The organism is Acidobacteriota bacterium, assembly GCA_016196035.1.
Taxonomy (GTDB): Bacteria; Acidobacteriota; Blastocatellia; order RBC074; family RBC074; genus JACPYM01.
In genome coordinates, this window is record JACPYM010000120.1 from 1 (window position 1) to 45,430 (window position 45,430).

Annotated in this window: 51 protein-coding genes; all 51 read right to left on the bottom strand. The window is 57.7% G+C overall.

Going from position 1 to position 45,430, the window contains the following annotated elements; all coding sequences use genetic code 11:
* Positions 1-118 precede the first annotated feature (118 nt).
* Positions 119-916, bottom strand: a complete 798-nt coding sequence (locus HY011_33610) for an ABC transporter ATP-binding protein (GenBank protein ID MBI3427887.1) — start codon at positions 914-916, stop codon at positions 119-121.
* A complete protein-coding gene (locus tag HY011_33615; protein MBI3427888.1) occupies positions 913-2,013 on the bottom strand; it encodes an FtsX-like permease family protein in 1,101 nt (366 codons plus the stop codon). The genes HY011_33610 and HY011_33615 overlap by 4 nt, the downstream gene beginning before the upstream one ends.
* Positions 2,003-3,214 (bottom strand): ABC transporter permease, encoded by a 1,212-nt coding sequence (locus tag HY011_33620; GenBank protein MBI3427889.1) that lies wholly within the window; start codon positions 3,212-3,214, stop codon positions 2,003-2,005. Before HY011_33620 ends, HY011_33615 begins: the two co-directional genes overlap by 11 nt.
* A complete protein-coding gene (locus HY011_33625; GenBank protein ID MBI3427890.1) occupies positions 3,214-4,638 on the bottom strand; it encodes a DUF2318 domain-containing protein in 1,425 nt (474 codons plus the stop codon). The genes HY011_33620 and HY011_33625 overlap by 1 nt, the downstream gene beginning before the upstream one ends.
* Positions 4,639-4,747: 109 nt before the next feature.
* Complete coding sequence (locus HY011_33630; protein MBI3427891.1) at positions 4,748-5,059, bottom strand: P-II family nitrogen regulator; 312 nt, start codon at positions 5,057-5,059, stop codon at positions 4,748-4,750.
* Positions 5,060-5,164: 105 nt separating this feature from the next.
* A complete protein-coding gene (locus HY011_33635) occupies positions 5,165-5,638 on the bottom strand; it encodes a hypothetical protein (protein ID MBI3427892.1) in 474 nt (157 codons plus the stop codon).
* A complete protein-coding gene (locus HY011_33640) occupies positions 5,607-5,882 on the bottom strand; it encodes a hypothetical protein (protein MBI3427893.1) in 276 nt (91 codons plus the stop codon). The genes HY011_33635 and HY011_33640 overlap by 32 nt, the downstream gene beginning before the upstream one ends.
* A 9-nt stretch (positions 5,883-5,891) precedes the next feature.
* Entirely contained in the window at positions 5,892-6,242 is a 351-nt protein-coding gene (locus tag HY011_33645; GenBank protein MBI3427894.1) for a hypothetical protein, read from the bottom strand.
* Positions 6,243-6,245: 3 nt separating this feature from the next.
* A complete protein-coding gene (locus HY011_33650; protein ID MBI3427895.1) occupies positions 6,246-9,383 on the bottom strand; it encodes an efflux RND transporter permease subunit in 3,138 nt (1,045 codons plus the stop codon).
* 2 nt (positions 9,384-9,385) lie between these two features.
* Positions 9,386-10,309: an efflux RND transporter periplasmic adaptor subunit gene (locus HY011_33655; protein ID MBI3427896.1), complete on the bottom strand. Its 924-nt coding sequence runs from the start codon at positions 10,307-10,309 to the stop codon at positions 9,386-9,388.
* 8 nt (positions 10,310-10,317) lie between these two features.
* Complete coding sequence (locus HY011_33660) at positions 10,318-11,553, bottom strand: TolC family protein (GenBank protein MBI3427897.1); 1,236 nt, start codon at positions 11,551-11,553, stop codon at positions 10,318-10,320.
* Positions 11,554-12,213: 660 nt separating this feature from the next.
* Complete coding sequence (locus HY011_33665) at positions 12,214-12,435, bottom strand: hypothetical protein (GenBank protein MBI3427898.1); 222 nt, start codon at positions 12,433-12,435, stop codon at positions 12,214-12,216.
* A gap of 510 nt (positions 12,436-12,945) precedes the next feature.
* Positions 12,946-13,380, bottom strand: a complete 435-nt coding sequence (locus HY011_33670; protein ID MBI3427899.1) for a hypothetical protein — start codon at positions 13,378-13,380, stop codon at positions 12,946-12,948.
* Positions 13,381-13,389: 9 nt separating this feature from the next.
* Positions 13,390-14,601, bottom strand: a complete 1,212-nt coding sequence (locus HY011_33675; GenBank protein ID MBI3427900.1) for a DUF4346 domain-containing protein — start codon at positions 14,599-14,601, stop codon at positions 13,390-13,392.
* Positions 14,535-14,912, bottom strand: a complete 378-nt coding sequence (locus HY011_33680) for a helix-turn-helix transcriptional regulator (protein ID MBI3427901.1) — start codon at positions 14,910-14,912, stop codon at positions 14,535-14,537. The genes HY011_33675 and HY011_33680 overlap by 67 nt, the downstream gene beginning before the upstream one ends.
* 69 nt (positions 14,913-14,981) lie before the next feature.
* The gene (locus tag HY011_33685) at positions 14,982-15,989 is read right to left on the bottom strand and encodes an FTR1 family protein (protein MBI3427902.1); all 1,008 of its coding nucleotides are present in this window, start codon (positions 15,987-15,989) and stop codon (positions 14,982-14,984) included.
* Between the two features lie 516 nt (positions 15,990-16,505).
* A complete protein-coding gene (locus HY011_33690; GenBank protein MBI3427903.1) occupies positions 16,506-16,733 on the bottom strand; it encodes a hypothetical protein in 228 nt (75 codons plus the stop codon).
* A 5-nt stretch (positions 16,734-16,738) separates the two neighbouring features.
* Positions 16,739-17,149, bottom strand: a complete 411-nt coding sequence (locus HY011_33695; protein MBI3427904.1) for a hypothetical protein — start codon at positions 17,147-17,149, stop codon at positions 16,739-16,741.
* Positions 17,150-17,166: 17 nt separating this feature from the next.
* Complete coding sequence (locus HY011_33700) at positions 17,167-20,451, bottom strand: efflux RND transporter permease subunit (GenBank protein MBI3427905.1); 3,285 nt, start codon at positions 20,449-20,451, stop codon at positions 17,167-17,169.
* Between the two features lie 18 nt (positions 20,452-20,469).
* Positions 20,470-22,416, bottom strand: a complete 1,947-nt coding sequence (locus tag HY011_33705) for an efflux RND transporter periplasmic adaptor subunit (protein ID MBI3427906.1) — start codon at positions 22,414-22,416, stop codon at positions 20,470-20,472.
* 1 nt (position 22,417) lies between these two features.
* On the bottom strand, positions 22,418-22,837 hold the full coding sequence (locus HY011_33710; GenBank protein MBI3427907.1) for a hypothetical protein: 420 nt from the start codon (positions 22,835-22,837) through the stop codon (positions 22,418-22,420).
* Positions 22,838-22,855: 18 nt separating this feature from the next.
* Positions 22,856-24,277: a TolC family protein gene (locus tag HY011_33715; GenBank protein MBI3427908.1), complete on the bottom strand. Its 1,422-nt coding sequence runs from the start codon at positions 24,275-24,277 to the stop codon at positions 22,856-22,858.
* Between the two features lie 361 nt (positions 24,278-24,638).
* Positions 24,639-25,022 (bottom strand): hypothetical protein, encoded by a 384-nt coding sequence (locus tag HY011_33720; protein MBI3427909.1) that lies wholly within the window; start codon positions 25,020-25,022, stop codon positions 24,639-24,641.
* Positions 25,019-25,360 (bottom strand): hypothetical protein, encoded by a 342-nt coding sequence (locus HY011_33725; GenBank protein ID MBI3427910.1) that lies wholly within the window; start codon positions 25,358-25,360, stop codon positions 25,019-25,021. Before HY011_33725 ends, HY011_33720 begins: the two co-directional genes overlap by 4 nt.
* A gap of 59 nt (positions 25,361-25,419) precedes the next feature.
* Entirely contained in the window at positions 25,420-25,722 is a 303-nt protein-coding gene (locus HY011_33730; GenBank protein ID MBI3427911.1) for a hypothetical protein, read from the bottom strand.
* Between the two features lie 36 nt (positions 25,723-25,758).
* Positions 25,759-26,229 carry a hypothetical protein gene (locus HY011_33735; GenBank protein MBI3427912.1) on the bottom strand — a complete coding sequence of 157 codons (471 nt, stop codon included), beginning with the start codon at positions 26,227-26,229 and terminating at the stop codon, positions 25,759-25,761.
* A gap of 65 nt (positions 26,230-26,294) precedes the next feature.
* The gene (locus tag HY011_33740; GenBank protein ID MBI3427913.1) at positions 26,295-26,591 is read right to left on the bottom strand and encodes a hypothetical protein; all 297 of its coding nucleotides are present in this window, start codon (positions 26,589-26,591) and stop codon (positions 26,295-26,297) included.
* 34 nt (positions 26,592-26,625) lie between these two features.
* The gene (locus tag HY011_33745; protein ID MBI3427914.1) at positions 26,626-27,213 is read right to left on the bottom strand and encodes a hypothetical protein; all 588 of its coding nucleotides are present in this window, start codon (positions 27,211-27,213) and stop codon (positions 26,626-26,628) included.
* Positions 27,214-27,255: 42 nt separating this feature from the next.
* The gene (locus HY011_33750) at positions 27,256-27,621 is read right to left on the bottom strand and encodes an isoamylase early set domain-containing protein (protein MBI3427915.1); all 366 of its coding nucleotides are present in this window, start codon (positions 27,619-27,621) and stop codon (positions 27,256-27,258) included.
* Positions 27,622-27,717: 96 nt separating this feature from the next.
* Complete coding sequence (locus HY011_33755) at positions 27,718-29,031, bottom strand: HEAT repeat domain-containing protein (GenBank protein MBI3427916.1); 1,314 nt, start codon at positions 29,029-29,031, stop codon at positions 27,718-27,720.
* On the bottom strand, positions 29,000-30,346 hold the full coding sequence (locus HY011_33760) for a DNA/RNA non-specific endonuclease (GenBank protein ID MBI3427917.1): 1,347 nt from the start codon (positions 30,344-30,346) through the stop codon (positions 29,000-29,002). The genes HY011_33755 and HY011_33760 overlap by 32 nt, the downstream gene beginning before the upstream one ends.
* A gap of 196 nt (positions 30,347-30,542) precedes the next feature.
* Positions 30,543-31,118 (bottom strand): hypothetical protein, encoded by a 576-nt coding sequence (locus HY011_33765; protein ID MBI3427918.1) that lies wholly within the window; start codon positions 31,116-31,118, stop codon positions 30,543-30,545.
* Positions 31,119-31,159: 41 nt separating this feature from the next.
* Positions 31,160-31,930, bottom strand: a complete 771-nt coding sequence (locus tag HY011_33770; protein ID MBI3427919.1) for a sulfite exporter TauE/SafE family protein — start codon at positions 31,928-31,930, stop codon at positions 31,160-31,162.
* 62 nt (positions 31,931-31,992) lie between these two features.
* Entirely contained in the window at positions 31,993-32,403 is a 411-nt protein-coding gene (locus HY011_33775) for a response regulator (GenBank protein ID MBI3427920.1), read from the bottom strand.
* A gap of 54 nt (positions 32,404-32,457) precedes the next feature.
* On the bottom strand, positions 32,458-32,802 hold the full coding sequence (locus HY011_33780; GenBank protein ID MBI3427921.1) for a P-II family nitrogen regulator: 345 nt from the start codon (positions 32,800-32,802) through the stop codon (positions 32,458-32,460).
* 47 nt (positions 32,803-32,849) lie between these two features.
* Complete coding sequence (locus HY011_33785; GenBank protein ID MBI3427922.1) at positions 32,850-33,359, bottom strand: hypothetical protein; 510 nt, start codon at positions 33,357-33,359, stop codon at positions 32,850-32,852.
* Positions 33,360-33,363: 4 nt separating this feature from the next.
* Entirely contained in the window at positions 33,364-33,618 is a 255-nt protein-coding gene (locus tag HY011_33790) for a hypothetical protein (protein MBI3427923.1), read from the bottom strand.
* Between the two features lie 75 nt (positions 33,619-33,693).
* Positions 33,694-34,302 (bottom strand): DUF3347 domain-containing protein, encoded by a 609-nt coding sequence (locus HY011_33795; GenBank protein MBI3427924.1) that lies wholly within the window; start codon positions 34,300-34,302, stop codon positions 33,694-33,696.
* Positions 34,299-35,165, bottom strand: a complete 867-nt coding sequence (locus tag HY011_33800; GenBank protein MBI3427925.1) for an RNA polymerase sigma factor — start codon at positions 35,163-35,165, stop codon at positions 34,299-34,301. The genes HY011_33795 and HY011_33800 overlap by 4 nt, the downstream gene beginning before the upstream one ends.
* Before the next feature lie 34 nt (positions 35,166-35,199).
* Positions 35,200-35,502, bottom strand: coding sequence for a hypothetical protein (locus tag HY011_33805; GenBank protein MBI3427926.1), 303 nt, complete (start codon positions 35,500-35,502; stop codon positions 35,200-35,202).
* 233 nt (positions 35,503-35,735) lie between these two features.
* Positions 35,736-36,401, bottom strand: coding sequence for a sigma-70 family RNA polymerase sigma factor (locus HY011_33810; protein MBI3427927.1), 666 nt, complete (start codon positions 36,399-36,401; stop codon positions 35,736-35,738).
* Positions 36,402-36,485: 84 nt separating this feature from the next.
* Positions 36,486-36,947 carry a hypothetical protein gene (locus tag HY011_33815; protein ID MBI3427928.1) on the bottom strand — a complete coding sequence of 154 codons (462 nt, stop codon included), beginning with the start codon at positions 36,945-36,947 and terminating at the stop codon, positions 36,486-36,488.
* 85 nt (positions 36,948-37,032) lie between these two features.
* Entirely contained in the window at positions 37,033-37,386 is a 354-nt protein-coding gene (locus tag HY011_33820; protein MBI3427929.1) for a response regulator transcription factor, read from the bottom strand.
* A 188-nt stretch (positions 37,387-37,574) separates the two neighbouring features.
* Positions 37,575-38,258 (bottom strand): response regulator transcription factor, encoded by a 684-nt coding sequence (locus HY011_33825; GenBank protein ID MBI3427930.1) that lies wholly within the window; start codon positions 38,256-38,258, stop codon positions 37,575-37,577.
* An 8-nt stretch (positions 38,259-38,266) separates the two neighbouring features.
* Positions 38,267-39,361 carry a PAS domain-containing sensor histidine kinase gene (locus HY011_33830; protein ID MBI3427931.1) on the bottom strand — a complete coding sequence of 365 codons (1,095 nt, stop codon included), beginning with the start codon at positions 39,359-39,361 and terminating at the stop codon, positions 38,267-38,269.
* Entirely contained in the window at positions 39,358-41,853 is a 2,496-nt protein-coding gene (locus tag HY011_33835) for a heavy metal translocating P-type ATPase (GenBank protein MBI3427932.1), read from the bottom strand. The genes HY011_33830 and HY011_33835 overlap by 4 nt, the downstream gene beginning before the upstream one ends.
* Before the next feature lie 28 nt (positions 41,854-41,881).
* A complete protein-coding gene (locus tag HY011_33840; GenBank protein ID MBI3427933.1) occupies positions 41,882-42,853 on the bottom strand; it encodes a hypothetical protein in 972 nt (323 codons plus the stop codon).
* 242 nt (positions 42,854-43,095) lie between these two features.
* Positions 43,096-43,659, bottom strand: coding sequence for a hypothetical protein (locus HY011_33845; GenBank protein MBI3427934.1), 564 nt, complete (start codon positions 43,657-43,659; stop codon positions 43,096-43,098).
* A 108-nt stretch (positions 43,660-43,767) separates the two neighbouring features.
* The gene (locus HY011_33850) at positions 43,768-44,214 is read right to left on the bottom strand and encodes a response regulator (GenBank protein MBI3427935.1); all 447 of its coding nucleotides are present in this window, start codon (positions 44,212-44,214) and stop codon (positions 43,768-43,770) included.
* Positions 44,211-44,513, bottom strand: a complete 303-nt coding sequence (locus tag HY011_33855) for a hypothetical protein (protein ID MBI3427936.1) — start codon at positions 44,511-44,513, stop codon at positions 44,211-44,213. The genes HY011_33850 and HY011_33855 overlap by 4 nt, the downstream gene beginning before the upstream one ends.
* On the bottom strand, positions 44,510-45,430 hold a 921-nt coding region (locus HY011_33860), incomplete at its 5' end, for an efflux RND transporter permease subunit (protein MBI3427937.1). The genes HY011_33855 and HY011_33860, both read right to left, overlap by 4 nt.

The following is a 45,430-nucleotide window of genomic DNA, read 5'->3' on the forward strand; positions in this document are numbered from 1 at the left end:
AACGGCTTCCTCCAGCCGCTTGCCAGCGGCCTCGACCGTTCCCTGGGCTTCTTTCACATACAGCATATTCATTTGTTTCCTTTCTCTGCCGCGCGTTCGCGACGAGTCTATTTGCGCATCAAATGACCTGTTGATGTTCGTGTTTCTTGAACAGATTCATGCCGCAGTTTGGGCACGCGTCTGATTTGTGCGTCGCTCTCTCACGCAAGTCCGTTGGACAATTTATCGCGGCAGCAACTCCATCATTTCGATATTCGGCGACGACACGGCCGTGACGCAGCAGAATTTTTCGTTGGGCCAGGTTGCCGAGACCCGGGTCGTGCGTGGCGACGACGATGGTTTTACCCCGCTGGTGAAGGGCGTGGAAGATCTCAATCACCTTTTCCTCATTCGCCTCATCGAGATTGGCTGTAGGTTCGTCGGCAAGGATGATTTTCGGGTCGTTGATCAGCGCGCGGGCGATGCATACGCGCTGCTGTTCGCCGCCCGAAAGTTGCGACGGCAGGTGGCTGGTGCGATGCGTCATTTGCACCGCTTCCAGCGCGCGCGCGGCTTGCTCCTTGTCGGCGAGTGAATGGTAATACTGCGCCAACATCACGTTTTCGAGCGCGGTCAGATAGGGGATGAGGTGAAACTGCTGGAAGATGAGGCCGATGTTTTCACGTCGAAAGGTCGTCATCTCGTCGGAAGCAAATTGAGTTGTTTCGCGTTCCAACACTACGACACGACCGCTGGTCGGGCGATCCAAGCCATCCAGCAAGTTGAGAAAGGTCGTTTTGCCTGAGCCGGACGGACCGATTAACGACACCCACTCGCCCAATGCGATTTGAACGGACACGCCGTCGAGCGCGCACACGCCGCCCGGATAGGCGCGGGTTGCGTTTTCCAGAGTAATCGCGACAGTGTTCATGTTCATTCTCCTCTCAAAGCGGTTGCGGGTTGAAAGCGCAGGGCGCGCACGCAAGCGATGCCTCCCGCCAGCAAAGCGACAAGCGTGGTTGTTCCGAGCGCGGCTAGTCCTGCCGTGCCGTGCGGCGTGATGACGGCGTGAAAAATCTGTCGCGACACGAGCGCGGCCAAAGCTGTGCCGATGCCGAAACCAATGACGGCTGCTGCTAATCCCAGCGCGGCGCTTTCAGCCAACAGAAAGCCAATTACCGAGCGCCTCTTTGCACCCAATGCTTGCAAGAGAGCAAACTCCTTCCGCCGTTCGATCACGCGCGCCAGCATCGAAGCGGAAACCCCCAGCGCGGTGAGCACCAGCACGGTCCAAAGACTCACGACGCACAGCAGGTTTACTTTTTCCAGCACATGCTCCTCGCCGCGCAGAATCTGCCGCAATGGCTTGATCTCGACGTTGGCGCTGGACGCAGTCAACGCTTGCGCCATCCGGTCAATCTGATTTTCGCCGCCGGCCACGGACAACAGCGCGTAACGAAATTCGGTTTGCTCCAACGGCCCGGTCACAAACACGCGGTCATCGTCTTCATCTCCGGTTTCCATAATGCCCGCGACGGTAAACTGCGACGACTTTGATTCTCCCGGCCATTCAATTGACACTGGCTGCCCGGTCTTCAATTCCAGCGTGGTTGCGGCGCGGCGTCCGACCACACATTCTTTTGCGCCCGCTGCCCGCTGGCCGGTCACCGCCCAATAAGGCGTAAGCTGGCGCAATGCTTCCGGGTCGGCTGCGACGACAGCCACAGGATTGCCTTTGATCATCCCGACGCGCACCGCCAACTGCGCCACGCTCGCCCCGTGAGCGTGCGCGACGTTCGTAAACGCACTCCAGTCGGTTTGTGCTGCGTTGGCGGGATAGGCCACGGCGTTTGCGCCGACCTGGCGTAACGCGGCGCTCATTTTTCGGCCCACTTCAAACGCGGCGGTGGTGAACAACGTGACCAGCGCAGCGCACATGGCCAGTGTAATGAGTGTCCAGGCGGAAATGCGCGCGTTGTTCAGCAGCGAACGCACTACCATTGTCGCCAGCATCCCGCGCCGGTTAGTTGCCATGAAGCACCTCCGCTGTGTTTTGATTCAAAGTGTGCGCAACGGGCAGCGCACTCCCTGCCAGAGCCGTGATCAAGCCGAGCATTGGAGAGAGCAGCCACAACGCCGCGTGGGTCTCCGTCTGGCTGCCAAATACAGCATGGACCAACCACGCGCCGAGCCACGAACCGGTCGCGGCTGCGACCGTGCCGCCCGCCAGTCCCAGCAAGCTCGCTTCGGTCAGAAACAGCCGTAAAATGTTTTCCCCGTGCGCGCCGATGGCCCGCATCAGCGCCACTTCGGTGCGGCGTTCCAGGACCGCTGAAGTCAACACGCCCATCGTGCTCAACGTGCAAGCCATCAGTGCCAGCAATCCCAACAGCAACACCAGCCCCTGAATCCGCGTCAGGACGACACCTTGCGATTCGGAGACGCGGCGCACCACTCGCGCGGCTGAACCGGGCACGGCCTTCTGGATGTCCGCTGCGATCGAGCCGGGATACGGCGTGCAAAACCACCGCTCGTATTCCGCCGACGTGAGCGCCTTCGGGTCGAGCCGGTATTTCTCGGCCAGCTTGTTTTCGGGCGTGGTCAATGCGCTGATTTCCGCTTCGGAAATTTTGCCTTCGAGTCCGGCAATGCGCTGCACCGTCGGCAGCGCGGCGATGACGGCGGTGTCTTCTGAATCGCCCGTGGAGACAACACCGACGATTCGCAATGTTGCATCGCCAACTCGGATGGTTTGCCCGGTGGCCAGATGGAGTTCGCGGGCGAGGTCAGCGCCGAGCAAGCATTCATCCGCGCTGGATGGCCATACGCCGGTGAGTTGCCACGCGAGCGGGCGGTTTTCCAGCCTTACACCGAGCAGCGGACGCTCACGATCATGCACGTTTGCCTTTGCCCACAGGCGCGGAGACACGCCGAGGATGTTGTTAGCCCAAAAGAGCGATTTCAGCGCGACGAGTTGCGTTTCCTGCAAGAAAGCCGGTTGGACCGCTGCCGCCAGTTCGTGACCGCCAACGCGCACAGGAATGGCGGCGCTGGCGGGTTCAAGCTTGATGTTCGCGCCGAAGGAGCGCAACTCGCGATTCATCTTGTCGCCGACATCAAGACTCAACGCGAGCAGTGCGACGACGAGCGTCACGCCAATCCACACTGCCACTGCGGCGAGCAGCTTGCGCGAGCCGCGCCGCATCAGCGATTCCATGAGCATCCGGTAAAACATCAGCGGTGGGACTCCTTGTTTTTCTCGCGGAACAAATCCCGGCATTTTGCCCGGCAAAAATAGTAAGTCTTGCCGTTGACCGTCTCGAACGCGGCGGCTTCGTTCATGTTCACCATCATTCCACAGATTGGATCAATGGCCGTAAGGCCGGTCTGCTCCATTGCCGGAAAGCGGTGCGCCTCCTTCTCCAGCGTGGTCACGCGCACGTTGATCGCAGTCGCTGACAACTCACCCTCCAATGGAACAGGGTTGCATCCGCCAGCCTGACCAACCGTGAGGGGATTGATCTCTGCAACGCAGTTCAGGCAAATGAGATTCGGGCCTTCTTGCAAGTAGCCGAACGCGCCACAGATTTCGCACGCGTCGAGAGCGGTGTGGATTTTGCCATCGGCGGTTTTCAGTGCCAGAAATCGCACGGTCCGATTGCCGCTCGCGAAGCCGTAGCGATGCAGCTTGCCGTCTTCGAGCGCGGACAGTTCAACGGTCACGAAACCATTCTCGGCGTGGATTGGTTCTGGCGGAGGCAGTTTTTTCGGCATCGCTTCGCGCGCGTAAACCACCGTGACCGATGCGAGCACGATGAGCGCGCTCAAGATCGCGCCGTAGCCGTAGAACCGCTCGCGGGCCGCCCGCGCCAAGGCCAGCCGCCGTTCGGCTTCTGCCAATCCTTCCGTCACCAGCGCAGGTTTCTTTAACCCGGAGATCCAAACCCACAGCGGGATCGCTACGATGGCGAGGATGAAGAGTGAGTTGTGGCGAACAATTGGGCCGACGAGTGCCATGCTTCGCTGCGTGGCGGGAAGAACACCCGCTTCGGAGAACTCGTGATAGCCGTTGATAACAAGTTGTGCGACGAAAATGGCCAGCACCCATTCGGTCACGGTGAAGAACCGCCGCAGATTCACGTGCAAGCTGCCGCGCACGAACATCACTCCGAAGACGACTGCGCCCACGAGGCCCAGCAACGTGCCGATGAAGCTGAACATCGCCTCGGTCGTGAGATTGACCGCGCTGAGAAGCAATACCGTCTCCGCACCTTCGCGGAACACCATCAGGAAGGCAAACGCACCCAAGCCCCACATCTCTTGAATGCTGCGTTCCGGTGAGGCCTGAGCGGCCTGCCGCACGCGCTGCTCGACTTGCGACTTGAATTTGCGGGCATTGCGATGCACCCACCACATCATCGTCCCGACGAACGCTGCCGAAACCCAATAGAGCACACCCTCGTAAGCTTCTCCATTGATCGGTAACAGCCGCAGAGCCACGGCTGCGGCAATGCTGGCGACAACGGCCAGACCGAGCCCCAAGAACACGGGCCGCTCCAAGTGCCGCCGACCCGACTGACGAAGCACGACAAGGAGAATGTCGATGACGAGCGCCGCCTCGACGCCCTCGCGCAACATGATGACAAAGGATTCAAACATGGCCGTATCTCCCGAAATTAAGATTTGCTTTCACCGTGTGAGTATAAAGTGATGACAGCCAGCCCACTGTCGGCAGGTTGCCATTCTTTAGCGGTGGATTGCGCGTCTCTCATTGCCCTTCTTCGAGGGAAGCTCCCGTGCGAACATCCATCGTCTGCTCAATGGGAGTGACAACGATGCACCCGTCGTCAACAAGGCCTGTGTGCGCGGCCTTCTGGACGGCTCGGACGACCGTCTCTGCCAGATTATCCGGTAAAATGATTTCCAGCCTGGTTTTGGCGATCTGGTCGAATGCGCCGTGGCCCTCGGAAAGACTGTGCGCTTGGGAAATTGTCACCGCAGGCAAGCCTTTGATTTCACGCAAAGCATCAAGGACGGTCTCAAGCATGATCGGTTTGATGATGGCTTTGACTTCTTTCATAACTTTGTAATGGGCTGCTTAAACGGACTGTAACGGATCAGGCGAAAGGAACGTTTCGCGGCGTGTGAACACACCGCGACCGATGACCGTCTCGTGAGAGACGGGTTACGAAATGAGAGAAGGAGCGCGCGGCGGCAGAGCCGTGCGGAAGGCGAAGTGAAAAGTTGAGGCGAGTTCGGGCGGAGCAGTGCTCCATTCCGTCTGGCAGCCCGACTTCAGAGCAAGCAATTGCTCATCAAGAATGGTTTGGCAGAAACTTGGGACAACGACCGTCGCAAATTCAGGCGCGACAACCTTGGTTTCCGATTGCTCGTAACCGCCGGAGGAAACCCAATCACAAATTCGGCAATCCTCGTCGCTGCCGGCATAGAATGCGGTCTGGAAGCTTGCGTTGCCGCACCCGGCCGGGTTTTGAGCCAGCCGACTATTCGTCAACTGGCAATGCACCACGCAGGGAAACCAAGTTCCCATCAGGAGCAGGACCAGAATTGACTTCAGCAAGTCCACGTTGCACATGATACTGATTCTCAACAGTGGTTCAACCTCTTTATTCCCTGTTGCGGTTTGTAGTGGTGGCATCGGGAGTGGCGACCTCGTTGGTTTGCATTTCCTTCCGATGCTGATGTTGCAAATGTTGTTGATGGCGCTGTCGCGCTCGTGCTCTTAGCCAGAAGTAGTCCGCGACGACAAGCGAAATCGAAACCAGAGCGACACCGATTAACATCAGCCGACTTTTGCGCTTCTCTTTGCGAAGCTGCTCCGCCTGCTTCGCAGCACTTTGGGCGTGCTTGGCGGCGGTTTGTGGTGACTTCCATCGGCTCACTGGTTCTCATCAAGGTTGGTGTTGGTTGATCCAGACTGTTTTCGTGACGAACGGCTTTCCGAAAAACGGCGAGCGGTAGTAAACCGTCGCGCGTGTGCCGTTCTTAAGTTCGGTAGCAGGCACACACTTCCAGTCGCGCAGGAATTGTGTGTGCGAATTCCAAATCAACTCGCACGGGCCGCGGCCTTGTGGGTAATCAAGCGATACTGTGCGCTTGTCGTAGTTGAGGGTTTGGATAACGGCGAGTGCTTCGCGGGCACGCGGCGGACGCGCTTCCGCATTGGGCGTTGTCAGGAGCGTGGCCGTCAACAGCAAGGCGGCGAGAGCATTCGTGGTTTTGGACCGCGTGGCCATCTTCATATTTCAGAGTTCCTGTGTTGACGGCGGCTCAGGCAGATGAATGGTCGTGTCCTTTGTCTTCTCACGCTCGAAGACTTTGTAGAGCGTCGGCAGCATGAATAACGTCAGGAGCGTTGAACTGATAAGTCCGCCGATGACGACGGCGGCGAGCGGCTTTTGAATTTCGCTCCCCGGCCCGGTGGCGAAGAGCATCGGGACAAGGCCAAGTGCGGCGACGCTGGCGGTGATGAGCACCGGTCGCAGCCGGAGAATCGCCCCTTTCACAACAGCCAACTCGACGTTCATTCCTTCGCGGCGCAGTTCGTTGAAGTAACTGACCATTACGATGCCGTTGAGCACGGCCACGCCAAAGAGCGCGATAAAGCCGACGCTGGCGCTCACGCTCAAATTGAAATGGCCGATGACGAGCGCGAGAATGCCGCCAATCAGCGCAAACGGAATGTTCATGATGATGAGTAACGCTTGTTTCACCGAGTTGAACGAACTGAACAGGAGCAAAAAGATCGAAGCAATGGTGATGGGCACGACGATTGAAAACCGTTTCATCGCCCGTTGCTGGTTTTCAAACTGCCCGCCCCACACGACCAGATAGCCCGGTGGAAATTTCACCGCCGCGTCAATCTTCTCTTTGGCCTCCTGCACAAAGCCGCCCAGGTCGCGGTCGGTGACATTGCACTGAATCACGATTCGGCGTTGCGCCATTTCGCGGCTGATCTGGGCCGGACCTTCGGTGACTTGAACCTTGGCGAGCTGACCAAGAGGGATTAGAGCACCATTCGGAGTGGCAACGAGAATGTTGCGAATCGGCTCGACATCGTTGCGGGCGTATTCAGGAAAGCGCACCGCAAGGCCAAACACTTTTTGCCCTTCATAAACCTTGCTGGCTTCTTTGCCGCCGATGGCCGTCTCGACGACTTGTTGCACGTCAGCCACGTTGATGCCGTAGCGGGCGATTTTGTCGCGGTCTATTTCGATTTCGAGATAGGCGAGGCCGCTGACTTTTTCGACGTTGATGTCCGCCGCGCCGCGCACTTTTCGCAGCACGCGCTCGATCGCTTCGGCCTTATCTTTCAAGACCGCGAGGTCGTCGCCAAAGATTTTGATGCCAATGGCGGATTTGACACCGCTCACCAGTTCGTCCACGCGCAGTGCGATGAGCTGGGAAAAGCTCGATGCGACTCCGGGAAGTTCTGCCAACGCCTCGCGCATTTTTTCCACGAGTTCTTCTTTCGATTTGGTGGTCGTCCATTCTTCGCGCGGCTTGAGGGTGACAATCACGTCGCTGATTTCGACGCCCATCGGGTCGGACGCGATGTCCGCCCGGCCCGTTTTGGAAACCACGTCTATGACTTCCGGAAAGTTTTTCAGGATTCTTTCCGCCTTCTGCTGCAACTCCAACGATTGCGGCAGTGAAATGCTGGGGATGCGGAACGTCTGCACCGCAATCGAGCCTTCGTCGAGCGCGGGCAAAAACTCCGTGCCGATGCGGGGCACGAGCGCGAACGCGCCGGCCAGCGTCAATAGTGCCGGAAGAACTACGACCCACGGACGGCGCACGCACGGTTTGAGCATCACGAGGTAGATGTGCTTCAACCAGCGGATGTGAAACGGGTCGTGTTCATGCGGCACTTGTTTCAAAAAGTAAGTGCAGAGCATCGGCACGAGCGTCAGCGAGAGAATCAGCGAGCCGAGCAAGCCAAACGAGATGGTGAACGCAAGCGGACTGAACATCTTACCCTCGAACCCTTGCAGCGTGAACAGCGGCAGGAACACCACGATGATGATGAAGATGCCGAAGACAATCGGACGGCCCACTTCTTTGGCGGCGTAAAGCACGATCTCCGTTTTGCTGGCGTGGGCATGTTTCTCCGCCTCATCTGCTTTCTCGGTCAGATGGCGATGGATGTTTTCCACCATCACGACCGCGCCGTCCACCATCATGCCGATGCCAATGGCCAGACCGCCGAGCGACATGAGATTTGCGCTCAAGCCAAACCATTTCATCATGATGAAGGCGAACAAAGCGGCCAGCGGCAAAACCAGCGTGACAATGATGGCGCTGCGAATATCCGCCAGCAACACGATGAGAATGATGAAGACGAAAATCGCGCCTTCTTGCAGCGCTTTGGTAACCGTGTGAATGGCTTTCTTCACAAGGTCGGTGCGGTCATAGAACGGAACGATTTCAACGCCCTTGGGCAACGCCTTTTGAATCGAGGGTAGTTTTTCCTTCACCGCGTTGACCACGTCGCGGCCGCTTGCGCCTTTGAGCATGAGGACAATTCCCGCGACGGCTTCGCCTTCGCCGTTGGCTGTGACTGCACCCTGCCGTAGTTCCGCGCCGATTTGCACGTCCGCCACGTCGCGAACGTATATCGGGACATGCTCATGCGTGGCGACAATTATATTCTCGATGTCTTTGACGCCTTTCACCAAACCCAAACCGCGCACGATGTATTGTTCGGATTTGTGCTCAATGAAATTGCCGCTGGCGTTGGCGTTGTTTTTCTCCAGCGCCTCGAAGACTTCTTGCAGTCTGATGCCGTAGGAGGTTAGCCGGTCAGGTTTCACGATCACCTGATATTGCTTCACCAAACCGCCGAAGGAATTCACGTCCGTGACGCCCGGCACAGTGCGAAGTATCGGGCGCACGATGTAGTCCTCAATTGTGCGCAGTTCGGTCGCGTCGTATTTCTTGTCCTTGCTGACGAGCGTGTATTGGAAAATCTCGCCCAAGCCGGTCGTGATCGGTCCAAGATTGGCTTCGACGCCTGCGGGCAGTTTGTCGCGCGCACCTTGCAACCGCTCAAAGACAAGCTGCCGTGCAAAATAATCATTCACGCCGTCCTCGAAAACGACCGTGATGGCGCTCAAGCCGATTTTGGAAACGGAGCGCACTTCGGTCAGTCGCGGCAATCCGGCAAGCTCGATTTCAATTGGCCGGGTGACCAGCAGTTCCATCTGCGGGGGCGACATCGCGCCAGCCGTGGCGAGCACTTGCACCTGCACGTTTGTCACGTCAGGAAAGGCATCAATCGGGATTTGTTTGACGGCGAGCACGCCGAACCCGGCGAGGATCAACGTGCCAAGAACGACGAGCAGCCGTTGACGAACGGAGAAATTGAGAATGGGGTTAATCATGGTTATTCCTCTCCCAATTCGCCTTTGAGCATTTCCGATTTCAAAATGAAGCTGCCCTCGGTCACGACTTTCTCGCCCGCTTTCAAGCCTTCCAAAACCTGCACGCGGCCTTGCTGTTCCTCGCCGAGTTTCACGACACGCTTTTCAAACTTATTTCCGTCGAGCGCGACGAAGACGATTTGATACTCCCCGTCCGTTTGCAACGCGCTGTCAGGAATGAGCAATACATTTTCGAGAATCGTGGTGGTGATCTCCACGTCGGCGAACATCCCCGGCTTCAGGCGTCCATCCGCATTATCTACGGCAATGCGGACTTCCAGCGTGCGCGACGCGGCTTCTACCTGGTTGCCGACAAGAACAACTTTGCCGCCGAACTTCTCCTGCGGATAAGGCAGGACGGCGAATGCCGATTCCTGTCCAACTTTGACGGCGGCGATGTCGCGCTCCTTGATTTCTGCAATCACCCAAAGCTGGGTCGGGTCGCTTATTGTGTAAATCTCTCTGCTCTTATCCCCCAACTCGCCGGTCGTGGCTTTGCGCTCGATGATGACGCCATCTATTGGCGCTTTGAGTTCGAGCAACTTGCCAAGTAACTCCGGCGACTCGACCAGCGCCAGCACGTCGCCCGCCTTCACTCGGTCATTCAAATCGAAGTTGAGTTTTACCATGCGGCCTTCGAGCGTGGGCGTAACTTTGGCCGTTTTGTTTAGGTTGGCACTGACGCGGCCCGCCGCCTTGAGCGTCATGCCGAGATTGCCCAACGTGGCCGGTTCGACGTTCAAAGTCATGTGTTCCAAGTTCCCCTTGGTCAACGTGACAATGTTTTGCTCGTGTGCGGCCTCGGGTTTGGCTTCAACGGCTTCTTCTTTCTTGCCGCAACCCACGAGGGCAACGGCGAACATGGGGACAAGGAGCAGATGTTTCATGGGAGAATTCATTTGGTTTCAATTTGCGGTTGGGAAAGTTGGTCAAGGGAAACGCCGATGCCGGATTCAAGTTCCGCTTGCGCTTCAAAAAGTTTTTGCAGTGTCTCGAAGTAGTCGGCCTGCGTGTTGAAATAGGTGCGCTGCGATTCGAGATAGAGCAACAAGGGTGTGCGGCCTTCCGAGTAGCTTTGAGCGGCGGCATCCAGCGAGGTTCTGAGTTTGTCGCGCAATGCGGGCGTGTAAAAAGCGAGTGACTCCTTCGCCGCGGTGAGATTCTGCGAAGCGGTCGTCACGGCGCGCAGGATTTCGCGCCGCAACTTTTCCAACTCGGCCAGCGCCTTTTCCTGCTCGGCGGTTGCCGTGGCGATTGCGCCCTTTTTCTTGTCCCACAACGGCAGCGGCAAACTCAAGCCGAAGCCAACAATTTGTTCGTCGCGGGTGTATTCGACGCTCGGTCCAACTTTGAAATCAGGGAGTCGCGATTTGCGGATGGATTGCAGACTCAACCCGGTGCGTTCCGCTTCGGCTTCCTGAACTTTGACGCCCGGATTCCGCGCCAACGCCTGCTCTAGCAGCGTGGATTGGTTGGGTAACGCGACGCTCTCACCGAGTGCGCCTGTGATCGTCATCGGCTCGGTCGGCTTCCGACCCATCAGGGCGTTCAACGCCACGCGCGCGGCGTCGTGCTGCGCCTGCGCCTCGCGCAATGATTTTTGCGCGGTCACAACTTCGACCTCCGCCTTGGTCGCCTCGAACTCCGGCGCGAAGCCGCCCTCAACTTTTTTCTTCGCGGCGTCCACGAACGATCTGGCGAGTGCCAGCCGTTGTTCACGCAAGCCCACGACTTCGCGCGTCGCGAGCACGGTGAAGTAGGCGCGTCGCACCTGAATGGCGAGTTGCGAGCGGAATCCCGCGAGCGCAAGCTGGCGCACGGCAACATTCTTTTCCGCCACGGCGCGGCGCAACGCGCGTTTGCCCGGCCACTCGAAGGTTTGTTCCAGTCCGAAATCGCCGTGAAATTCCGTCGTGGACGGATCGCGCACGCTCTTAAAACCCGGCGCGACGGACACTTCGGGATTCTGCCATGTCTTCGCCGTGGTCACTTCACCTCGCGCCGATGCAATGTCCGCCGATAGCACTCGGATGTCGGGATTGCTGTCGAGCGCATAGCGAATCGCGGCGTCCAGTGTCAGCACATTCGTGCCGGGGACGGCGTTCGTTTCCTGGCCTTTCGCTGAAAACACAATTGTGCTTCCAAGCGCCACCGCCAAGAGGAGTGGCAAACTGCAAAAATTCCATTGCTTCATAATCAATCAAACGGACAAACCGAAATGGGAAAACAAAACTCCACGGCGTGAAATCACACCGCGACTAGAGGGAAGTCCCGGACGGGACTAATTACGAAGCAATGGAAGGAGCACGGACAGGAAGTGCCGTGCGGGAAGTGAACTGCCAGGTCTTGAGCAACTGCGGAGGCGCAGCCGTGAGGATTCCCAAGCTGACTTCATCGGGCAAAGAGTTCGCCGGGGTCAACAGCGGCGCGAAAGTCATCGGCAGCAAGTCCGGCGACGGAAGCGTCAGGCGAAGTTGCCCGGTCTTGTATTGAGCCTTTTCAGCCGCACAGCAACCGCAGTCGCCGCAATCCGTGCTTGTGCCGCGCGCAGATTGCGCGTCGGGCGGACAACGAAGGAATTCGAGGCCGGGAACGGTTTCTAGCTGGCAATGTGCGGACACTGGCAGCCAGAGGAACGCTGCCAGCGCAAATAAAATGTTTCTGCAATACCGCACGCCACTTATAGATGCCTGAAAAGCAAAATATGTTCAATTAAACATTTTTACCCTTCATCTTGACCAGCTTCATGCCGCACTTGGGGCAGTTGTCCATTTTGCATTGTGGCCTTCGGTTAGCGGCACTCAACAAGTGCAGTAGCCGCCTCGACTTGTTTCGGCGGACATTTCACCGACCCATAAGAGCAAAAGACGCAGCAGTCGCCCGGTTTGGGCCGCAGCAGCGTGTGGCAATTCGTGCATTCGTAGATGAACTGGCACGAGTCGGTCGGCATCGTTTCCTCTTTGCGGACGCCGCACTGTGGACAGGTCAGCACGGATTGCAGCCCCGGCTTCACGGCAGGGGGCGTGCAACACGGTGCGGACGGTTTTGCTCTCCGACTACGACTCCGCATCCACCAGTAGGACGCCGCAATCATCACGGTTGTCAGTCCGGCGACCAAAGGTTTCGCCCACGGCAGGAAGGAAGCTCCGAACAAACTCAAATACACGCCCAGCATCGGCGAACCGCAGCAGCCAATCAGGAAGCATCCTGCAAACGCGAGGAATCCCGTCAGAGTGACGCCGCCCACAGCGAGATTTCGCGCGACACACATCCGCTGTTCTTGATAGCGCCGCAGTGCTACTGCTGCGAAAGCCAGCGACAGGGCGTAAGAATAGCCAAGCCAGTAACTTTGTGCTTCCAAATAGCGACTCAACCAAGACGAGCTTTCTCCCGCGACGACTGTTTGCCAGCGGGCTTGCGCCGGGTCGTTTTCTGGAAACATGCCCAGCCACGCGAAGTGGATCAGGCCCGCTGTCACGAACACCAGCGTTGGCAGTATCAGACGACGAGGCTTCATCCTTCATCACTTTCCTTTTGCCGACAATTCAAACTTCTCCAAAGTCTTGGCGACAAATACAAGTTTGCCTTTCTCTTTCTGAACTTCCCCATTTGCACGAAAGGCTTGACCGACAGTGGGCATCGCCCCGGTCCAACGAACCGGCAAAGTCAGTTCGGCGCATTTTTCCAAGCCGCACGTTTGAAACTCGCGCACGTCAATCAGACCGAGGGTCTGATTGGTTGCGGAGACGGAACTCACGACGCCTTCCACCTGAACGCGCCCGCGGTAGCGATCCACGTTCCTCATGAAGTTTTCGACACCGAGCACCGTATTCGTTTTTGATGATTCTACTGTGGATGGCGGTGGTTTTGCGGGCGGCGCGGAGTTGGTTTGAATCTGCGAAACAACGATTGTCGCAGCGATGATTGTCAGGCCAGCAATGATGAGAGTCTTTTTCATAGTTTGTTTTCAGCCGCAGCCACAAGCTGACGGCTTGGTTGAATGTTCATCCACAGCTTGCAATTCCGGCGCGGCATCCTGCACAAATGACCCGCCGTTCAACAACGATTGCTCTGCGCGTGCCAGTTCTTTGCCGAGATACGCCGCGTGATCGAGGCGGGAAATTAAATTCTTTTCGATTGCAGGAATGTAAAGTTCGGCGGGCGCGTGTCCCTCAATGACAATATCCAGCACGCCATCGTTGCGATAATGTTCCAGCATCAGCAACCGGCGTCCGCAGTCGGGAAAAATCACAAAGTATCCGGCCGGGTCGGAAATCATGCGCTGCGGAATGTAACCCGCGATGGTGGCGACCGACCGTGCTCCGGCAAACGGTTCGGCAGGGCCGGGATTCCGCGATGCACAATTTTTCGTTGCGTCGAGAATTTGCGGCACGCCGGTTTCGCCAATCAAATCAACTATCCCAACCGTGCGCCGAAAATGTTCAACCGCCTCGCGGCTCACGTTGCGAAGAATTGGCCGCTTGCCTGGTGCGCCGATGATTCGCATTCGCTCATCCACGCCCGAACGAGACAACGCAATCAAGGACTGCCCAGGCAAGTGACCAATCGCTTGCCGTGAATCCGCTCCGCACAACACGATGAATCGAATGTTGGAATTTGCCAGCGTGTTTTGCATCAGCCGTTCAATGCCGAGGTTTTCCGTCTGCATTGTTCCGACAATTGCAATCTCCGCTCCGGCAGCCGGAACAACTGTCTTGGTCAAGGATTCATCCGTGAGTGTGCAAACTGCGACGGGAGCGTGATAGCGGAGAACATTGTATGAGCCGGGCAACGGCGGCCAGCCTTCGCGAGCTTCCGCCGCTTCGCTCGGACAGGCATCGCCCTCGACACCGAGCGCATTGATGGCAAGCGCAGGCCAACACACTTCACAACCAAGACAGTCATATTTCACGTCACTCAAACGCGAACGAGCGAGTTCAACAATTGAAGCGAGTTGTTCGGGTCGCGCAGAATTCGGATAAGCCTCCTCAATGGCTCGAAGCGAACTGTGCAGACAACCGCAATGCCAGCATTTCTTCGCCGCTGTCGCGTCCTTCAATTGCTTCACCGCCTCATTCACATTCGGCGTGTCGGCTTGATGGAGGGCAGTGCTCATTTTATACGCAACTTGGAATCCTCGGCCAGACACCAACCTCGGTCGAGCAACGTGGCAATGCACGGGTCGTCCAGCCGATAAAACACAGAATTGCCGTCGCGTCGCGATGAAACGATGCCGCGCGCCGCGAGAAGTTGAAGCTGGTTGGAAACCGCTTGCACCTTCATTCCGACCGCGTCCGCGAGTGCCGTCGGGGAAAATTCGCCGTTGCGCTCCAATGCGTGAAGCAGTCGCAGCCGCGTTTCACTGGCGAGGACGCCGAACACCTCGGCCAGCCTTGCCGCAGCTTTGACATTCATTAACGGCCTGTCGCCAAGCGAAGGTTTCACCGGACAAGCTTTCCGGCCTGGAGAAGTTGATTTGCTCGCACTCATTACACGAATCAGTGTAATCGTGTATTCAGCACGGGCAAGTCCTAATTTATGATTCGTGCTCGATTGCCGTCATGGCTTCTTGACCAACTTCATGCCGCATTGCGGGCACTGGTTCAGTTTTGTCTGCCCCGTATTCTGCGCCATCGGACAATTTGCGGAGTGGCCCAAAATAACTTCGGTTTCATCCTGACAAGGCGGCGCAGTCTTGCCGCGCGCAAGGTAGTAAGAACCAACGACGACAATCGCGGCGAGTGCCTGGGCAATCAGTGTTTCGCGCGTCGGGAAAATGGCGAACCACAATCCCAACCACGGCGGGATTACGTTGGCCAAGCTGCTGATCTCCGTCGTGGGAATCCAGTGTGCCAGTTGCATCTCTTGCGCTTGTTCGCCGACCATGACGAGCAACACCACGCCGAGCATGACGCCGGTGAGAACCAGCATTTTCCGGTAGGGCAATTTGCGATGCGCTACGAAAGTCAGCACGGCAACAATGCCGGTGAAGAAAAGTCCGAGCAACGCGCCGCCCAAGACGGCCTTGCCGCCCATTCGCAAATAATAACTTTGCAGGAAAAGCACGACCTCGAAGCCCTCGCGATAGAGTGAAGTGAAACCGAGCAAGCCCAATCCCCACAGCAGGCTCGCCTTGGAAACTTCCGGGTCGCTCGCGCTTTCGATCAAATCCTTTTTCCTCCGGTTGTGCATCGTCATCCAGCCGCCCCAATAAATTTTGTGGAAGAACCAATTCATAATCACAAGCAGGACGATGACAGCCAGCAATCCGGTGGCGGCTTGCAGGTTGAGCGCGGAAACACTTCCCGTCAGATTGCTGACGATGCCGGCAGCGATGAACCATGTGATGAGCGTCGCGATGAAAGCGATGCCCGCGCCCGCCATCACTGGCCGACGATGCACCTGCTTCTTGCCCGTCATGCTCGCGGTAATGGCGGAGAGCACGAGAATACATTCCAACCCCTCGCGGAAAACGAGCACTGCGATGTTGAGCAGCGCGGCGGTCGGGCTGGTGTTCGGAGCAGTGGGATCAGGATTGCCTCCTGATGTGATGCCTTGCCACACCAAGACTCCGGCCACAATCAATGCTGCCAGCAGAAGCAGAATACGAAACGCGAGGCGCACGCGATTGTTCGCAGGCTTGTCCGGTGTGCCGGGTTGTTCAGACATGACGGAATGGCTGGTTGCAATTTGATGGTTCACCACGAGACAGGAAGCTATCCGAAATGGAAAGCCTCCGCTTGCGATGGCTTGCGGAAAACTAGCGGTGAATTGTTGCCCCAAGGCGTAGTGCGCTCCCAATTCCCCGCATTCAAAAAGAAAGAGGGCGCGAACCCAACGTATTTCCACGAGAGGCACCGCGAAGCGCCTTGAGAGAAACACGCCAAGTCGCGCCCAATTGGGGCGCGTTCATCGGTGGCTCTCTCGTCCGGGAGTGAAAATTCGCGGTTTTCTCGTGGACCTAGCCGTTGTGACGCGAAAATTATTGTGCTGTTGCTATGTTAACATGGTCGTTTTGAGCTTTGTTTGTGGCCGCAAGGCCGAGACAGCGTAAACTGTTTAGATTTATGCGCAGACCTGTTTTCATTTCGGCCCTTTTTTCAACGCTTGGTAATATTCAATTTTTGCCAAGCGTGCCAAATACGGGGACGGATCGTTCTGGAATGTCTCCAAGCAGAGCGGGCAGCACAGGCTCAGCATTGTGCCCTTGTGATTGATTCGCGCAAAACCTCGGTCGCCTTCCACGTTTTTGCCACAAACCACACATGTTGGCACGTCGTTTTGATAACCGATTGTGTCTTCAATGCTCATGTGAATTACGATTTCAAGCCGCCGTATTTCTTGTTCACCGCGTCAGCGGCCTCGGCCTCACTGCGGCCATTGCGCAACTGTTCTTGGATGAAGGCGCGTTCTTGCTGGGCGGTCGCACAACTGCAAATGTCCAGCCGCTCCTCACCGCAAGTTCCGCAGGAGCAGGCGAACCGGGCGGCTACGCGGGCCACTGCCGGGTCAACGACTGGCGGCGCGGTCGAATTGAGGCGTGAGAATTGGGATGAATCGAGGGCGGGCGGCGTCATCGGAGTCGCGGTTGTCCCGGACGCGGGCGGGACGGAATAACGGCGAGGTTCGCGGTCGTGATTCCACAGCAGCACGAGCGTGCCGATGGCAATTGCGCCAATTGCGAATCCAACTCCGAGTGGAGCGAGAAGATTGTTGTTCGATTTCATAAACGAGAGCGGCTGGTTCAGTTTGACGCCGGGATTGCCGGCAAGCCGGGTTCGGGTGGCTGGTTTTGACGATTGATGGCCCGCGAACGCCACAGATAGTAAATGGCCGGATAGACCAGCAGTTCCATCAGCGTGGAAGTCACAACGCCGCCGACCATCGGGGTGGCGATGCGTTTCATCACGTCCGCACCCGCGCCGTGACTCCAGAGAATGGGCGCAAGGCCCGCGATAATGACGCAGGCGGTCATGGCTTTCGGGCGGACGCGCTTGACTGCACCGTGGTAAATGGCGTCGCGCAGGTCGGTGAGGTTGCGCATCTTGCCATCTTTGATCCATTGGGCGTGGGCGATGTCGAGGTAGAGCAACATGACCACGCCGGTTTCGGCGTCGAGGCCGGCCAGCGCGATGATGCCAACCCAAACGGCGACGCTCATGTTGTAGCCAAGCCAATGAACCACCGCGAACGCGCCCACCAGCGAGAACGGCACGGCCAGCATGACAATGGCGGTTTTGATGGCGGAGCGGGTGTTGAGATAGATGATGAGGATGATGATGAGCAGCGTGAGTGGCACAACAATCATCAACCGTTGTTGGGCGCGAATCATGTATTCGTATTGGCCGCTCCAAAAGATGTTGTAGCCGCTGGGTAGTTTGATCGTGCCGCTGGCGACAGCGTCGTTGACGGCGCGCATGGCCGTCTGAACGTAAGTGCCCACGTCAATGCCTTTCACGTCCACGTAAATCCAGGCGTTGGGCACGGCGGCTTCACTCTTGATTCCCATCGGCGCGTGGACGGTTTCGATTTTCGCCAGTTGACCAAGCGGCACTTGCGCGCCGGTGGGTGTCGGCACGACGATTTCACGGAGCGCGCCGAGGTTTTCGCGGAAATCGCGGCTGTAACGAAGATTAACAGCGTAACGCTCCAAGCCTTCGACGGTCGTGGTCAGCGGCATACCGCCCAACGCGACTTCAAGCACTTCCTGCACATCGCCAACCGTGAGGCCGTAGCGGGCGATGGCATCGCGGTCAATGTTGAACTCGACGTAATTGCCGCCCATCGTCCGTTCCGCAAACGCACTCAACGTGCCGGGCACACCTTTCACCACCGCTTCCACCTCTGACGCGACGCGCTCCAGTTCCGCCAAGTCCGGCCCGGCGATTTTGATGCCGACGGGCGTCTTGATCCCGGTGGCGAGCATGTCAATGCGGGTCTTGATGGGCATGGTCCAGGCGTTGTTCAAGCCGGGTATCTGGACGGCGGCGTTCATCGCGTCCACCAATTCGTCGGGTGTGCGCGAACGATGCGCGATGACTTTGCCGCTCTCGTCCTTGATGTCCACGGCGGGCCAGTCCTTTTCTTCCTTGAGCATGATGGTCGTCTCGATCATGTCGAACGGCGCAGGGTCAGTGGCTGATTCCGCGCGGCCAATCTTGCCAAAGACATGATGAACCTCCGGGAAGCTCTTGATGATTTTGTCGGTGACTTGAACGATCTCGCGCGCCTTGGTGGGCGAGATGCCCGGAAAGGTTGTCGGCATGTAGAGCAGATCGCCTTCGTAGAGCGGCGGCATATACTCCGAACCGATGTTCTGGTAAGGGAAAACTTTCCCGACCTTGAACGCCCACTCCTTGGCTTTGCCGTCGGGAAGAATTTTCGCAACCAGGCTGTTCCATGGGAAAAACACCCAGACGATGAGGGCGGCGGCACTGAAGATAACCGACCAGCGCCATTTGATGACGAAATCAATCACCGGATGATAAAGCCAGATGAGGAAGCGATTGATGGGATTCTTTTCCTCCGCTGGGATTTTGCCGCGAATGAAGAAGCCCATCAAAATCGGCGCGAGCGTGATGGAGAGCAGCGCGGCTGCACCCATCGAGTAAGTCTTGGTGAAGGCCAGAGGTTTGAACAACCGCCCTTCCTGCGCCTGCAAAGTGAATACAGGGATGAACGACACCGTGATGACGAGCAGCGAATAAAACAACGTCGGACCGACTTCAATGGAGGCATCGCGAATGATTTCCCAATGCGGCTTTTTGCCCTGGTCGTGCTCCATGTGTTTGTGCGCGTTCTCGATCATGATGATGACCGCGTCCACCATCGCGCCAATGGCGATGGCAATGCCGCCGAGCGACATGATGTTCGAGCTGATGCCCTGGCCATACATGACGGAAAACGACATCAGCACGGCGATGGGTAGAATGAGAATCGCCACAAACGCGCTGCGCAGGTGCATCAGAAAGGCGATGCACACCAACGCCACGACGATGCTTTCCTCGATGAGCTTTTCTTCGAGCGTCTTCACCGCGCGGCCAATCAATGCGGTGCGATCGTAGGCGACGCTGTAATGCACGTCCGCTGGCAGGCCCTTCATTGCCTCGTCGAGCCGTTGCTTCACGTCGAGAATGACTTGCCGCGCATTCGCGCCGTAACGGACAACCACGACACCACCGACGGTTTCACCTTCGCCGTTCAATTCCGCGATGCCCCGGCGCATATCCGGGCCAAGCTGCACGTTGGCGACCTGGCTCAACAGAATCGGCACGCCGCCTTCGCCAACGCCGACCGCAACTTTCTTCAAATCCTCAAGGCTTGTGATGTAACCGCGGACTCGGAGAATGAATTCCTTTTCCGACAGTTCGATGGAACGTCCGCCGACTTCGCCGTTGCTTTTCTTCACCGCCATTGCCACTTCGGAAATCGAAAGGTTGTAGGCGCGGAGTTTGGTGGGATCAACCGTGACCTGATATTGCTTCACGAAGCCGCCGATGGACGCAACTTCGGACACACCTTCGACGGAAGCCAATTGATAACGCAGATACCAGTCCTGCATGGAGCGGAGTTGGGCGAGGTCGCGGTTGGTTGAGTTGATGGAATACATGAACGCCCAACCGACGCCTGTTGCGTCCGGGCCAAGGGACGGCGCGACGCCCTGGGGCAAGCGCCCGCTCAGGCCGCTCAGATATTCAAGCACACGCGTGCGTGCCCAATAAGGGTCAGTGCCATCCTGAAAAATGACATACACGAACGAATAGCCGTAAAACGAATAGCCGCGAACAACCTTCGCCTTCGGCACGGAGAGCATCTTCGTGGTGAGCGGATACGTGACCTGATCCTGAACGATCTGCGGCGCTTGGCCGGGCCATTCCGTATAGACGATGACCTGCACGTCTGACTGGTCAGGCAGCGCATCCAGCGGGATGTTCTTCACCGAGTAAACGCCGACCAGCACCAGGACAATCGTTCCCAGCAGAACGATGAATTTGTTTTTGAGCGAAAAATCTATGATGCCTTTGAGCATGGTAATGTTCCTTTACGCTCAGTTTTTGTGGTCGTGCGCGGGAGACCCCATCGGTGGATGCTGCTTGCGCCAGTTTTCCTCCGCGATTTTTCCATGCGGAACAGTGCTGGTAATCACCAGTTCCATTTCGCACTTCGGACATTTGCCCGGTTTGTCCGAGACCACGTCAGCGTGGGCTGCCATCGGGCAGGTATAGAGTGTGGAAGGAATCGCGGCTGAACTTGCGGACGCAGCGGGAATGGGCGGCGCTTCCATCACGGGAATGAGTGTCATGCCGCATTTGGGGCAGTTGCCCGGCTTGGCCTCATGCACGTCGCCGTGTTCGGGCATCGGGCAGGTGTAGTGAAGAAGCTTCCCGCCGGGTTGTAGCTTTTTCAGCGTCGCTTGAGACACGGGCACGAGCGTCATGGCGCACAGCGGGCACTTGCCGGGTTGGTTGTATTCAATGGAGACGTGCTCCGGCATCGGGCAGATGTATTTGACGGTGGCGTTTGTGGTGGCGGAAGCCATGCCGGGCATTCCTTCGTGACCTTTGGTTGTCGTGCCTGTGTCTGTTGCTCTTTCTCCGGCAGTTGGCGCTTTTGCGGTGGCCTCTTTTGGCTTGAGCATTTTTTGGATGGCCTCGCGAAGTTGGCTTTCCGAATCGAGCATGAATTGGCCGGACGTAACGATTCGTTCGCTTTCGCTCAACCCACTCAACACTTGATACATATCACCCTCGGCCTGCGGACCGAGCGTGACGGTGCGCGGATCGAACTTGCCGCCGTCCAACGCGACGAAAACAGTGGTCTTCTCGCCGCTGCGCAAAACGGCCATATCAGGCACGAGTAACGCGGATGGCTCTAACTCCGACATAACCTGAACCGTGGCGAACATTCCGGGTTTGAGGAAATAGCCGGGGTTGTGGAATTCCATCCTCACTTTTGCGGTGCGGGTTTTCTCGTCCACATTCGGATAGATGTAAGTCACTCGCCCACGGAACTCGCGGTCATTCAGATACGAAAGTGTGACGGTCGCTTCCTGGCCGAGCTTGAGGTAAACCAAATCCTGTTCGTAAATCTGCGCCTGCACCCAGACCAGTCCCAAGTCAGCCAGCCGGTAAATCTTCATGCCGGCGTCCACCATCTGGCCTTGCACCACCATTTTATCGGCCACAAATCCATCCTGCGGCGCGACAATTCGCAATGTCTTCGTCGCCTTGCGCGTCTTCTCCAGTTCGGCGATTTGCTCGTCGGAAATGTCGAAGAATTTCAATTTCGTCAGCGCGGAAGTTTTGAGCGCATCATTGCCCGCGCCCACTTTGTTCGTCGGATCGGTGGCGAGAAGATACTCGACTTGCGCGCTGTAAAGTTCGGGCGAATAAATCTCGAACAACGGATCGCCCTTCATCACCAGTTGCCCGGTGGCATTCACGTAAAGCTTTTCAATCCAGCCTTTGAATTTGGTCGTCACGTCCGCCAGAGCCGTTTCGTTGTATTCAATCGCGCCGACCGTGCGAATGGCCCGGCGCAGCGGCCCACGCGTGACGGTCGCGGTTCGGATGCCCATGGTCTGCGTGGTCACCGGGTCAACCGCAATGGCGGAAGATTCTGCCGCTGCCGCTTCGTCCTCGTAAACCGCCACCATGTCCATGCCCATGCTATCCTTGCCCGGCCCGGGCTTCACCTCGCCGGGATTCATGGTGGACTTGTAGTATTTGATCTTCCGTTCGCCGGACGTGGCAGGTGTGCCGCCTGCACCTGATGCCTGTTTGCGAATGGGCGTGAGCTTCATCCCGCAAATTGGGCAGTTGCCGGGCGTGTCTTGAACGACCTGTGGGTGCATTCCGCAGGTGTAAAGGGTTTTGCCTTCCTTGGCGGACTCGCTCGCGGCCGTATGGTTGTGACCGGTGGAACGTCCGATAAAGAATGCGCCGACGCCAACTGCGGCGATGGCAATGATGGCAACAATGGTCTTGGATTTCATATCAGTGGGAAGATTGCGTCACCGAGTCGGAGGAATTGGTTGAGTTGTTCGCGGACGGTGCAACCGTCCAGCCGGGAATCGGCGGATGTCCCGGCGGCAATGTTCGTTCCAACGCAGGCTCGGTCGTGTTCTTGTCAGCGCAACAACCGGAATGATTCTCGCCGCTGCTGCCGCATTGCTCGTGGCCTGCTTTCACCTCTCCCGCAGGCACGAGCGCCATGCCGCACTTTGGGCAATCGCCCGGTTTGGCGCTCACCACGTCGGGGTGCATCGGACAGGTGTATTGCTCGCCAGCGACAGTTTTCGCCCTCACGTTTTGCAAGCGCGTGGGCACGTCGAAATACAGGCCCGCCGCTGCGCCGACAAAAATCGTCAAAAGCAGGATGCCGATCAGCCGGAGGTTTTTCGTGAAGAAGTTCATGATTGGTATGGTTTGTCGTTACATTCCGCCCCGACTCTTTTTGCTCATGGAAGGCTGCGCGCTCTTTGGGGTGTTGCTGCTAACGCTGCCGCCCATTGCCGCGCCTGTCGGGGGCATTCCACGGACGATCAAGGACAGTTCCGCCAAAACCACTTCGCGTTGCGCGGCGACTTCCACCTTGTCCAACTGGAAGCCGAGCAACGTGCGCTCGGCATCAATCACGTTGATGAACTCCGTCTGCCCGGACAGGTAACTGGCCCGCGCGACTTCCAGCGACTTCAGCGCCTTGGGCACAAGCTGATCGTTCAAGACCTCCAAATTACGTGTGGCCTCGCGATAGAGATACATCCGTTCGGTCACGTCCACCGCCAGTTGGATCTGTTCGTCGGACAAACGCGCCTGCGCGGAACGCTTGCCGGCCTGCGCTTCGGCGATTTGTGCCGCGATTTTGTCGCGCCAGATGGGAAGCGACACTGTGCCGAGCGGACGATAGAGCGTGGGATTCATCTTCACGTCCGCCATCAAGCCGAGGCTGAAATCCGGCAAGCGCGACCGTTTGGCCAAGGTGATCGAGGCTTCGGCAGCGCGCACGTCAGCCGCCATCGCCTTGAGTTGGGTGTTTTGCGCCAAGGCCGTTTCAAACACCTGATCGCCGGAAAGGTCCAGCGCGGTGGACTCGAATCGTCCGGGCATCGGTGGTTCGGGGTCAGTCCCGCCCAAGCCTAGCGCGGCTTTGAATTGCGCCATGAGCGCGCTGCGCGAGTCGTCGAGATTGGCGATTTCTGTTTTGAGGCTGTCTTGTTCGATTTGGGCGCGCAGCACGTCCTGCAAGGTGGCTTTGCCGACTTCGTTTTGGGCGCGGGCGGATTTCTCCACGTCGCTCAATAGTTGCAACGTCTCGCGATCAACGCGGATTTTTTCTGCAAGGAAATAGAGCTGGTAATAGGCGCGCTTCACGTCGAAAGCGCTCGCGAGCGCCGCTGATTGAAACGTGAAATACCGGGATTGGCTTTCCGCCGACGCGATCTGCGCGCCAACTCGCAGCTTGTCCGGCCACGGAATCGTTCCCATCAGGCCGGGCATCACAGACGTGACAATGTTTTGAATGTCCATTTGAAACGTCAACTGCGGGTCAGGCAGCGACCGCGCCTGGGTGATGCGTTCAATGGATGCCAGCCAATCGTAGTAAGCCGCTTCCACCTTGGGCTGGTTGAGCAGTGCGAACGCGAGATAGTTGCTCAAGCCGGACTCGCCGGTCAGTTCAGGTAACGCGGGTTTTTCACCATGCGGGCGGTAGCCGCTCGCCGCCGCCTCCGCCTGACGGCGTGCGGCCTTCTCGGCTTTCGTGGGAATGCCTTTGCAACCGGCCAGCAGCAAACCAACGAGCACAAGACTGGTTGCGCCAGTGAGCCAGCGGCGGGATTTATTTTCTAAATTCATGCTGTCGAGATTCGTTCAATTCCGTTACGACGACGAACTGGATCGTGCTAATGACATGAACCCTGATGCGTGGAGTGGTCGGTTGCGCCGCCGCCGGAAGAAGCGCATCCCGCCAAGAAGATCGCACCTGCCAGTGCTACCGCGAGCGCGATGCGTGCGAAGTTGATTTTGGAGCGGTGTTGGACTGGTTTCATGATCATCTTCAAGGTTTTGTCGTTGCTCTATTACCATCGCGACTCCGCCCCCATCCTTTGGGGCAGCGGAGTCGCACAATTTTCCGCTTTGTGATCGGGAGCTTTTCCGCTCCGCACATTGATTACGTCATCGGAGACAAAATCCCTCCATTTTTTCTCCAGCCTGCTCAATGAAGCGGGGCGTATGGCACGGAGACATAGACGTGGTGTGCGATGTATTGGCTGGCCGCGAAATGCGCTTGCGTGCCCGATGCCGGATGGAAATGAACTCGCACAGATTTCCCTGGTTCAACTTCGTCGGGCCGGATCGGAATCCCGTTCTTCCAAAACTTTGTGCTCCTGTCCCACGCGAAAACAACAGGTTCACCCGGCTTCAAAGGCAACAAGGTGAGGCTTTGGTTCGTAAGGTCTATGGACTGGACAGTGCCGTTGAAGCTCAACCCGTGGATCGGTCCGGGGTAGGCGCGATGACTTGCGCAGCCGGACCAAAGCAAACCCGCGAACGCGAGAATCAATCCGACAAACAGCAAGTATCTTTGGGCGTTTTTCATTTTTTACCCTGTTTTTCCTTGCTCCAGCGCACTTCACGCAGCACAAGTCGCCCGCTCTCTCTGCGGTAATACACCTTGATGGGCTGGCCTGCATGGAGCGAATCAGGTGAAGCCTTTTGCCAGCCAACACGAAAGCGCGTGGAATCCTTCCAGATGAAGATGCGACTGGTAGCGGCCTTGGGTTCGGTCAGAACCAGAGTGTGGTTCGTCAGGTCAATGCTTTGAACCACACCTTGAGCCGGATGCTGCACGGGAGGACGCGCCTGAGTCTCGAATGCCGCTAACGTCACCCCGAACAGAATCAGAAAATGAGTTAAATTGAGCGTGGGGAGTTTCATGGTCTTGCGTAGGTTGGATAACGGAAATTGTGCGAGTGATAATTCGCACGCCACGCTGCTTAATGTTGCATCAACAACGTCGCGCCCTTCACCGGCTCATTGCTGACGCCGCTCGTGCGATAACCCGTGTGGTTCGTGGCGCAGGATGTCGTGATCACCGCGAGCAATACGGCCAGCGCTGCCGCTCGGCACGCATTGATTGCGCGCGGTGATCGAATTGTGCTTTTGGAGTTCATTGATGATTGCTCAATGAGATTGCTGTTTTCCGGCGTGGGAATCGGACGGGACGCCGCTGCGCACATTGCCAGAACGAAGATGGCTGCGAGGAGCGTCCACAGGATTACGATGAGCCAGATTCCCATAACCGGTTCGTGTTTGCGGTTGGCGACGCGACCGCGTTACTTCAACGGGGCGACTTCCGCGTTCTTTTTCTCCATACCCTTGGTGGCAGCAGTGCTGCCTTTGCTGGTATTGCAGCAGGCGGCACTTTCCGCGCCGCATGACGAGCAGGTGTGGGTGGCGACGGATTGTTTGGCTTTGCCGTGACCCACGATGCTCCATTCAGTGCCGCAACCTCCGCACAGATGACGGACGATGGTAACGTAGGGCTTGTTTGCGCCCCGCGCCGTCCAGTCCTTCGTCTTGAGCACTTCGTCCTTGCACTTCGGACACGCCATCTGCGGCACTTCGACCGCAACGGAGTTGGTTGAATGATTGCGGCGATACTCGTCGAGTTGCTGTCGCAGCCTGGGTGACGCGGTGATGCCATCGTCACCGGTGGGTTTGTATTGGGCCTGTGCCGAACCGGCGAACAGAGACAGGGCGATGCCTGCCAGCGTCGCGATCAGGATGTTATTTGTTCGTTTCATAGTTTGCCTTTCGTTATGTGGTGGTTTGTTTGTTGGTGTGATCCCTTTCGCCCGTTGTGAATCGTCTATTTGCCGGTCCAGATTGTGACCGATGGCGTGACGTTATTCGGCGCGTGCAGATAGATCAGCCTGGTTGCACCGCCTTTGGCCGTCGCAATTTCCCCCCTGCTTCGGGTTGCCTTCTTGGGTATCCAGACGGTCACTGATGGAGTGGCGTTGTTCGGAGCGTGCAGTTGAATCAACTGTGACGCGCCGCCTTTGGCGGTCGAGGTTTCGGCGGCGACGATGATTCCCGCGCTCGAAACGAGCAGGGCCGTTGCGATTGTGAGCCGGGCCAACGCCGTGATTCGATTCGTTTTCATATTCGTGGTCTTTTGTCGTGAGTTCATTCCGCCTCTACTTGAGCGGCGCGACCTCGAAGGACGCGGGTTTGTAACCCCGTGCGAGCCAGGGAAACTGTTCAATCGCCCTCGGGCTGGCCGCGTAAGCGCGGTTCTTGAGCACCCTGGCAACCTCACTGTTCGCGGACGCTGGGGTGGTCGCTGGCTTCACGGTGGTGACGCGGGCCAACTGCGGGAACTGCTCCAACATGCGCGGAATGGCGGCGAGCGCGCGGTTGTTCCTGATGTTGGCTGGAACGCTGTCGAAGCGCGTGCTTGGTGTCGTCGTTGCCGGCGACTGACGTGTCAGCCAAGGAAACTGCTCCTTTGCGCGCGGGCTGGCGGCGATGGCGCGGTTGGACAAGTCCGAGACCGAGAAGACGGCGGCCTGGACGGTTGCGGTTGCAGTGAGGAGGGCAGCGGCGACCGCTCCCAGCAGAAGTGTTTGAGTCGTTTTCATAGTAAAGTGTTTGCTGTCGTTGTTTGCTATTTCCGGCGATGTCTTTGCCGTTCCCCCTTTAATACGTTCGGAGAGTGGAAATCCCCTTTGCCATTCCTTGCCTTTCGTCGAACATTTTTTGCTCACTGCGGGGCAATCGAACAACGGGATGGAATCCTCTCTGCAAATTGAGTGCGAGCAGCGGCGTTAACTCACCGCAATCAATGACACCTTTTCTCCTTGCGGGCCGCGCGCAGTGCCCAGCGCGTGGGCATCCAGCGTCGGGACGCCATCAACTAGGAACAGGTAACGATGGTGGCCGTGATGGAGCGGAATTTGAATCGTCCAGCCGCCGTCGGGTTGGCGTTGCATCGGATGCGAGGTGTGATTCCAGTCGTTGAAATCCCCCGTCACAAATACCGCTCCGGCTTGGGCGGATCGGTGGAACAAGCTGACTGGTTTGCTCATCCGCTTCGCGGAGTAGTAGTTTGTCGGGAAGCATGAACCCGATGAGCGCCGAGATGTTTCGGCTTCCACGAAATCAATATCCGCCGTTGCGTAGTTCGGTTGCATAACTTTACCTATATCTACGCCGCCCACGACTCCCGCCCTTGCTGAAGAAACGGACGCGTGATTGTGAACGAACGAAAACTGGACCAATGATGGAAATCAACGGCTTGAAATTTCTTCCACCATCGCCGTCCAGGTGGAGAGTTCACGCGACCCTGCGAAACGTCGGCGCAAATTTCCCTGCGCATCAATCAGCGCGTAGGTCGGAACTTCTTGCACGTTGAAGCGGAAGACGAGAGAGCCATTTGCGTCCAATAGCACCGGATGATTGATACTCATTCGCGTGACAAGCTCCCTGAGAGCGGGCTTGGTCGCCGCGCAATTAGCATGAGGGTCAGTAACGTGCGCGTGATTGTGTTGATGCCCGTGTCCACCGCCGCAGTCGTCTTGCGGGCCGACGGCTGGGTCAAACGCGATGCCGACGACCGTCAGTCGCCGGGATTCCTGTTCCTGCAATTGCTTGAGCGTAGTCGCATCATCGAAGCTTACAGCATTGCCGATTTTCCAAAAGCAAAGCAGAACGGCCTTGCCATGGAAGTCGGAGAGATGGATCAATCTTCCCTCCGAATCTTCGAGAGCAAACTCTTTGGCGGGCAATTTGCCGGCAATGATACGCGGCGGCGGGGATGGCTGCGGAAATTCTGCTCGATGCTGCGCCCACCATTCGCGCCACTCTTGAGCGCCGCGACGGATCGCGTCGAGATTGAAAGGCGGGAGTGGGGCTTCGTCTGAACGTGTGAATTTCGGCAGCGCGTGGCTCGAACGGATTCCGAAATCCAATCCGGTTGTCTTGCGAAGCAGCATGGCAGCTTGCACAACCACGCGCGCGTCCGGATCATCGAGGAGGTGAATCGCCAGCGGCACGTCGTTGGAATTAGCAACACGTTGAAGTTGCTGGAGCGCGAGCACGCGCACGGCTGGGTCGGCATCGCTCAGTTGTTGCCGAAGCAAGACCAGAGAATCCGGGTGTTTGTCTTCGGCTAAAATGCTCATCGCTGGCTCGCGCACATTCAAATCGGGATCGTTAGCCGCTTCATTCACAATTGCTGCCATTGTGCCAGCGAATGCCGGTTCTGTGTGAAGGCGCGCCTTGAGGTGTTCCATTACAAACTGCCGCGCGGTCAGATTGCCACTCCGCCACATTCGCTCCAAAGCTTGCCCTCGGTTTGGTGCTTCGTCGGCAAGTTCTGAAAGAACCGAGTCGGAGGGCGCATCCGAGCGCAGCGTTAGTGACATCGCCAATTCATGCCGCAAGGGTTTCCAAGCAATTAGCGCGACCAAACCGAAAACGGCCAAGCCCGCCAACCACCAGCCATCGCGTCTATTGAATTTGGACCAATGGTGATTCATTGCCACAAGCGGAGAGTTCCAGCGCGGGATTTCACGGAGTGTCAACCACGCGATATATTTCACAAGCCCCGGAGGCTGCTAGATTGGTCCAAGAGCTTGAACTAGCGGTGGCGGTTAGCGTAGCGTTGGTCGTCCAATTACCCGCAGCCACACTGGTGGCGGACTGGACTTGGTAGGTGTGACTAGAAACGGAAGTCCAAGTAATCACGAATCGGTTTGGGCCGACGAACCTTGCGGCTGTAATCGGGAACGGCGAAACCGTTCCCGTCGTGACAATGAAGTTGGACGAGCCAACAACATTCCCGCCAAGTCCTCGGACGCTTACCGGGCCGGAACTGGCTACGGCAGGCACGAGTGCGGTGATCTGCGTGGGGGAATTTATGTCATACGACGCACGGATGCCGTTGAACGTGACGTTGGTGATCGAATCGAGGTTCGCGCCCGTGATGGTAACGCTAGTGCCGACAGGACCATTTTGCGGTGAGAAACTTATCGAGCCGGGCGAGGCAGGCGACTGACCGTCCACTTTACTGCGCAGCACCCACGCGAGGTTGTTCGGCAAGGCGCTGAAGAAGTTATAGCCGGTTTCTTGTTGAATCTGTTTAGTTGACGTGACGAAAGTCGTCCACGTCTTGCTAGACACCGAAGCGTCGTTGGGAGTATTGAGAGCGATGACGCGGATGGAGTTAGGGTCGGTGTTCGTAATTCGGCTCAATGCAGTGCCAGCGCCTAGCGGAACACACACAACAATCTTCCAGACATTTGAAGCGATGGCGGCATGGCCGCCGGAGAGGATTCGATTCGTGCCGAAATTGCTCGGGCCGGAAATAATGAGCAATTCCTGGGAAGAAATGAGGGTGCGGGAATAATTCTCGAAGGTCGCCCACAGACCTTGGTTGTTCTGCGACGCCTGCGGAATGATGTTCGACATGATGAATGTCTTTTCGTTGTCAGCCACGGTGTCCGTGCGATCAGCCGAGGGGCACATGTGGCCACGGTCATAGCTTTGGCTGTTGACTGAACCAAACGTGCTGGTGGGTACGGGGTGAAAGTCCGATGGCACATTCGTTTCGACTGCCCAGGCGTCGGTTCGCCCGCTTGAGCCGACATCGCCCGCAGTTAAGTCCCAGCTCACCCAATTTGGCTGACGATTGGTATCGCTATAATCGAGCGCATACTGGGGGTGCTGAATCAGATAGTGAAGATGATGGAGTTGATTGGTGGCATCGGCGGTAGCCCCGGTGGGGTTTCCAAGTTGCATCTGGAGATTGATGTCAATAATCGCCTTCCCTTGCTGGAGTGAAAGAACGAGCACTGAGCCGGCGAGAAGCAGCCGTAGGATGGCTCGGCTGGGAAGTGGATAAATTGGGGTTCTCATGGAGAAGTCATTTGGCGCACTTGTGGTTCTTCGAGTGTCAGTTTGTTGGCGCGGCCCGTGAAACGGCTGGTTCCAAAGCGGGCCGCGCTTTTCGCTTGGGTCAACTAATCGGCATCACTTCCTTTCCATTGGGTCTCATTTTGGTTTCCTGAACCGGCCCAAATTCGTTTTGTTTGCTTCAGGTTCGCGGGATACGTCACTCATTCAACCCCCAATGATTCACGGCCGCACCCTGCTGGACTACGCGCACTGTGTCCAAGTCCTCGCCGACATGCTTTGACAATTCAAAGGTGCGGGTTGGTTGGTGGGGCGCGTGACCTGACAAATAGTAATTCACAAAGCAGGCCAGACCGCTGACGCGGGCCGTCTCGCGCAGGTCGCGCTCCACAAGCGTCTGCGACGGTGTCGTTCCGGCCGTAAACGGAAGCAGAATCACCAGTGCGCCATCCGGCTGCGTGCGCCGCGTGAGCCAGTGGCACAGCCAATCTTGCACCGGGCGCGGCAGCACATGCGGATTGCTCGGGCAACAAAATACGATGTCTGCCTCGGCGGCGATGCCCACGGCGCGGGCGAACAGATTCCGCTCCGTCAGCGCGTCGAAGCGCCACCAGAAATCAAGGAATTGAAATTCGACGGTCAAACTGCGGACCACGCCAAGATACACTTCCTTCGCCGCGCGAAAGGCCGCATCGTCATCGTAAGCCAGTGCCACGGTGATTGGTGAATCGCCCTTTGGTTTGCATGTCGCGGCGATGGATTTCGGAAGCATCATGATTTTGTTACGCACCAGGCGGACGAATCCCTCTCGCCCAATCAATTCTTGAGAAGACTGTGAACAACGATGAACGCGCCCAAAAGCAGAAGGCCGGTTGCGAGCACTCGCGTGAGCCAGAGGCCGGACAGCCGGGCGGCTAGCCATGTGCCCGGCCACAGGCCAATCATTCCGCCGAGCGTGAACAGGCCGGTCGTTTCCCAAGACACCCGCTGGCCCGCGAGGAAATGCGATCCCGTGGCGACGGCGCTCACCAGCGCGACGCTGAACATGGCGGTCGCGATGGCGCGATGAATCTCCACGCGACTGATGAGCACCAATCCGGGAACGAGAATGAATCCGCCGCCCACGCCAAGCAGTCCCGAAAGAACGCCTGTGCCGAACCCAAGCGATGCCAGCCGGAAAAACTGATGCGACTTTGCATCGGAGTTTTCACACGCCTGGCCGGACGAGTTTGGCGTGCCGTTGGATTGTTGAATCCACAACCGCACCGCCACAATCAACACGAGCGCGGCAAATACCAGCAGCAGCCAGCGTTCAGGCAGGTGTCGGCCAATCAACGCGCCAACGGGCGCGCCCGCTAAACCGCCGAAGGCAAGCTGCCAGCCCAGGCGTTTATCAATTCCACCGCCGCGCGTGGTCTGCGCCGCACGCACTCCCGCCATCGCACCGACGGCGATCATCGAAGTGCAAACCGCCGCGTGGGGGCGCAGATGCAGGGCATAGACCAGCAATGGCACGGCGAGTGTTGAACCACCGTTGCCGGTCAACCCAAACAGGACTCCCACAATTAAACCGAGAATCAGCGTCATTGCGGTTCATTGCAGTTTGTCGCTCGCGTCAAGTGCGACTCATGTGCCGACGTTTCACCCGTTCAAATGATCTCGAACAGGTGCAAGCCCTCTACCGGTTGGTTGGGATGCGTCCTCGCACCAATGAGCGCGGCCAGTTGGTCCGAGTTCACCGGCTTTTCGAGAAACGCCATTGCACCAAAGCGGCGCGCGGCCTCGCGGCGCTCCGCGTTGCTGGTGGCGCTCATCAAAATGACCGGCAGTTCCGGCCAGCGGAGGCGGATGAACTGGAGCAAATCGAAGCCGTTCATTACGGGCATCTCGACATCGCTGATGACCGTCCCGACCGGCTGTTCGGCGAGCTGGCGGATGGCGTCTTCGCCATCAAAGGCAACGATAACTTCAAATCCCATGCGGCGCACCAGGCTTTCCACCCAGCGCGCGGTCAACGGATTGTCGTCCACGACAAGAACCGGTCTTGTTTCTGCATCCATATCTGGTGATACGTCGGCTTGCTTGCCAACCCTCGCGGCGTTAGCGGGCATCTGTCACAACGCCTTCTCGCCTTCCTCGCCGGAACGAATGTTGATGGCGCGTTCGATGTTCAGAACAAAAATTCTCCCGTCACCTTTTTCGCCGGTGTAAAACGGCTCGCGCAACACTCGCACAAAACGATCCACGTCGGCATCGGCACACGCGATTTCGACCTTGGCAATGTTGGAGTATTTCTCCCAATACTGTTTGAACATCTTCAGACGGAATTGTTCGGCGTCGGCGAACGCGCCGATGGCGATGACGTGGGAGACGGCCACATCGGTCGCGCCTTCCTCGGTCAAGCGTCCCAAGACGTGCTCCAGAAAATTTTCGCCCACGTAGGCTTTGATCTCTTTCATGGGAATGGATGCTTTGGATTCGTGGCGTCCGAGTAGCTTGCGCTGCTCTACTTTGGCGACATGCCTTCGGTCGGTGGCGCTCCGCGATGCGTTGCGCAGCAAAACACCGAGTCGCTTCCACATGCCTCGCATGTATGCTCGACCTGTTCCTTCGCGCCAAAACCCCGGCCCGTCACGGTGATCGTGGATTTGCAACCCGGACAATAATGCCGATGCTCGAACGGCGTGAAAAACCGGTTTCGTGGCCTGTTCACGTCAGCGAACAAGACGGTCTTGCACTTGGCGCAGGCCATCGCGACGGCGTCGCCTTTCTTGAGATTCAGTTCGTCGCCAGTGTTCTTGACGTGATACAGCGGAATGAATTTGCGTTCTTCATAAACGCGCGTGGTTGATTTGCCTCCCGATGACGCGCAACCCGTGACCGCCAATCCCACCGTGAGGAGTGCCGCCCATGCGGCCAGATGCTTAAAGCGCCGTGTGATCTTCATGACTTTGCCTTTCTCGTCAGCCGTCACCTGCTTCGCGCTGACGCATGTGACCGCTTGTTTCGCAGCCATTCCTTTATACGACCAACACGGAGTTCACCCCTCCACCAGCGACTTTCGCCGTCCCGTTTCTTGCCGGGTTGTTGACAACCTGCCCGTCAACCACCAAGGCATAATCGTAGCGGCCTGGCGACAGGAACAACATGCGCGCCCACCGTCCGCGACCTGCCGGACACATCGGTGTGGCGGTTGGATTCCAGCCGTTAAATGTTCCCGCGAGGGTGACGCGATGAACGAAGGCCCGCTGGAGCTTGAACAGAACGCACCGCAACTCCAGCTTGGTTGCGGTGCGTCCTGTCCTCATGTGCGTTTGACGATGTTCGTGATGTCGCCCGGCGCGCTGTTGTCAGTGCATGTGCGCCGAATGATCCGCGGGTTCAGGCGTTCCAGCGGGGCTGGCTTTGACAAACTGGCCGCAGCGCGCCATTGCTTTGCCCATGTAAGGATTGCTCACGATTGTTCCGGTTTGCAGCCAACTGGCTTTTGCCATCGCGCAATGCACCTGCCGATAGAGGCCGGACACCGTCGAGTCCTTGGCTGCGAATTGAATGAGCGATTCACTCAACGGCTTGAACGCTTCGCGTGCGGCAGCCAGGTCTTTGGCTTTGGCCACGGCTTCCGCCTGCTGCCCAATCGTCGTCGAAAATGTATTCGCCTTGTCTTCCTTCACCGACTTGGCAATTGCCTGCGCGCTCGTTGTCGCACCTTCGAGCAAATCGCCGGCCAGCGCGGTTTGAATCTGGATGTAGCCGTCGAAAACGGCGGCGACGGGCTGAGGCAATTTGCTGGTGGCGGCGGTTGCCTGCGCGTCGTGCGCGTCGTGCCCGGACTTTTGTGAGCAGCCTGGCATTGCAGCCGTGTCTTCGCCGCCACAACAACCGGCTTGAGCCGCAAAGGACGGGAGAGTGATAAAACCCGCAGTGAGGATGGATAGAACCAACATTTCTTTCTTCATGTTTTTGTTTCGATTTTGTGTTGAGGTTTGAACGGACAAATGGAAATCCGGGGATGGAGAAATCGCTCGAAGTCGGCGCGCAACTGTTTGCGCGCATGATATAGTCGCGACTCGACCGCTTTGGCGGAGCATTGCAGCAGGCTGCCGATCTCAATTTGCGAAAGCTCGTCGTAGGCGAACAGGCGCACTGGCTCGCGCAGTTGAGGCGGCAGAGCCGCGAGCGAATCCTCCAAGCCACGCATTTCTTCCTCGTGCTCCAAACGAACATCCGGCGCTGGCTCGCGGGCCGGGACAGTCTGTTGCGATTCCAGTTCCTCCTCGTTCAGCTCCTCCAGCGAAATGATTTCGGGCTGGCGGGCGCGATGACGAAGGCGGTTGCGGGCCAGATTAAAGGCAATGGTGTAAAGCCAGGTCGTGAACCTCGCCTGCAAATCAAACCTATGTCGGTGGCGATAGACGCGGATGAAAGCCTCGTCCACAACGTCCGCCGCCTCGTTCCAGTCCTTCAGCATCCGTGCAATTACACCATGCAGACGGGCGGCATGACGCTGCATCAAGCGCGTCAGCGCTTCGTCTTCATCCCGGCACAGGCAGGCCATGTCCACCGCATCCTGTCTGGCAATCGCTTCCTGTCCGTTCGTGCTCCGGCTTGGCGTGAGACACAAATCCTTTTCAACCGGGAGAGGGCCGGATCGGCTACCTGTATGGTGGGTATCAACTACGAGCGTCTGCGTTGTGCGACTCCATGTCCACTTCGCCTCTTGGCCAATCGGATGTTCGCTTCCGTTCGCAGGCGAAACTGACTTGCCGTTTCGGTCCAAAGTCTGGGTCGTTGTGTCGGAAAGTAAAAGAATCAGAGCCATGAAGTCGCTCCCAAGTCAGACACGGCGCACGGCGTCAACCAACGGTTAGCACGGCGTTCGCTCCGCCATGTGGGTTTGCCACGGTCTCTTTGGCGTTCGGGTCATCAACCCAATCGCCATCCACCACCAAGCGGTATTCGTAGCGGCCCGGCGGGAGTGTGAGTTCTTTTACCCAACGACCGTCACCGAGAGCAACCATTGGCGTTGCGCCCGGCTGCCAGTCGTTGAACGAACCGGCGATGCACACGGCCTTGGCTTTGCTGCTCTGAAACTCAAACCGGCAGGCACGTTTGCCGGAAGCGGAAGGCGTTGCTGTAGTTTTGTTGTTTCTGGACATGAGGATTCCTTTCCCGCTCGCGAACGGGGATTTCCCTGAGCGATGGGGACTTCAAATCCGGTGCTGGACCATTCGCGCAGAGGAATTTTCACGGGCGTTTTCATAAACTTCGTCGAACCTTGATACGCCGCAGAACAACGCTTCCCTCTGCCAAATACGGAGAAATTGCGCCGCCCGGTTAGAATGGAATGGTCCGTGCGTTCCTTGCGCGCAGCCGAATTTCGCTCGGCAACCTATTCCGCCAGCAGTGGCGCGAGGCTTTCGCGGAGTTGCTGACGCGCTTTGTAGATGCGCACCTCGACCGCTTTGGCGGAACAATTTAGAATCTCACCGATCTCCGCGTGGGACTTCTCCTCGTATTCCGCCAGCACCAGCGGGATGCGCCACTTGTCGGGGAGCGCGGCAACCGCGCGGCGCACGGTCTCCGCCCGTTCCTCGGCTTGTGTGGCTTCACTTGGCGACGGCCTGTTTTCGGGCAGCGATTCTCTGAAGCTATCACCCGTGACTTCGTTTTCCGCATCGAGCGAGACCTGCTGATGGCGTCCGCGCCAGCGGTAACGGTCGCGAACGAGGTTGCTGGCGATGGCGTAGAGCCAGGTGGAGAATCTCTTGTCGGTGTCGAACTTCGCCCGATTCTGATAAACGCGGACGAACGTTTCCTGCGCCAAATCCGCCGCGTCCTCCTCGTTTTGCAATGAACGAACCAAATACTGGAAGATCCGTTCCGCGTGGCGTTCCATCAAACTGTTCAACGCCGCGCCATGTCCCGACGCCAACCGCGCCATGTCGAGGCGATCTTGCTCGTCGGCATCGGCGGGCTTCGCTTGAGAGCAATCTGCCTCCGTCTGCACCGGCAAGGTGCTGATGCCGGGATGCGTGGTTGGCTGCTGCGAGAACATGGCTTCAATTCATCTGCGCCTCTCCGCATCGGGGCGGGCGGACGGACTCATGCCGTCACGCCTCGCCCCGGCGGGCAATGCGCGTTATTTCTTCTCCATGCCATTGGTTGGCTTGGCATCTTTGGTTGTGGCGCAGCAAAATGCGGAGTCATCGCCACACGCCTTGCAACTGTGCTTGAGTTCGGTGATGTCGCCCTTGGCGTGGCCGGTGACGGTAATGGTGGAATTGCAGCCCGCGCACGCATGTGTGCCGATCAATTCCTTCGGCTGGCCGCCTTCCATCAGAAGCTGCGCGCCCTTCGTGCCCTGCTTTACGCGGGTGACCCACACGGTTTTGCACTTGCTGCACACCATCGCCATCGTGTCGTCATCCTTCAACGCCGCGGCGTCCTTGGTGGTTTTCACTTCCTTGAGCAGCATGAGTTGATGCTCGCCGCCTTTCATTGGCTTCATCGGTTCGTCCGCGCGAACTGTGACTGACATCGCCAAGGCGAATGTCACGATTAAGCCGAGCATTGTTTGATGGACTGTTTTGTTGGTCTTCATTTTTGTTCCTTTCATTTATTTTACTGGTTGTTGTTTGTTTCGGGGCAAACCCACGACATTGGCTTTGTCAGCCACGGCCACAGGCTCAAATGACTTCATCAGGTTCTTTGTCGGTCTTTAACAGTTTGTGAACGATGGCGATCAACTTCTCCGGTCCATCCTGTTTGGAGGCAAAACCTGATGCGCCAGCTTCGCGGGCAAGCCGTTCGTTGCGCCTCACGTCGAACATGGTGGTCGCGATTATGGGAAGCGTGGGAATTCTCGCGTGAAGGGTTTTGATCAGGTCCAGTCCACTGGAAGACTTCAGTTGAATGTCGGTCAGCACGAGGTCTGGCCGGACTGTCACGATGGCGGCGAACGCTTCCGGTGCGTCTTCCGCCTCGCCGCACACGGCCAGGTCGGGTTCGCGTTCCAGCGCCTCGACGATGCTTCGGCGCATCAACTTGTGATCCTCAATGACGAATACTCTATTCTTCACACCACAATCATGACGGGCAGGACGGTTTTGCCCATTGGCGGGAGAGTCAGGCGCAAATAAAGAAAATGCTTATCGGGATAGGAAAAATGCCGCTTGTGTGGCAGCGGTCGAAGCGAAAGCCCGAAAATTGCCTTGAGAAATCGCGCGAGCTATCCGCCCTGTGAGGCAACCCACCGGATGGCGAACCGCTGAAACTCCGGCGTAGTCTTCAATTCCAGCTTTTCTTTGATGTGCATCCGATGCACGTCCACGGTTTTGGGACTGAGATGAAGACGCTGCGCGATTTCGTCTGTGCTCCAGCCTTCGCCAAAAAGGCGCATCACTTCCAATTCGCGGTCGCTTAATTTGGATTCCGGCCCACCGCCTACTTTGCCGGATGGCGCGGCCACGGATTCCAAAATCTTGGCTGACATGCGCGGACTCACGGCGATTTGTCCGTTCAACACGGTGCGGATTGCTGCTACGAGTTGCTCTGGTCCTTCAGCTTTCATCACGTAGCCGCGTCCTCCGGCCCGCAAGACCCGCGCGGCGTAAAGTGACTCCTCTTGCATGGACATCGCGAGCACAGGCAAGCCGGGATGGACGGCTTGAATGTCCTTGATAAGTTCCAGACCATCTTTGTCAGGCAACGCCATATCCATGAGCACAATGTCGGGTTTCAATTTCGCAATGGCCTCCATTGCTTCGCGTGCCGTGCCAGCCTCGCCGCAGACCATCAAGTCTTGTTCACGGCTCAATAAATCGGCTTGCCCACGCCGCATTAGCGGATGGTCGTCCACGAGCAGAATTCTCTTCCACTTTGGCAGGGGTTGGTTTCGCGTTTTTTCTGACATGTCTTGGTCTATTGAGATAGTTTCATTCCATCGGCAACGGGCTTCTCCACAACAAACTTTGGCACGGAGCAAATCACCTCGACGCCCACGGCTGGCTGTGCTTGAACTTGCAACCGTCCCCCCATCAACCTGGCGCGCTGCTCCATCGTGCGAAGGCCGAGACCGGATGAAGCCGCCTGTGGCGAGAAACCGACGCCGTTGTCGCGCACGCGCAACTCCACACCGGCGGAATGTTGTGCCAGAGCGATTTCAATCCGCGTGGCGTGGCCGTGCTTGAGCGCGTTATGCACGGCCTCCTGCGCGATGCGATAAAGGTGGCTGGCCACGGTTTGGTCATGCACCAAGACGAGGTCGGACGCGAACTCAGACGCGATGCCGTGTCTGCTCGAAACGCGCTCGGCCAAATCATCCAACGCCTGAACCAAGCCGTCCGGCTGCGGCGGGACGGCGTAGAGTTCGTGAGACAGGTTGCGTGCTAGTGTGATGGCGGTGGCGAGTTCTTTGGAGAGCTGCCCGGCGATTTCCGCTTGTGGCGCGTTCGCCGATTGCAAATCCCGTTGCAGACCGTTCATCAGGAAAAGCAGTCCGCCGAGTTGCTGACCCAAACCGTCGTGCAATTCCCGCGCGATGCGTCCGCGCTCGCGTTCCGTCGCCGCCGCGAGTGCCTGCTCCAGTTGCCGGCGCTCAGCCTCGCTTTGAGACAAGGCTTCTTCCGCCCGCTTTCGCTCAGTGATGTCGGCGCGGATGGCGATGTATTGGCGAGGTTTGCCCTGTTCGTTGAGGAACGGAACGATGGTCGTGTCCACCCAATAATGCGAACCGCCTCTGGCCTTGTTCTTGATTTCGCCTTTCCAAACTTCTCCACGCGCGATCGTGCTCCACAAATCGCGCATGAATTCCTTGGGATGATGGCCGGAGTTGATGATGCGGTGGTCCTGCCCCAGCAATTCCTCGCGCGAATACTTTGAGATCGCGCAGAACTTGTCATTGACGTAGGTGATTTTTCCCTGCGCGTCCGTTATGGCCACGATGGCGTGTTCGTCGAGCGCGGCTTTCAGTTCGGCCAGTTCTGCTTCGAGGTTTGGGGGATGGGAGCGATTCATAATTTCGTGCCGCGCAGTCGGAGCGCATTGGCGATGACGGAGACAGAACTCAGACTCATCGCCGCGCCCGCGATGATGGGACTAAGGAGCAAGCCGAAGAATGGATAGAGCAAACCCGCCGCGACGGGAATTCCCAGCGCGTTATAGACGAATGCAAAGAAAAGATTTTGGCGGATGTTGCGCATCATCGAACGGCTCAAGGTGATGGCCTTGGCGATGCCACGAAGGTCGCCTTTGACGAGCGTGATTCCCGCACTTTCCATCGCCACGTCAGTGCCAGTGCCCATTGCGATGCCTGCGTGTGCGGCGGCAAGCGCAGGCGCATCGTTGATACCGTCGCCAGCCATCGCAACGATGTGACCTTGTTGCCGGAGTTGTTGAATGCGTTCGTGTTTGTGCTGCGGTTCAACGCCGGCTTCCACTTGGTCGAGTCCGAGTGTTTTGGCGACGGCGTTCGCGGTGCGCTCGTTGTCGCCAGTGAGCATGATGATTTTCAGACCGAGCCGGTGAAGTTGCGCGATGGCTTCGGGCGTGGATGCCTTGATAGGATCGGAAACGGCAAGGATGCCCGCTACCCGCCCGTCAAGGGCAACGAACATCGCGGTTTGTCCCTCGGCTTGTAACGACGCCGCGCTTGGTTCAACGATTTCGAGTGCGCCGACGCCACGCTCTTGTAGAAACCTAAGTTTGCCCACAATCACATTGCGCTCCCCGACTTTGCCAATCACTCCGCCGCCCGTGACGGAATTGAATTCAGTGGCGGGTTGCAGCTTCACGCCGCGCTCTTTCGCGCCGTGAACAATTGCCGCAGCCAGCGGGTGCTCGCTGTTTTGCTCGATTGACGCGGCGTAAAACAACACGCCTTCCTCCCCCATGCCGTTGGTCGGAATCACTCCCGTGAGTCGTGGCTTGCCTTCGGTGAGCGTGCCGGTTTTGTCCACGACGACGGTGGTTACTTTCTCCATCACTTCGATGGCTTCGGCGTTGCGAACGAGCACGCCTTCCTGCGCGCCGCGTCCGATGCCAACCATTACGGACATCGGCGTGGCGAGTCCGAGAGCGCATGGACAAGCGATGATGAGCACAGCGACCGCGTTGACGATGGCATGAGCGAAACGCGGGTCTGGACCGAGCCAAGCCCAACCGATGAAGGTCAACACCGCCACGGCCAGCACTGCTGGAACGAAGTAGCTGGAAACTTTATCGGCCAATGCCTGGATGGGCGCGCGGCTGCGTTGTGCATCGGCAACCATCTGGACGATGCGCGCCAGCACGGTCTCGCTGCCGACGTGTTCGGCTTGCAGGAGAAAACTGCCGGTGGTGTTGAGCGTGCCGCCGGTCACTTTGTCGCCGGTGATTTTTTCCACAGGCAGCGGCTCGCCGGTAATCATGGATTCGTCCACCGAGGTTTTGCCGTCGAGCAGGATGCCATCTACCGGAATTTTTTCGCCGGGCCGCACGCGCAATTTTGCTCCGGCGTGAACGGATTCAAGCGGCACGTCACGTTCCCCGCCGTCCTGAACCACTCGCGCGGTCTTTGGCGCGAGATTCAACAAGGCGCGGATGGCGCTTCCGGTTTTGCTTCGCGCCCGGAGTTCAAGCACTTGGCCGAGCAGCACAAGCACAACGATCACTGCTGCCGCCTCGAAATAGATTCCGACCTTGCCGTCAGGTGCGAGCGAAGTTGGAAAAGCGCCCGGTATGAGCATCACCGCCGCGCTGAACAAATAGGCCGTGCCGACACCAATCGCGATGAGCGTGAACATATTCAACTGCCAGGTGACGATTGAACGCCAGCCGCGTTTGAAGAATGGCCAGCCCGCCCACAACACCACGGGCGTTGAGAGGACGAATTGAATCCAGCGTGACGTGTCCCCCATCACCCAGCTTTCGTGGCGCAGCGAGGGAATTGAGTGCGCCATTGCGAGCAGGAAGACTGGCAAGGCGAGCGCCCCGCCAATCCAGAACCGCCGCGTCATGTCGGTAAGTTCGGGATTTTCTTCCTCCACCGCTGACATGATTTTTGGCTCTAACGCCATGCCGCACTTTGGGCAATTCCCCGGATTACCCTGTTGCACTTCCGGGTGCATCGGGCAGGTGTAAATGACTTTGCCCGTTGTCGGCGAAACCCACGCAGGATTTCGTTCCAATGCCATTCCACATTTTGGGCAATCACCCTGCTTGTCTGATTCCACGCCGGGACACATCGGGCAGAAGTATTTTGCGGCAGGCGAGGGTTTCACTGTTGCGTGTTCGTGGCCGTGATGGGAATGGTCGTGATGTTCGTGACCGCCGCAACAATCACCGTGGACAGGCGCGGATTTGGCCTTGCCGCCGCAACACGAATCCTTGGCGTGGATTGCTGGTTGAGCCTCGGCCAAGAACTTTGTGCGGCAATGGTCGCTGCAAAAGTAAAACGTCTGTCCGTCGCGTTCAGCGTGCAGAGCCGTCGCTTCGTCCACCGTCATTCCACAAATCGGGTCTTTGGTCATGGGTCAGTTTTTCATGAAGTCCATCGCGTCATTTCTGACTCGGTGTGACTTGGAGCGTGAACCGGGCGAACTTGGACACGCCGCCGATTTGGACTTGCGCGTAGAGCCGCATGAGGCCGGGCTGTTCGGGTTGTATATGAAACTCTAGGCTGCCAGCGCCCCGGTCAGTGTCCTTCGTCGGCTCTGCGCCCATCGGGTGGATGTGGACGATGGACTTGTAATCTTCGCCGAAAGCCACGAGATGCGCGTAAGTGGCCATGATGGGTTCAAGCTGAGTGAAGATTTTCCCATCCGGCTGGGTGATTTTAAGTTTGCCCATCGCAGCTTCGCCGACGGTGAGTTTGGTCTTGTCGAACACGACTTCGTATTTCAACCTCTCCACCTCGTCCACCGTCTTGATTTCTCGCTCGGTGATGGGTTCGCCTTGCGTCGAGGCGGCTATGTCCGTCATGGAATACTCTTGCGCGTCCGAAGCCACGGGGAGCAAGTCTGCCCAAACGCGATAAGCCCCTGGCTTGCGCGGCGTGAAGCTGAAGGCGTATTCACCCGGCGTGCCGGTCGGCACGGGGTGTTCGTGATGATAATCCGTCAGGCTCTGGTCGTTGATGAGCAGGTGAATCTTTTTTGTGTGCGCATCCTTCAAGTCCGAGAGCAGCACTGGCGAACCATCCCTCTTGGCAAGACGCAAAACGGCTTCGGCTTTTTGGCCCACTTGCAAGGGTGCTTGGGTGGTGACGGTGGCTTTAAGCGTCGGCTCTGCGGCATGGCCGCCGTGTGCGCCTTCTTTGTGTCCCCCGCTCGCGGCCTCCTTCAAGGTCATGCCGCACTTGGGGCATTTGCCGGGTTTGTCCTGCACAACGTCGGGGTGAGCGGGGCAGGTGTATTTCGCGGCGGCGGCGTGTTCGTGGCCGGGCTGTTCGCCGGAACTGTGTTCGTGATGGCTGCGGTTGCACGCGGTGAGCGCCAGCACAACGGCCAGCACGGAGAGAGGAAGGAGCAATGTTTTTTTCATGGATTTGGAGTGTTGAGTTCTTGCGCGGCGAGCGGACAACTAGAGTCGTCCACCCGCCGCCGTGATCGTGTTAGTGGTTATGCGTATGAGGAGCGGGGGACTGGCTGGAATTGTCTTCCATGCTGGCGCAGCCGGTCAGCGCCAACCCCGCCGCCAACATCGTGAGTAGGAGGGTAATTTTGATCTTCATGTTTTAATGGGAGAAAACTGCTCGCGCGCGGTTCTCGCATTCAATGTTTGTGTTCGTCCTTCTTGAGCACGAGTTTCATTCCACACTTGGGGCAGTCGCCCGGCGCGTCTTTCACCACGTCTTCGTGCATTGGACAGGTGTATTGCTGTGCATGGTCGCCGCCCGCCGGCTTGATGCCGAATTGCGTCTCCAAGACTTTGATCAGGCCGTCCAACTTTTTCAGGTTGGCCTCGGTCTTGGCTTGGTCATTGGCGTCGCCGGACTCGTCGAGGTCGCCAGCGAGCTTGGCGATGTTCTTGACCGTGCCTTCGACCTGCTTCTTTTTGTCGGCGGCGGCTTTCGCAGGGAGCGCATTGGCGAGGTCGCGAATGGCGAAGGCGTGATGATGCACGTCGGCCAGTTTTTTGTTTTTCACCGTCTCGGCGAGTTCCATGTGATCTTCGTGAATCGCTTTGAAAATGCCTTCGACCGTATCGGGGATTTTTACTTTCTCTGCTTTCTCATCCTTCTCCTTGTCGTCAGCCAGCGCGCGCGTGGCCGTGGTGAGGCTCATCAAACCGATGGCAGCGCAAAGCCCCATCGCCAGTAGTGTTTTTGTTTTCATAGTTCTTTTGCTCTTGTTGTTGCTCCCCGAACTCCGCCGTGACACCGGTTTCCGCCGACATGGCGGGGGCGTTCTGGTTTTGGGTTCGGGAAATTGTTTTGCTTCAAATCAAATGTTGTCGTGGAATTTGCATTCACCTGCGGTGTGAGGGGTATTCAACAACTCCTCAATTGTGTCATGGAGCGGAGTGAGGTCCGCTGATTTCCAGAGGATGCGATCTACACCCACCGCTCGGAACTGGGTTTCCACATCGGCGGAAAACTGCGCAGCAAAGACGATGATCTTTCCGGGATAGCCCGTCTTGCGGAGTGTCGTGAGCCACTCTACCCCCGTGAGTTCGGGCATTACCTGGTCGCTGATTATCAAATCGAAATAGCCCGGGTGCTTGAGCACGCAGCGGAGCGCTTTCACACCATTTGCTACGGTCTCGACCTCATACCCCTTTTCGGTCAGATACCGCGTAATGAGGATGGACGTCATCTCATCATCCTCGGCATGGAGAATGCGTCCGCGCGGGATCTGGACAGCGTCTGCATTGTTTGTCGCGGTAGTCATCGTTCGGTGCGATTTTGCCCGCTTACCACAATCAGCACGGAGTTATGACCTCCATACGGATTGGGAACTTGCTCCGGCGCTGACGGGTCGCAGGTCCAAATGCCGTCCACCACGAGCTGGTATTCATAGCGTCCGGGCGGCAGCGCCAATTCCTTGCCCCATCTTCCTTTGCCAAGAGCAATCATGGGCGTTGTGTTGGGATTCCAGTCGTTAAAAGTTCCGGCGATGAACACGGCTTGTGCCTGTTCATGGTTGAACTCGATTCGCACCGGGTGCGGCTGGTTCTTTTTTGGTTTCATAATTTTCCTTTCGTGTTTCCTTCCCCAGCATCAACCGTTTCAACTGCGGATGCGTGGACTGCGTGTTGGGGGACATTTTTCGCACCGCTGGCTGGCAAAGCTGGGATGGCATCCAGCGGGTCGGTCTGATCGCGCACGATGTATTTCTCGGCGGCGCGGCGACCGAACTTGAAGAACACGGCCGGTGTCACCGCCATGTCGAGAAGCGTCGAACTGATGAGTCCGCCGAGAATGACAACTGCGACCGGATACAAAATCTCTTTGCCCGGCTGGCCCGCCGCGAGGACGAGCGGAACGAGCGCCAACCCTGCGACGGCGGCGGTCATCGTCACGGGCACGAGCCGTTCGAGCGAGCCGCGCACGATCATCTTCTCGTCAAACTTCTCGCCCTCGTGCTCCATCAGGTGGATGTAGTGCGAAATCATCATGATGGTGTTGCGCGAGGCGATGCCGGCCAGGGTGATGAGGCCGACGAGCGTGGCGATGGAAACTTTGCCGACCATGAAGTAGGTCAGCGCCAGCCCGCCGATGAAGGCCAGCGGGATGTTCAGCAGAATTTGCGCGACAATCATCGTCGAGCGGAAGTGCGAAAAGAGGACCAGGAACATTGTCGCCAACGTCACGATAGAAAGGATGCCGATGAGCCGCGTGGCTTCCTGTTGGCTCTGGAACTGGCCTTCGTAGCTGATGAAGAAGCCGGCCGGCAGGTGAACCTTCTCGGTGATCTTCTTTTGAATTTCCGTGACGACCGCCCCAAGGTCGCGCCCTGAAACATTGGCCTGAACGACGATGCGGCGCTGGACGTTTTCGCGATTGATGATGTTCGGGCCTTTGCTGTCGCGCACGTCAGCCAGCAACGCCAGCGGCACTTTCTGGCCCTTCTCGGTGTCCACGAGCATTTCGCTCATGGCCTTCAC

Bases quoted from the DNA above. Each gene is read 5' to 3' on its own strand.
- HY011_33610 (MBI3427887.1), bottom strand. From the start codon at position 916: ATGAACATGAACACTGTCGCGATTACTCTGGAAAACGCAACCCGCGCC.
- HY011_33615 (MBI3427888.1), bottom strand. From the start codon at position 2,013: ATGGCAACTAACCGGCGCGGGATGCTGGCGACAATGGTAGTGCGTTCG.
- HY011_33620 (MBI3427889.1), bottom strand. From the start codon at position 3,214: ATGTTTTACCGGATGCTCATGGAATCGCTGATGCGGCGCGGCTCGCGC.
- HY011_33625 (MBI3427890.1), bottom strand. From the start codon at position 4,638: ATGTTTGAATCCTTTGTCATCATGTTGCGCGAGGGCGTCGAGGCGGCG.
- HY011_33630 (MBI3427891.1), bottom strand. From the start codon at position 5,059: ATGAAAGAAGTCAAAGCCATCATCAAACCGATCATGCTTGAGACCGTC.
- HY011_33635 (MBI3427892.1), bottom strand. From the start codon at position 5,638: ATGCCACCACTACAAACCGCAACAGGGAATAAAGAGGTTGAACCACTG.
- HY011_33645 (MBI3427894.1), bottom strand. From the start codon at position 6,242: ATGAAGATGGCCACGCGGTCCAAAACCACGAATGCTCTCGCCGCCTTG.
- HY011_33650 (MBI3427895.1), bottom strand. From the start codon at position 9,383: ATGATTAACCCCATTCTCAATTTCTCCGTTCGTCAACGGCTGCTCGTC.
- HY011_33655 (MBI3427896.1), bottom strand. From the start codon at position 10,309: ATGAAACATCTGCTCCTTGTCCCCATGTTCGCCGTTGCCCTCGTGGGT.
- HY011_33670 (MBI3427899.1), bottom strand. From the start codon at position 13,380: ATGAAAAAGACTCTCATCATTGCTGGCCTGACAATCATCGCTGCGACA.
- HY011_33680 (MBI3427901.1), bottom strand. From the start codon at position 14,912: ATGAGTGCGAGCAAATCAACTTCTCCAGGCCGGAAAGCTTGTCCGGTG.
- HY011_33690 (MBI3427903.1), bottom strand. From the start codon at position 16,733: ATGAGCATTGAAGACACAATCGGTTATCAAAACGACGTGCCAACATGT.
- HY011_33695 (MBI3427904.1), bottom strand. From the start codon at position 17,149: ATGAAATCGAACAACAATCTTCTCGCTCCACTCGGAGTTGGATTCGCA.
- HY011_33700 (MBI3427905.1), bottom strand. From the start codon at position 20,451: ATGCTCAAAGGCATCATAGATTTTTCGCTCAAAAACAAATTCATCGTT.
- HY011_33705 (MBI3427906.1), bottom strand. From the start codon at position 22,416: ATGAAATCCAAGACCATTGTTGCCATCATTGCCATCGCCGCAGTTGGC.
- HY011_33710 (MBI3427907.1), bottom strand. From the start codon at position 22,837: ATGAACTTCTTCACGAAAAACCTCCGGCTGATCGGCATCCTGCTTTTG.
- HY011_33715 (MBI3427908.1), bottom strand. From the start codon at position 24,277: ATGAATTTAGAAAATAAATCCCGCCGCTGGCTCACTGGCGCAACCAGT.
- HY011_33720 (MBI3427909.1), bottom strand. From the start codon at position 25,022: ATGAAAAACGCCCAAAGATACTTGCTGTTTGTCGGATTGATTCTCGCG.
- HY011_33725 (MBI3427910.1), bottom strand. From the start codon at position 25,360: ATGAAACTCCCCACGCTCAATTTAACTCATTTTCTGATTCTGTTCGGG.
- HY011_33730 (MBI3427911.1), bottom strand. From the start codon at position 25,722: ATGGGAATCTGGCTCATCGTAATCCTGTGGACGCTCCTCGCAGCCATC.
- HY011_33735 (MBI3427912.1), bottom strand. From the start codon at position 26,229: ATGAAACGAACAAATAACATCCTGATCGCGACGCTGGCAGGCATCGCC.
- HY011_33740 (MBI3427913.1), bottom strand. From the start codon at position 26,591: ATGAAAACGAATCGAATCACGGCGTTGGCCCGGCTCACAATCGCAACG.
- HY011_33750 (MBI3427915.1), bottom strand. From the start codon at position 27,621: ATGCAACCGAACTACGCAACGGCGGATATTGATTTCGTGGAAGCCGAA.
- HY011_33760 (MBI3427917.1), bottom strand. From the start codon at position 30,346: ATGAGAACCCCAATTTATCCACTTCCCAGCCGAGCCATCCTACGGCTG.
- HY011_33765 (MBI3427918.1), bottom strand. From the start codon at position 31,118: ATGATGCTTCCGAAATCCATCGCCGCGACATGCAAACCAAAGGGCGAT.
- HY011_33770 (MBI3427919.1), bottom strand. From the start codon at position 31,930: ATGACGCTGATTCTCGGTTTAATTGTGGGAGTCCTGTTTGGGTTGACC.
- HY011_33775 (MBI3427920.1), bottom strand. From the start codon at position 32,403: ATGGATGCAGAAACAAGACCGGTTCTTGTCGTGGACGACAATCCGTTG.
- HY011_33780 (MBI3427921.1), bottom strand. From the start codon at position 32,802: ATGAAAGAGATCAAAGCCTACGTGGGCGAAAATTTTCTGGAGCACGTC.
- HY011_33785 (MBI3427922.1), bottom strand. From the start codon at position 33,359: ATGGCTGCGAAACAAGCGGTCACATGCGTCAGCGCGAAGCAGGTGACG.
- HY011_33795 (MBI3427924.1), bottom strand. From the start codon at position 34,302: ATGAAGAAAGAAATGTTGGTTCTATCCATCCTCACTGCGGGTTTTATC.
- HY011_33800 (MBI3427925.1), bottom strand. From the start codon at position 35,165: ATGGCTCTGATTCTTTTACTTTCCGACACAACGACCCAGACTTTGGAC.
- HY011_33805 (MBI3427926.1), bottom strand. From the start codon at position 35,502: ATGTCCAGAAACAACAAAACTACAGCAACGCCTTCCGCTTCCGGCAAA.
- HY011_33810 (MBI3427927.1), bottom strand. From the start codon at position 36,401: ATGTTCTCGCAGCAGCCAACCACGCATCCCGGCATCAGCACCTTGCCG.
- HY011_33815 (MBI3427928.1), bottom strand. From the start codon at position 36,947: ATGAAGACCAACAAAACAGTCCATCAAACAATGCTCGGCTTAATCGTG.
- HY011_33820 (MBI3427929.1), bottom strand. From the start codon at position 37,386: ATGCGCCGAAGCATCGTCGAGGCGCTGGAACGCGAACCCGACCTGGCC.
- HY011_33825 (MBI3427930.1), bottom strand. From the start codon at position 38,258: ATGTCAGAAAAAACGCGAAACCAACCCCTGCCAAAGTGGAAGAGAATT.
- HY011_33830 (MBI3427931.1), bottom strand. From the start codon at position 39,361: ATGAATCGCTCCCATCCCCCAAACCTCGAAGCAGAACTGGCCGAACTG.
- HY011_33835 (MBI3427932.1), bottom strand. From the start codon at position 41,853: ATGACCAAAGACCCGATTTGTGGAATGACGGTGGACGAAGCGACGGCT.
- HY011_33845 (MBI3427934.1), bottom strand. From the start codon at position 43,659: ATGAAAACAAAAACACTACTGGCGATGGGGCTTTGCGCTGCCATCGGT.
- HY011_33850 (MBI3427935.1), bottom strand. From the start codon at position 44,214: ATGACTACCGCGACAAACAATGCAGACGCTGTCCAGATCCCGCGCGGA.
- HY011_33855 (MBI3427936.1), bottom strand. From the start codon at position 44,513: ATGAAACCAAAAAAGAACCAGCCGCACCCGGTGCGAATCGAGTTCAAC.